The organism is Apibacter sp. B3546, from assembly GCF_009827885.1.
GTDB lineage: Bacteria > Bacteroidota > Bacteroidia > Flavobacteriales > Weeksellaceae > Apibacter.
In genome coordinates this window covers 521101-578771 of record NZ_WINW01000002.1, presented here as the reverse complement: position 1 = coordinate 578771, position 57671 = coordinate 521101, and the positions used below count along the sequence as shown (strand labels likewise).

Sequence of the window (57671 nt, the reverse complement as noted above, 5' to 3'; positions counted from 1 at the left end):
CTATATTTGTAAAATAAAAAAAAAATAAAATTATGACTAAGTTGGCTATTTTTGATTTAGACGGAACTTTACTTAACACGCTAAATGATTTAGCTGATTCATGTAATTATATTTTAGAAAAAAATCATTTACCGGTACATGCTTTAGATTCATACAAAAATTTTGTAGGTAATGGAATGACTCAATTGATTGAAAGAGCTTTGCCATCCGAATTAAAAAGTGATCTCGAGGTAATTAAAAAAATTAAAGATGAATTCATTAAATACTATACTAAGCATTCAGCTATAAAGACAGCACCCTATGACGGAGTAATTGAAATGTTAAAATCACTGAGTTCCATGAATATAAAAATGGCAGTAGCATCCAATAAATTTATGGTAGGTGCTCAAGAATTAGTAAAAAAATATTTTAGTGAAATAAAATTTTCATCTGTTTTTGGACAAAGAACTAACGTTCCCATGAAGCCGAATCCACAGATTGTTTACGATATTATGAATGAATTAGGTATAACAAATAAAGAAGAAATAATTTATGTTGGAGATACCGGAACAGATATGCAAACAGCTGTAAATGCAGGCATAACAAGTATAGGGGTTCTATGGGGATTTAGATCTGAAGAAGAACTTAAAAAATATGGAGCCGAATACATAGTAAAAAGACCTGAAGAAATTTTAAGGTTGGTAAAAAATAATTAAAATCTAACTGCCATAAGTAAATTAAATTATGAAAAATTCAAGAGTGCCTATATTAGATGGACTTAGAGTGTTAGCTATAGGAATGGTTGTTTTAGGACATTATTATAATTTTTCAAAAAATGAAATAGTTAAATTTTTAGCTTATCAAGGATATTTAGGGGTTCAAATCTTTTTCATTATATCCGGTTTTGTTATTTCTATATCATTGGAAAATTCTAAAAATTATCTACAATTCTTAAAAAAAAGATATATTCGGTTAGCTCCGGGGATGTTTATTTGTTCAACATGTACTTTCTTATTTTTTAGTTATATATACAAAGGCGAAGGATATTACAGTTCTAAAAATATAATTAATTATTACATAGCTAATACATTTATAGATCCAAACTTCGTAGATATATTCGTCGGTTATACCAAATATTACTATATAGATAATGCATATTGGAGCTTATGGGTTGAGGTGAATTTTTATTTTTTAATAGGATTTTTATATTTTCTATCGCCTAAAAAAATGATAAGAAATTATATATTGACTTGTATAATAGGCATACCGATTTTTCTTTTATTTTCAAGTGAAATAGGACATGATATTTTGAAAAATTTTATATCACCGGAAAAAATTAAATACTATAAATTTGTCAGTAGAGGATTTATTTTTTTTCATGAATGTTTATGGTTTCTTGTGGGGCTTTTTTTATATAAATTATACAACAATAAAAAAGAATATAAGAACTTAAGCATAATGATTATATTGATAGTTATTTTAACAATTTGGGGGAAAGATATAAAGCTGTTGTTTATTTACCTTTCCATTTTGTTATTGTTTTTAATTTTCGTTTATTTTCCAAAATATCTTTCTTTTTTAAATAATAAATGGGTTTGTAAATTGGGTGTTGCCTCATATTCTTTATATTTAATTCACTATCATATTGGAGTTGCTGCCATAAATAGTATCTATGATTTTTTAGGAAAGGAAATACTTTTAATACCTTTACTTATTGCTTCATTAGCTTGCATTTTTTCATTACTAAGCTATAAGTATTTAGAAACCCCTATATCCAGAGTTTTAAAAAAAGTATTATTAAATAAAAAGACTTGAAAGAATAATGAAAATTCATTGAAAAATTCAAAAAGATTTTAATAGAAAAAAAAATTTTATTAGCTTTGCACGCAAAATAAATGGCCGCGTAGCTCAATTGGATAGAGCGTCAGATTACGGCTCTGAAGGTTGAGGGTTCGACTCCTTCCGCGGTCACTAAAGTAAGTCATTTTAAACGAGTTAAATAGCTTGTTTTTAATGACTTTTTTTATTGAAATTAGAATTTTAACAATTTTAATTAATGTATAAAGTCTAATCAAATTTCATCAAAATAGTTAATAGGGATTTACTAAAAGAAATTAATTGCATGATAAGTAATCTGACTTCAAATGTGAAATACGATTAAATTAGAGTGAGGTTCATTAGTGTCTAATATTTTTTTTACCAATACGTATAATAAACTTTTCATGTTCTAAAACTATTTAACAATAATTAAAGTAAAGTACAAGATACTTACATCCTATACGTTCTTTTATATAATTAGTTTAGCAAATAGATTCATCGTTAAAGTATTCTTTATGAAATCTCTTAAATTTCAATACGTTATATTTTTATTCTTCCCTCTAATTTTTGTTGCTCAAGAAAGAGCTTTATTTATATTTAAAGATTCGATAGAGAGTAATAAAAATAAGTATGTAGATCATTGGGATGTAAAACATTATGATCTAATCATTGAACCGGACTTTACAACTAAATTTTTAAAAGGATCAAACAAAATTAAATTCCAAAATAAAGGATCTGATATAATTCAAATTGATCTTCAAAATCCAATGAAGATCGATAGTATTTTGACAGTAAAAAATAACCGTGTACCCTATATAAAAAAAGGAAATTATTACTATTTAGACTTAAGTAGCGATGCAGAAAAAGAAAATGTCGATCAGGAACTTATTATTTATTTTAGCGGAAAGCCTAAAGTTGCAGAAAATGCTCCCTGGGATGGAGGTTGGATATTTTCTAAAGATAGAAATGGTAAAGATTGGATGACCGTTGCTTGTGAAGGCATTGGAGCTAGTGTGTGGTTTCCATGCAAGGGCTATTTGGGAGATGAGCCGGATGAAGGAATGACCTTAACTATTGTTACCAATAACCACTTAAAAGGTATAGGCAATGGGAAACTAATAGTTAATTGGAATGAATCAAAAAAAAATTATTTTAAATGGCAGGTAATTAATCCCATAAATTCATACAATATAATTCCCTATATAGGAGATTACGTAAATTTTAAAGATGAATATAAGGGAGAAAAAGGAAATTTAGAATTAAGTTATTGGGTTATGCCTGAAAATTTAAATAAAGCTAAATTTCAATTTTCACAAGTAAAAAAGATGCTTGAAGCATTTGAATATTGGTTCGGCCCGTATCCTTTTTATGAGGATGGTTATAAGATTGTTGAAGCGCCTTATTTGGGCATGGAACATCAAAGTGCAATTGCTTACGGCAATAATTATAAAAATGGCTATTTAGGTCAAGACAGAAGCGGTACGGGTATAGGGTTGGAGTGGGATTTTATTATAGTTCACGAATCCGGACACGAATGGTTTGGCAACAATATTTCTAATGCAGATATTGCAGACATGTGGATACATGAAGCATTCACTACCTATTCGGAAACGTTATTTGTTGAATATTTTTATGGAAAGGAAAAAGCAAACAGGTATATAATAGGACAAAGAAAGAATATTAAAAATGATATTCCCATTATAGGAACATATTCTAAAAATAAAAAAGGAAGTTTAGATATGTATGATAAGGGAGCCAATATGATACATACCATAAGACAAATTATCGGAAATGATGAACTATTCAGAAATATACTCAGAGGTTTAAACCAAGATTTTTATCATCAAACTGTTACTTCGAGTCAAATAGAAAATTACATATCAGAAAAATCAGGAATTAATTTTTCTAAAATTTTTGACCAATATTTAAGAACTGTAGATATACCCGTATTAAATTATTATATAAAAGATAATACCTTATTTTATAAATGGTCAAACGTTGTTAAAGGCTTTTCAATGGAAATAAACACGTCCATAGGTAAAATCAAACCTACAGAAAATTGGAAATCCGTCAAACCTAAGAATTTAATCAATAAATTTTATGTTGATGAAAATTTTTATGTTAAAGTCTATAAATCAAATGAATAACTCATTTCTTTTTCAACTTTTTAATGGTAATAATTGAAATACTTATAAACCCAATCATTGTAGCAAAAAGATAGGTTAAGAACATAAAATTTAAATACTTAGCAGGTATGGGATCATACCAATAGATAATAATCATTTCTGCTGCCTGAAAAAATAGTAATATACCGACTATGTATAAAATAATGAAAAACATATACTTCATTATATCGGTAGTTTTTAGTAAAAACCGATAAAGCATAAATGAAATAATAATAAATCCAATAAAGAGCAAACTATAAATAAAGTAAATCATAAAAAATAGTATTAATCAGTAATTTCATCTTCAGCGGAACTCTCCTCGTTTTCTTCCGTAGAATTAAGTTTTTCCATTAATACTTTATCTATTCTATTTGCATCTTTATCTACAATTTCAAATGAAAATCCGTTATAATTGAATTTTTCGGCAACTTCAGGAATATACTCCATGTGATAAATAATAAATCCGGCTAACGTAACATATTCATCATCGTCTAATTCTATAATGGTATCATCAAAAAAAGAATTTAAATCTCTTATTCCTATATTACCGTTAACTAAATATGAATCATCTTCACGTTGCACAATTTCTGTCTCTTCTTCATCGCTCTCAGGCATGTCACCTACAATACCTTCAATAAGGTCTTGCAAAGTGATAATACCTTGAAAAGTACCATATTCATCTACAACAAAACCCATATGCTGTTTATTTTTACGGAATTCTTGTAAAATATCAACAGAATGCATATTTTCATGAATGAAGATCGGAGTTTTTAAAATGGATTTGATATCAAAATTTGGCGTGTTTATATTTTCATAAAATTCTTTTATAGCCAAATAGGCATTAGCTTCATCTAAATTACCGTCACACACGGGAAATTTGGTAAAATTGCTGTCTTTAATTTGCTTTTCAATTTCTTCGAAACTATCTTTTAAATTAATCCATTCAACTCTTTTGCGGTATGTCATTAAACTTTTTGCTTTTTGTTCTGAAAAAGCAAAAACATTCTGATGCAATTCACTTTCCTCTTTTTCTAAAACCCCTTGTAAACTTGCTGTCTTAAGCATATAAATTAGTTCGTCCTCAGAAATTTTTTCACCTTCCACATTTGAAATTTTAAATATCTTATTAAATATATGGGTTGAAAATGAAAGGATTTTAACAAACGGATACAAAGCCATTGAAAAAACTTTGATAATTGGAGCAACAGTCAAAGCTATTTTTTCAGGATTTCTCATGCCGAAAGTCTTAGGAATTAACTCTCCCAAAACTATGGACACATAAGTAATCAATGCTATAATTACCATATAAGACAGTTCATTAGCATGGGTTGCTGTCAATGAGAAATGCTCAAAAAATGGAGTAACGTATTTTACTAAGGTAGCGCCTCCATAAGCACCCGATACAATACCGATCAAAGTTATACCCACTTGAATAGAAGATAAAAAATCTTCCGGTTTTTCTAAAAGATTGAGTACTATTTGAGCCTTTTTATTTCCTTTTTTAACTTTGTTTTCAATTTTTTGCCTCTTTACAGATACTAAGGCAATCTCAGATATAGCGAAAAAGGCATTTAAAAGAGTTAATAATAAAAGAATTCCTATTTCTAACATTTTAATATAAAAAAATTAAGTTTATTCCCAGGTAGTTGTTTCAATCATTTTAATAATATCTTTTTCAATATATTCAACAGCAGGTTGTAAAGAATCAGGCCGAGGCTGAACTTTAAAATATAAATTTCCTGAAAGGAAATGTTTAATACTGTCTGTTACATAAAATTGAATATTTGAAGCAGATTCGCCTCCCAATCGATAAAGATTCCCAAATACCTTTTTTTCCGGATAAGAAAATGATTTGGTTTTTATAGAATTGGCTTTTATGGTATGTTCATATACAAGTCTCTGAGCTTCTTTTAATAGCGAATTTAAATTTCCGTTTACCTCAGAATAAGTTAAATATAGAGTTGCTTTCATGAATGGATAACTAAAATTGTACCAACAATTTTTGTGTTTATCCTCTACTTTAGTGAGGTTCGAATACTGAAATTCAAAAGGACATTTTTCTTTTTTAAAAAATATGTAATTGGGTGCAGGGTATTCTAATCTTACCTGGCCGATTGGCTTAGGTAAATATTCTTCTTTCTTACAACTAAGTAAAAACAAAGAAAATAGAATAATAAAATATAAAATATATAATTTTTTTAATGATTTACTCATCTAAATAAATAAATTTAGTATTTAATTAAATAATATATATAACGAATTTTTAGATACAATACGTATATTATCCCATCTATTACCTATAAATAGAAACTTTTTATATAAATATTTTATCTTGTAATAAAAATATTTTTGAGGGGATAAAGTATATGCAAAAGCAGTCAATGCACATACCTGTAGATTTTTGCTAAATAACTTAAAGAAAGTTTTTCTCTTAAAACAATAGGAGAAGAGAAAATTATAAAATAAGAGGATATAAATTAATGAAATACTCGTGGGCCCGGGCTCGTCCATATAAATTGAAATTTTATTATAAGTATTTTTGAAGTTTAAAAATCATGCTGAATTATGTCTTCATTTTCAGGTTGTTTACCCAATAAGTTGGATAAAAATAAAATATTATCTGCAATAACTTCGGTAATATGTTTAGTAATACCGTTATCATCAAATTTACGGGTTTTAAGTTTTCCTTCAATGTAAACTTTACTTCCTTTTTTCAAAAATTTTTCACAAAGTTCTGCCAGTTTATTTCTTGCAGTTATATTATGCCAATCAGTTACATCTACTTTTTCTCCGGTTTCTTTATTCATATAACTTTCAGATGTGGCAACCGGAAAGTTAACAACAATATTTCCATCACTAAACCTATAAGATTTTACGTCAGTACCTAAATTCCCAACTAAAATTACTTTATTAATAGATGTACTCATTTTTATATATAAATTGATCGCATTGATGAGCAAAAATAATAAAAAATTTAATTATAAAATAAAAAATTTTCCATGGGTTTTGGAAAAGCGTAGCTTTTTAAGTTGTTTTTATTCAAAATTATAGCATTTATTTTATGGGCGACTTGATAAAAATCATTTTCATCAATTTCAATTTCTGAAATGGTAATAGTTAACAATCTATGACTAAGCTTATGTTTAATCTGATGGTTATGGATAATTTGGTAATTCTTGAAATTTTGGTCAAATAAGGGGAATTCATATAACCCTTTCCAAATCGAATTGTTATTTCTTTTTTTTATTAATGTTAAGTCTTTACAAAAAAGATAGGCATAATGTATACTTTCTTCTTTAATTTTAACCGAGGAAGATTTAATAGGAAGAACGTTTTGTAAATTATTAGTATAGGCCAAACATTCCTCCTGAATAATACATTGATCACATTTTGGATGTAACGGTGTGCAGACCATCGAACCGAAATCCATGATCGCTTGATTGAAATCACCTGGATTTTCCGGCATTAAAGGTTTAATTAAATCAAAAAAGTAGGTAAAAGTGCTACTTTTACTTATATCCTTTTCTGAGCCAAAAACTCTGGAATATACTCGAAATGCATTACCGTCAAGAGCGGGCACTTTTTCATTAAAAGATATTGAAGCTATGGCAGCGGCAGTATATTTTCCAATTCCTTTAAGTTTAATTATTTCATTATAAGAATCAGGGAAAATACCATTTAATTCATTTACAATGTATTTTGCGGTAAAGTGTAAATTATGCGCTCTAGAATAATACCCCAATCCCTGCCAGGAATTTAATACTTCATCTTCGGCGGCATTTGCCAGAACTTCAACATTAGGAAATCGTTGAATAAAATTTAAATAATATTCATATCCTTGATTAATACGAGTTTGCTGAAAAATAATTTCCGAAATCCAAATATTATAAGGAGAAAGAGTTTCCCTCCATGGCAGTAAGCGTTTATTAATTTTATACCATTTCTGTAAAAGACTAATAAAATTCACACTTTTAAATGTTTATAAGTTTTACTTTCCAAAAATAATATTATATTTGCAAACTCAAAATTTAATTAGAAGTATAATAATATAATATTAAAAGTATGACAAAAGCAGATATCGTAAATTCGATTTCAAGTAAACTGGGTCTTGAAAAAGTTGAAACTCAAAAAGTCGTGGAAGTTTTTATGGATGAGATTAAAACTGCTATGGCTAAGGGTGATAATGTTTATTTAAGAGGTTTTGGAACTTTTTTAATTAAAAAAAGAGCAGCTAAAACAGGAAGAAACATTTCTAAAAATACAACTATTAAGATTCCGGCTCACAATGTACCTGCTTTTAAACCAGCTAAGTCTTTTGTTGAAGACGTAAAAACAAATGTTAAAGTCAAAAATTAGTAATAATTAATAAATAAAAGAACACTATGCCAAGCGGAAAAAAAAGAAAACGTCATAAGGTAGCGACCCATAAACGTAAAAAAAGAAGAAGATTAAACCGTCATAAAAAGAAAAATAAATAATTTTCTTCTAACATAAAACTAAGGTTTTTTTACTTAAGATATTTGTACATTCTTTACCAAAGTTTAAACTCAAAAACAATAGGTAAAGAATGTTTTTGTTCAAAAATGAATGTGTATAAGGGTGGATAATTAATGTAAAAGATGAGTAAAGAATTAATAGTATCATACGAACATTCAAAAGTTAGAATTATAATATTAGAAGGAGGGAGGATTCAAGAACTTCATGAAGAAGAAATAGGAAATAATTTTACGGTTGGAGATATTATTATGGGCAAAGTAAAAAAACTTGCCCCAAGTCTTAATGCTTGTTTCGTAAACATCGGATACGAAAAAGATGCTTTTTTACATTATCTTGATTTAGGTCCACAAATTAAATCTTCATTAAAATATTGTAAAGGAGTATCTTCCGGTAAAATAAATTCACCCAAATTAACTTCGTTCCCTTTTGAAGAAGATATAAACAAGGATGGAGTTATACAAGATGTTCTAACTCCTAATCAGGATATACTCGTACAAATTACCAAAGAGCCTATTTCAACCAAAGGTCCTCGATTATCTTCCGAAATTTCTTTAGCCGGAAGGTATCTTGTATTGATTCCTTTTGCATCCAAGACATCAGTTTCAAGAAATGTATCTACTGCTGAAGAAAAAGACAGGTTGAAACAAATCGGAGAACAAATACGCCCTAATGGTTTCGGACTTATTATTAGAACGGTAGCAGAAGGTAAATCCGCTCAAGAATTACAATCGGAATTAACTAATCTTTTAAATAAATGGAACAATGTGTGCTTTCGTAATATTAAAAAAAGCAAAGCACCTGCCAAAATTTTGGGAGAATTAGATAAAGCATCATCAATTCTTAGGGATAATTTAAATGAAGATTTTGTTAGTATCGTTTGTGATAATGAGGAATTGGCCGGAGAGATGAAAGAATACCTTAATATTATAGCTCCCGAAAAATCTAAGTTAGTTAAATATTACGATTCCCATATTCCCATCTTTGAATATTACAATATAGATAAGCAAATAAAACAATTGTTTGGTAAGCATGTTAATATTTATCAATCGAAAGGCGCGTATTTGATAATTGAACATACTGAAGCCATGCATGTTATAGATGTTAATTCAGGGAACGTTACAGCCAATCAAAAATCTCAAGAAGATGCAGCCTTACATATCAACAAATTAGCTGCAGCAGAAATTGCTCGTCAATTACGTTTACGAGATATCGGAGGAATCATCGTTATAGATTTTATTGATCTTACTTCATCTCAGCACAAAAAAGATCTTTATGAGTATTTAAAAAAGGTAATGAAAGATGATAAAGCAAAACATAAAATCTTACCTCCAAGTAAATTTGGAATAGTTCAAATCACCAGACAAAGAGTACGTCCTCAAAAACAGTTGAATACAACAGAGGAAAATCCTAATATTAATGGAAAAGTAGAATCTCCTATTGTATTAGTAGATAAAATTCAACAACAAATCTTAAATGCCATAGTTTCTAATAAAGGCAAATTGTATTTGCATACGCATCCATTTGTTGCAGCATATTTAACTAAAGGCATAAAAAGCATACGTAATGAATGGTTTCTAAATTACAAAAGATGGATTAGGGTAATTCCTAGAGACAGCTTTAAATATCTTGAATTTCAAATACAAAACGAAGAGAAGGAAGTCATCTATAAATTTTCAAATTAAACTCTATACTTATTTTTCATTCATTACACACTCTTTCTATCCTTCTTTTTGAGGAGATAAATTTAATTGAATAGTAGATCTGAGCTTAAAGATACGGTTTCTTAACATTCTTAGAAACAATAATCATAGTTCGACTTTTACTCTAAAATTTATAGGTATATCAGATTTTAGAAATAAAATTTCCTATCCAAACACCCAAAATTCCTATCAAGATGCTGATACCTATATATAAAGCTAAAGTGAAGAATTGATGATTTTGATATAATTGCAAATTTTCAGCTGAAAAAGTTGAAAAAGTAGTATATCCACCACAAAAACCGGTTATTAATAGTAATTTTATTTCATTGTTTATAAAATTAAATCGTTCTGATAATCCCAAAAATAATCCGATGACAATACATCCGCTACAATTTATAAGAAAAGTAGCTAAAGGAAATATTCCTCCATAATATTTTTGGATATAAAGAGATAATAGATAACGAATGATTGAACCTATAGATCCACCTAATCCTACTAAAAAAATATTATAAATCATAAAATAAAATTATCTTTATCTAAATCTTTACTATTAACAAAAAGTGTAATCAAGTTAATAAATTTCTTGCATCGAATCCTTAAATGCCGTTGTCATCATCATCTTCTTCATTACTATACCATTTCCTGTATTTAATATAATTGGAAGCCGTCTGGTGTATTTTATTTTTCATTAAATCTTCTGAAACCATACCTATTTTTTTTGCCGGAATTCCTGCCCAAATTTCACCACGTGATATAAACGTACCTTGAGTGACTACAGCTCCGGCAGCAATAATTGCGTTGCTTTCTACGGTTACCTCATCCATGACTATAGCTCCCATACCAACCAGAACATCATCGTGAATAGTACATCCATGTACAATTGCATTATGACCTATAGATACGTTATTTCCAATAAGGGTAGGATGTTTCATATAGGTACAATGAATGACTGCATTGTCTTGAATATTAACTTTGCTGCCGATTTTTATAAAATTAACATCACCACGGATTACAGCATTAAACCAAACAGAACTTTGGCTTCCTATAGTCACATCTCCGATGATTACGCATGTTTCTGATAAATAACAATCATTTTCAATTGAGGGAAATTTATCTAATACTTTTTTAAGTAGCGCCATATTTTTAAATAATATTATAAGAATCTGTTTATAGATACTAGCAAGTTATGTAATTTTGAAGAATTAAACTAAATGACATGAAATTAAAAATTGAAAAAACTCCCAATAAAAATATAATTAAATTCGTTGCCCCCTCAACATTAGTAGAAGGCAGTTATGAAATATCGGATATAAAAAAAGCAGTTGATATTCCTATAGCACAAGAATTACTTCAATTGCCATTTGTTACTCATATTTTTATTACAGCAAATTTTATTGCTGTTCAAAAAAATGATATGGTAGAATGGGATATGGTCTTAGATGAAGTAAAAGAATTAATTGAAGACGAATTACTGGCGAATCCTTCAGTTGTTTTACAGCCGCGTAATACTCCCATATCTGTGTATGTAGAAATGACGCCTAATGCCTCTGTAATGAAATTTGTTACCAACAAAATTTTAGTTGAAGGAATAATTGAATTAAAAAATGAGAGCGAAGCTAAAGAAGTCCCTTTAGCACAATATTTATTTAGTTTTCCTTATGTAAAAGAAGTGTTTATATCGGATAATTTCGTTTCCATAACTAAAGCCGAAGATTATCAATGGGAAGATATCTCTATGGAACTAAGGTATACTATTTCTGAATTTTTAAGAGAAGAAAAAGAGATCAGCAATATAAAAAATTTTTCCACCTATAAAACTACAGATCATACGGAAAGAGAATTTTCAGAAATTGAAATTAAAATTAAAAATATTTTGGATGAATATGTGTTACCTGCAATTGCCGGAGACGGAGGTAATATAGAACTTATTTCTTTCGATGAAGAAACTAAGGTAGCTAAAATGCTTTTACAAGGGGCATGCAATGGTTGTCCATCCTCAACATATACTTTAAAAAATGGAATTGAGGAACTTTTAAAACAAATGTTACCTAATGAAATTGAAGCAGTAGAAGCGATTAATGGGTAAGTTAACTTATCCATTAATCCTTTGTAAGCTTTTCAGCAATACTAGTACAAGCTTCGTTCAATAGATTGAAAACATTTTCAAAATCTTCTATATCACCGTAATAAGGGTCCGGAACACTTTGTTTAACAGCGGTAGGAGATTCGGACATAATTAACTTAACCTTTTTTTTATCTGCTTCTTTTTTTGCTTTGAAGATTATATCGCTGTAGTTGGCATGATCCATAACATATATGGCATCAAACTCGTCGAAATCAGAAGTAATAAATTTTCTGCCTCTTAGCTGAGAAATATCAATATTGTTTTTTTTACAAACCTGAATCGCACGTTTATCAGGTTTTTCATTTACGTGATAATCGGTTATCCCGGCACTATCTACAGTAAAACTATCAGGAAGTTTTGAACGTAAAATTCCTTCTGCCATAGGGGAACGACAAACATTACCTAAACAAACCATTAATATTTTCATATATCAGAAGTCAATTTTTTATTTAAATCGTCAACATAAGATTTGAATAACTTATCTGTTTCAAATAAGTTGTCAACCGTTTTACAAGCATGTAATACGGTTGCGTGATCTCTTTTACCAATTTGAATACCAATAGAAGAAAGAGAGGCATTAGTATATTTTTTAGCGAAATACATAGCTAGTTGTCTCGCCTGAACAATATCTCTTTTTCTGGTTTTTGATTGTAAAGCATCAATTGATACTTTAAAATAATCGCAAACCAAGTTTTGAATATAATCTATGGTAATATCTTTTTTGGAATTAGTAATAAGATTAGATAGTGTTTTTTCAACAAGATCTAAGGTTATTTCCTTTTTATTGAAAGTTGCCTGAGCAATTATGGAATTTAGAGATCCTTCCAGTTCTCTAATATTGGTTTTAATATTTTTAGCAATATATCCTAAAACTTCATCAGAAAGCGCAATACCATCAAATTCCATTTTTTGTTGGAGAATTGCTAACCTTGTAGTATAATCAGGGGATTGTATTTCAGTTGAAAGTCCCCATTTGAATCGAGAGATTAATCGTTGCTCAACATCTTGAATGTCTACCGGCGATTTATCCGAGGTTAATATAATCTGTTTTCCGTTTTGATGTAAATGATTAAAAATATGGAAAAATACTTCTTGTGTACCTTTTTTACCCGATATGAAATGAATATCATCGACGATCAACACATCAATCATTTGATAAAAATGAATAAAATCATTTCTATTGTTTGATTTAGTAGCTTCCTGGAATTGTTGACAAAATTTTTCCATGGAAACATACAAGACGGTTTTTTCAGATTGAATTCTTTTAACTTCTAAGCCGATAGCATGAGCCAAATGGGTTTTTCCTAAACCTACACTACTATAAATAAATAAAGGATTAAAAGAAGTACCGCCGGGTCTTTTAGCAATTTGTTTTCCCGCAGAACGGGCAAGACGATTAGAATCTCCTTCAATAAAATTATCAAATGTATAATTTGTATTGAGTTGACTATCAATCTTTAATTTTTGTAATCCGGGAATAATAAATGGATTTTTAACTCCTCTTTCAATAAATAGGGGAGCTTCCACTTCCTGAACCTTTATTTGTGCTTTTTGGGAACTTGGAATGTTAACGGTATAGGAATTTTCAGATTGTTGGTTTTTTTCCATCATAATGGAATAAACCAATTTGGCATCTTTTCCCAAATTTTTAGTTAAGGCACTTTTTATTATCTTTATGTAATTTTCTTCAAGATATTCATAGTAAAACTTACTGGGTACCTGTATGGTTAATATTTTATCTTGAAGCTTTACGGCCTTGATAGGTTGGAACCATGTAAAATAGGATTTCTCAGAGATATTATCTTTGATATATTGTAGACAGGCTTCCCATATTGAAATCGCAGAATTTAACATTTTTTTAAATTTGTATAAAAAATAAAGGATAAAATTTTACCCACCTTTTAGATCACAAAATTGTTAATTTATTTTAGAAAAAAAAAGAGGATTACCTGTTGTATTTTTAGAAATTTATTAGTAAGTAAATATATATTCTATCTTGGATGAAATAAAGCGTAAAAATAAGAATATGATAGGATAAATTGGATAAAAAACAATAGTTTAAAAATATTGTTTATTAGTAATAATTTGGATTGTATAAATTCGATCTATATAAGGCCAATAAAGGGATTGCAGAATATAAGCCAATAGTTGTGATAAACGATTTATTCATCAAATAGGCAAAAATAGAATTGAAATGTTGTTGAACAAATTATTTATTTTAATATCCATCATTTTTCTAAAGAAATAGGTATATTTTTGGTCTGTGAAATCAAAAAAAACAAGATGATTTTTATGGCTTTTAAAGAAGGAAAATTAGTGTAATTTTGGATTAATAAATCGGTAGAAAATTTGTTGCTCAGTACGATAAGTGAGCTATAAAATTTTTTTTATGACAATAAAATTTTGAGCCAAATAAGAATCGAATTTTTCAAAAAATAATTCTTTATTTTTCATGGGAACTTCAACTACAAGATAACATTTATCGGAAAAAGTGCTTGATACTATTTCAATCGATAATTTTTTTAAAAGAGTCATAACAGAAGATTGATACGCATAATCAAATAACAGCTCATAGTTCTCACTTAATTCCTTAGAAATGATTTTTGCACATTCAATAGTATATTGAGCACTTTCTTTATAAGCTTTTATCAATCCCCCAACTCCAAGTTTAGTTCCTCCAAAATATCGTACTACAATTAAAAGTACATTGGTTAGTCCTGAAGAAAGCAATTGATTATAAATAGGTAATCCGGCAGTACCCGAAGGTTCTCCATCATCATTGGCTCTGTATAGCTCTCCCGAAATGCCCATTCGAAAAGCATAACAATAATGCGTTGCATTGGGATATAGTGTTTCACTAAATTTTAGATAATCCTTTACTTCTTGTTCATTATTGACATTAAATATTAGCCCGTAAAATTTACTTCCTTTAATTTTTAAAAGAGCATTCGTTATTTCAGTATCAACAGTTTTATAAATAAATTTATCATCCATGTAAATTTAAGATATTGATTTGTAGATAATTGATTAAAATAACGTTGATGGATTTTTAAGATATGAAATAAGATTGTCTCCCACCAATTCTTGATAACTAATATCTCCGAAAGGAATAGGGGCATTAGTACCATTTTTTAATATATTTGGTGACGTGATGATCATTGCTTCGTCCCACATTCCTTTATCAATAAAATGTTGTAAGGTTTGTTTACCGCCTTCGATGATTACCGATTGAATATTTTTGTCGTATAACACATTTATAATTTGGGGAACTAAATCCTTGTCAAAATCTAATTGAAAATAGTTTAAATGGGTAGTTGATTGAGATTTTTTTTCCGTAAAGATAAAAGTCTCAGCTTGGTCATCGAAAATAGAATGACTGAGAGGAATTTCTAAATTTTTATCGATGAGTAATCTTATTGGGTTATTACCATAAACAGATCGGGTAGTTAAACTAGGATTGTCTATTAAAGCAGTATTTTTTCCGACTAATATAGATTGTTCTTCATTTCTTAATACATGAGTTTTTTGTATTGAAAACGGATTGCTGATCCAGAACGGATGGTTTCTATCTCTGCCGTTATCTATTTTTTTATTTAAAGTTTCTGCCCATTTTAAAATAATATACGGTCGTTTTTTCAAATGATAAGTAAAAAATCTTTTATTTAATCTTTTACATTCTTTTTCCATAACACCGGTAACTACTTCTATACCCGAATTGCGAATTATTTCAATTCCTTTACCGTTAACTTTACTCGTTGGATCCTGAGTACCGATCACCACTTTTTTAAACTTTAAATCCTTTATTTTTAAAGCGCAAGGAGGAGTTTTTCCGTAATGAGCGCAAGGCTCTAAGGAAACATAAATGGTACTTTTTTTAAGTAAACTTTGATCTTTAACCGAGGAAATGGCATTAATTTCAGCATGAGCTTCACCGGATTTTCTATGCCAGCCTTCTCCAATTATTGTATTGTTGTAAACTATAACAGAACCTACTAAAGGATTAGGATAAGTGGTTCCTAAACCATTTTGAGCAAGATCTATACAACGTCGCATGTAGATTTCATCGACAGTATTACCCATAAATACTTTTTATAAGCGGTGAAATAGATTATTCTTCCTCAGTTTCTTCAGAAATACCTTCACCATCTTCATAATTTGAATCGCTTTCAGACAAATTTAAATTAACCAGTTTTGAATAAGTCTGTTTTAATTCATCCAATTTAGTTTTTTTAGATTCAATATTGTTTAATGTATTCTGTAAAAGCGGATTGTCTTGATTGGCATTTGAAAAGTATGATAAATTATTCTCCAATTGAACAATTTCATGTCCCAAATCTTGAATTTGCTTTCTCATTTTTCGTAGATCTTCATCCAGCTTTTTATCATCTTTAGATTGCTTATAATTTTCTACTTTAATATTTAACTGAATTTCATCAATGATGTTTTTATCAATATCGAATTTTTTAATAAGATTTTTAATAGCTGAATTAAATTCTTTATTGATGTTCATATTCTCTCTGGGAACTTTTCCTATTGAATTCCATTGAATGCTGTAATCATTGATTTTAACAAGGGCATCTTCTTTATCAGTAGCAGAAATGGAGGAAATTTCTTCCAAAAGACTTTGCTTTCTTTTTAAATTTTCGATCCATTCTTCATTAACTTTATTATTTCTTAATTTATATCGGTTAAAGAAATAATTGCAATTTTCTCTGAATTCATCCCAAAGTTTATCAGAATATTTTCTTGGAACATGACCAATATTTTTCCATTCATTCTGAATCTTTTTATAAAGATTTAAAGCAACTTCCCAATCTTCGCTGTCTTTATTTGCTTTAGCGATTTCCAATAGGTCGTTTTTCTTTTTAAGATTTTCTTGTTGGATCTTTTTTAAATCTTTATAAAATGTATTTTTCTTATTGTTGATTTCATGAAGCAAACTTTTAAATTTACTCCAAGTGTCACTACTGGTTTCTTTAGGAATTCTTCCTGTAGTAAAGAAAGCTTCTCTTAAATTTTCTATTTTCTTAACATTATTTTGCCAGAAGGAATGATCGGGATTTTCAGCGGATGCTATAGTTTCAAGTTGAGAAATAATGGCTTGTTTTTTCTCCAAATTTGCTTGTTGTTCTTCTTTAATTTTTTCAAATAATTCAGATTTGCGTTCGTGAATTTTTTGGGTTATAGCTTTAAATTCTTGCCAAGTACTTTCTCTAAACTCTTCCGCCACAGGTTCTGCTTGTTCTTTCCATAGCTTGTGCAAATATTGCAGTTCATTTAATGCTTTTTGCACACTAGGCTCAGTTGTCAATTCTTCGGCTCTGCTAATAATAGCCCTTCTTTGTTCCAAATTATGAGCATAGTCCAATTCTTCAAGTTCCTTATTTAATTTGATGAATTCATGTGTATTATCTAAATGATGAAAATAGGTTCTGAAAATATCACCGGCTCTTGATTTAGGTATCTTACCTGCATTATGCCATCTTTCTTTTATATCTCTGAATTTTTTAAAAAAAGAACTGATCGATTCCATAGGGGTTGTATACAGCTCTTTTAATTCTTCAATTATCTGAAGTCTTTTATTGAGATTATTTTGCTCGTTTTGTTCTTGTTCTTTATAATATGAGTTTAGTTTTGTTTTATAGTCGTGGTAGGCTGAATTGAATTTGTTTTTTAAGAATTGATCGGGTTGATAACTTAGCTCGTCTCCACCTTCATTAAGGAACTTTTGTTTTCGTTCCGTTTCATGTTCATCAAATTTTTTTAAAAATATATCCCTTATGGAATTAATATTTTCTCCAATTAATTGAACTGGATAATGATTGTGAAGATATTTAAGCTCATCAATGAGTTTTTCTAATGAAAAAGATTCATAATCTTTTTCAGGAATGGTTGTTTCTTCAACGGATTGATCCTCCTTGTTGTTTTCAGAATTTAGCTCATCAATAGAATCTTCCTTAGAAGAATTTTTATTATATGTTGATTCTAAATTTTGAGTTGATTCAACCTTTTTTTCATTTCCTTCTGCATTATGCAGGTTATCCGATTCAGTACCCATATTTTTGATATTTTTCCAAACAAAAATATAAAAAATATTGCAAATGTGCTATATAAGTGATAATAAAATGTAAATGGATTAAATATTCAAAAAAACATGATTTTTATGTTGTTAAATAAATAAATCAAAAAAAATATTAGAGTTAAATAAATCACAAAAAGTGTTAAATAAAGTAGAAATTAAATTTTTTTAGTTTTTAAATATTTAAAATCTAAAAATTATATTAACAAATTCTTAAAGATATAAAGCACAATGTAAAAATTAATAATAAAAATTTTTATCTTTTTTTACTATATCGAATTTTAAGATGAAGAAGATGAAGAATTAAATTGGTGAAGAATTTAATTTATGGAAGATGAAATAGTAATTATAATTAAAAATTATAGAATATAAATATTAAATCCATTCAAGATCAAATATTTCAGAAAAGTATTTTTTAATAACTTTTTTCACCTCATCCGGGTTTACGGATATACCCAATTCTTTTTCTAAAGAAGTAACATATTTGTTTTGTATACCGCAAGGAACTATATAGTCAAAATAGGAAAGGTTTGGGGATAGATTAAGAGCAAAACCGTGCATAGTGACCCATTGGGAGGCCTTTACGCCAATAGCACATATTTTTCTGGCCATAGGTTTATTTACATCAATCCATACGCCTGTTTCCCCGTTAGATCTTTCTCCTTTAATTCCATAAAAATTTATGGTTTTTATAATTACTTCTTCCAACAAGCGCATGTATTTGTGGATATCATTAAAAAAATTATCAAGATCAAATATAGGATATCCAACAATTTGTCCAGGACCATGATACGTAATATCTCCGCCTCGATTGGTTTTAATGAACTGAGCATTAATTTCTTGAAGTTTGATATTGCTGATAAGAAGATGGTCTAAATTACCATTTTTACCTAAGGTAAATATATGCGGATGAGAAACAAATAAAAAATAATTGGGAGTAAGATTTATTTCATTAGTTATTGATTTTTTGTTTTTTAATTTGATTGAAACAATATATTGGAGTAATTTTTCTTGCAACTTCCAAGTTTTAAGATAATCAGCATGAAGTAAATCTTTATATATTACTTTTTTATTTTGGATTTTATTCATTAAGCTAAAATAATTGTATAAATATAAAAAAGATAATATTTATATATGTTATAAATGAAATATTAAGATTAATAACTTGTTAAAATATAGCAGGGGATTGGTATAAGAAAAAAAATTTTTAACATTAATGTAACATTATTATATGTAAAACCCTTTCAATAGAAACTATGAAAGGGTTCATTAACACTAAAAAACTTTATTAAAGAACAACTAATTATTGATGCAAATATACATCATTTTTCTTAAATACAAAATTATTTAATAGATTTAAGTAAAAATTGTTAATAAAACGTTTAAACTTGTTACTATAATGTTAAGGCTAAAGTTTGAGGTAAAAAAATAATTTGCGCTCATTTTATTTTCAAGAATTAATATATATTAATTTTTTATTCACATAAATCATTAAAAATGCAATTTCTTTACTAGTGCAAAATGAAATTTTTAAATTAATTTTGCTTTAAAAATTAGTGAAGATATAGATATAAATAATACAAATATGAGTTTAGAAATTAGTGATCAAACATTCAAAGATGAGGTATTAAGTTCCAAAGAACCGGTTTTGGTTGATTTTTGGGCTGAATGGTGTGGACCATGCAGAAGTTTAAAACCTATAGTTGATGAATTGTCTGAAGAATTTAAAGGAAAAGTAAAAGTTGCTAAAATTGATATTGATGCCAATCAGGAAGTTTCGGTAGAATATGGAATCAGAAATATTCCTACGCTTTTATTCTTTAAAAACGGACAAGTTGTTGACAAAGTAGTAGGGGTTCAGCCAAAAGAAAAGCTAGCAGAAAAAATGAATGCATTATTGGATTAATCCAATTAAATGATGAAAATAAAAATATCCTGAAATATTCAGGATATTTTTATTTATATAAAATGCTATTTAAAAAGTATAAATTAAATTTTACGCATACGTAAGCTCTTAGGAGTTATTTCAAGATATTCGTCATCTTTAATATATTCCATAGCTTCTTCTAATGAAAATTCAACTTTAGGGAAAATTTTAGCTGCTTGGTCAGATCCGGAAGCTCTCACGTTAGTTAACTTTTTACCTTTTATAAGATTAACTTCCAAATCATTATCACGACTATGTTCTCCGACTACTTGACCTTTATATATTTGATCTCCCGGTTCAACAAAAAATTTACCTCTATCCTGAAGTCGGTCGATTGCATAAGCCAAAGCCTGTCCCGTTTCAGATGAAATCATAGATCCGTTTTGTCTTTGCGGAATAATGTCTTTTACAGGTTCAAAATCTTTAAAACGATGATTAATAATGGCTTCTCCGGAAGTTGCTGTTAGAAGAAGGTTACGTAATCCGATAAGACCTCGAGAAGAAATATCAAATTCCAAATGTTGTAAATCACCTTTGGGTTCCATCACTTTTAATTCTCCTTTTCTTTGAGTAACCAATTCTATAGCTTTGCCGGATACAGCATCGGGAACATCTATTACTAAATGTTCATAGGGCTCATGCTTAACACCGTCAATCTCTTTAATAGTTACCTTTGGTCTACCTACTTGCAATTCATATCCTTCACGTCTCATAGTTTCGATAAGGACAGATAAGTGAAGAATACCTCTACCAAAAACATTGAACTTATCTTCGGAATCAGTTTCTTCCACACGAAGGGCTAAGTTGATTTCAGTTTCCTTCATTAATCGATCTCTAAGGTGTCTTGAAGTAACGTATTTTCCTTCTTTACCGAAAAACGGTGAAGTATTGATAGTAAACAACATACTCATCGTAGGCTCATCAACCGCAATACGAGGCAAAGCTTCCGGTTCGTTCAAGTCAGCAATGGTATCTCCAATTTCAAAATCATCGATACCGATTACAGCACATAAATCACCGCTTCTAACAGATTCAACAGGTTTTCTTCCTAAACCTTCAAAGACTTGTAATTCTTTTATGCGTATTTTTTTATTTTTACCGTCTTCCTGGCAAAGAGTATAATCTTTTCCGGAAATTAAATCTCCACGATACACACGACCTATGGCAATTTTTCCCACAAAACTTGAGAAATCAAGAGAGGTAATTTGCATTTGAGGCGTTCCTTCTACATAAGGTGCTTCCGGTATTAATTCAATAATTTTATCTAATAAATATGTAATGTTATCAGTAGGTTGTTTATAATCTCCGGACATCCAACCTTGTTTAGAAGAACCGTATACCGTTTCAAAATCCAATTGTTCTTCAGTAGCGTCTAAATTAAACATCAATTCAAATACCTGATCATGTACATGTTCCGGTTGGCAGTTTTCTTTATCAACTTTATTGATTACTACGATGGGCTTCAATCCCAATTCAATCGCTTTACTAAGAACAAAGCGAGTTTGAGGCATTGGTCCCTCAAACGCATCCACAAGCAATAATACACCGTCAGCCATTTTAAGAACACGTTCAACCTCTCCTCCAAAATCCGCGTGTCCGGGAGTGTCAATGATATTAATTTTGACACCTTTATAGTTAACCGATACATTCTTGGATAAAATGGTTATTCCTCGTTCACGTTCCAGATCATTATTATCCAGAATCAAATCCCCGTCATTTTTTTCAACAACATTACAAGACTGAATAATTTTATCTACTAATGTTGTTTTTCCATGATCGACATGAGCAATAATTGCTATATTTCTAATTGATTGCATATATGATATTAAAATTCAGGTGCAAATGTAAGATATTATTGCTAAATATATGGTTTTGTGTTAGTAAATAAAAGCATAGTATTATTCATAATTTAAGGTTTTATTAATAGAAACTTAAAAACACTATTAAAATGAATAATTTAATTGTACTTTTGATTAGTATTTAAAAATAAGAAAATGAAAATATCTTATATCGTATTTTTTTTAGGTATTGCTTTAAGCATAAGTTCATGTAACAATTCTAAAAAATCAGAGAAGGACCCAAATACGACCCAATCTAAAGATAGTACTCCGGTGGTACAATCTACGTCATTAGATACGATAAGTTTATCTCCAATTAAAAAAGTACCGAAATTTGAAAATAAAGAGGTGGACAACTTTGTTCAGGAAACTAAATTATATTTTGAGCAAATAGCAGAAGCTACCCAAGCAGGTAATGATAGTAAAATTTTAGAATTGCAACTTAAAGCCAATGATATAGATGAAAATTACAAAAGGGTCTTAAAAAAATTAGATAACGAACAACAAAAAAATCTTAGAAATTGGTATATGCAATTAGTCGATGCCGCATCTAAATAATACCTTCTATTTTTTATCGTCTTTAAACGTATTAAAAAATAATGAAAGTAGTATTTTAAGTATAAAACAGATATTCATCATTATACATTATCTAAAATAAACTAAAATAGTTTTATCTTTATACGGATAAAACTATTTTTTATGCTAATTAAAACATATGGAAGTTCTGTCTATGGAGTCAATGCTCAATTAATAACTGTTGAAGTAAATGTAGATAAAGGAGTAGGGTATCAGTTAGTAGGTATGCCGGATATGGCAATAAAAGAAAGCGCACATCGAATTTCGGCAGCCTTAAAAAACTGTGGATATAAAATGCCGGGTAAAAAAATCACAGTAAACATGGCACCTGCAGATCTAAGGAAAGAAGGATCAGCTTATGATTTAACAATTGCTATGGGAATATTGGCGGCATCCGAGCAAATAAAAGGAGATCATCTCGATCAATATTTAATTATGGGCGAATTATCTTTAGATGGTTCTTTACAACCCATAAAAGGTGTTTTACCTATTGCAATACAAGCAAGAGAAGATGGTTTTAAAGGCTTTTTTCTTCCTAAACAAAACGCTAAAGAAGCCGCTATAGTTAATGATCTCGAAGTTTATGGAGTTGATAATATTAAAGAAGTCATTGATTTTTTTGATAAAAACATTCAATTAAATCCAACCATAATAAATACAAGAGAAGAGTTTTTTGAGAATAATAGTAAATTTCAATTTGATTTTTCAGAAGTCAAAGGTCAGGAAAATGTAAAAAGAGCTTTGGAAATTGCTGCTGCCGGAGGACACAATGTACTGTTAATCGGTCCGCCGGGAAGTGGAAAAACCATGTTGGCAAAAAGAATTCCTTCCATCTTACCTCCATTGACCTTATCGGAAGCACTAGAGACAACCAAAATACATTCCGTTGCCGGAAAATTAGGATCAGAATCTTCTTTAATGACAGTAAGACCTTATCGTAATCCTCATCATACCATATCGGGAGTAGCATTAGTTGGAGGAGGAAGCTATCCGCAACCCGGAGAAATTTCTCTTTCTCATAACGGCGTACTTTTTCTGGATGAACTGCCTGAATTTAATCGCCAAGTATTGGAAGTCATGAGACAACCTTTAGAAGACAGGATTGTTACTATTTCAAGAGCAAAATTTACGATCACCTATCCGGCCAGTTTTATGTTGATTGCTTCCATGAATCCTTCTCCTTCCGGATATTTTCCAAATGACCCTAAAAATACGAGCACTTTACAGGAAATGCAAAGATATATGAATAAAATATCCGGGCCGTTACTCGATCGAATCGATATTCATGTTGAAGTTTCACCCGTTCCTTTTGATGATTTGTCGGATAAAAGGAAAGGAGAGTCAAGTTCAGAAATAAGGGCAAGAGTGGTAGAAGCAAGGAAAATTCAAACTCAAAGATATAAAACAGCGGAAGGAATCCATTATAATGCTCAAATAGGTCCTAAACAATTAGATGAATTTTGTTTGTTGGACGACGTCTCCAAAAATTTACTAAAATCTGCCATTGAAAAATTGGGTTTATCTGCCCGAGCCTATGATCGAATCTTAAGAGTGGGTAGAACGATAGCAGATTTAGATAAATCTGAAGTTATCCAAGCTCACCATATTGGAGAAGCTATACAATATCGTAGTCTTGATCGGGAAGGATGGTGTAAATAAATGTAAATTTTTAAAAAATTATTATTAATTTGAACAAAGAAAATAATAATAAATTATGATAAGAAATGTTCAACTATCCGATGCATTAAGAATAGCTGAAATTTATAATTATTATATAGAAAATACGGTCATTACCTTTGAAGAAAAAAAAGTTAGTGCTCGGGAGATAGAAAACAGAATTCAAAAAATATCGGCAAAAGGTTATCCTTATATAGTATATGAAAAAGAAGGAATCATACTAGGATATGCGTATTTGAATACTTGGCGAGAACGTTCGGCTTATGATATAACATTAGAAAACAGTATTTACCTGGATTATAATCAAACCCATCAAGGAATAGGTAATGAATTGCTTACAGCCCTGATTGAAGAATCAAAAAAGATAGATATACATTCCATTATAGGAGTAATATCTTTACCGAATGAGCCCAGTAGAAAATTGCATCGGAAAACAGGATTTAATCTGATAGGAAATTTTAAAGAATCAGGAAAAAAATTTAATCAATTGATAGATGTTGAATTTTGGCAATTACTATTGGATTGAATAAATTAAAACTAAAATAAAAATCAAAATAAATTTAAAAACAATAAAAATGATACATCATATTGTAATGTGGAAGCTTAAAGAAAGCAATAAAAAAAATAACGCTTTAAAGATAAAAAATGATTTAGAAGCCTTAAAAGATCGAATTAAGGAGTTACAGTATATCCAAGTAAATACCAATATGGAGATTGCTCCACAGTCAAATTTTGATATACTTTTAGATTCCCGATTTAAAAATTTTGAAGATTTAACTCTATATGCAAATCATCCGGAACATCTTAAAGTGGTGGAGTTTATAAAAACAGTGGTTGAACAAAGAGTAGCTATCGATTACGAAATATAGTTACATAGTAATTGATTATTAAAAAGGATGTTTACTTACACTACACATCCTTTTTTTATTCTTGCTTTATGGATAATATAAATTTTAATGCCAATTTAACTTCAACAACTAAATAAAATATCCGATTATTCTTTCCCCTAATACGATCAATTTATGGGTAAAATGATGGATGGTGAAATGCGAATAATGTAATTTTTTAGAATATTTATATATAAAAATTACAAATTATTTATTAAATGACTCTTTTTTTTAGAATTTAAACAAAGATGATTAAATTTGCAGCCACTATTTAACAAATTAATTATTCATGAAATTACCGGCAATAGTTCAATTGCATATTATCGTATTTATTTGGGGATTTACCGGTGTAATTGGTAAGCTTATCTCTCTTAATGCTATACCTTTGGTATGGGGTAGGACCTTGGTTGCAGCTTTTATTTTATTTTGTTATTTATATTTTTCAAAAGGAAAAAATTTTAAAATTTCCAAAAAGCTGATGTTCCAACTTTTGGGGTGTGGAGTAATTGTAGGTACTCATTGGTCATTGTTTTATGGATCCATTAAAATATCCAACATTTCTATTGCCACTTCAACCCTATCAACAGGAACTTTATTTGTGGCTTTTTTAGAGCCCTTTTTTTTCAAACGAAAAATCAAAATTTCTGAAATAATTTTAAGTTTAGTTATTATAATATGTATACTTTTTATTTTTAATACAGAAATGAGTTATTGGAAAGGTATACTACTTGGAATCGGATGTGCATTCTTGTCGGCCTTGTTTTCTGTAGTAAACGGAATAATGCATTCAAAAGAAAGTCCAGAAATAATAACTTTCTATGAAATGGCAGGAGCTTTTGTAACCTTGACGGTTTTTATGTTTTTGTTCAATGATTGGGAAGCCATAGCTACCATAAAAGCTTGGGATATCCTATGGCTTTTAGTATTGGGCGGACTTTTAACCAGTTTTCCTTTAGTTATGACCATGAAGCTGATGAAACACATTACGCCTTTTACACTTATGCTTTCCATAAACCTAGAGCCTGTATATGCTATTTTAATAGCCTTTTTAATTTGGAAAGATTCAGAAAAAATGAGTCCAGTATTTTATATTTCAACTGCTGTCATGATTGCTGCCATTTGTTTTAACGGTTATTTAAAATCTAAAAATAAAAAGATCCAAAATCAATAAAGTTAGCATTTGCATTATTTTTGAGTTTACATAAGATTAATATTAGACATATGCGTACTGTCCCTAAAATTCTTATGATATTCAGACTCTTACTAGCTCCACTAAGCATTATTTTATCTTGTCACTATGGAGAACGATGTGTTCCTATGCTTATTTTAATATTATGCCTGGGGTTGACTTCCGATATATTGGATGGAATTATTGCCAGAAAATATCAGGTAGCAACTGAAAATTTAAGAAGAATGGATAGTTTTATAGATATTATATTTTGGTTATCTCTTGCAACTTCAACAGTAATAGTTCGACCCGGGATCATAGAAGCCAATTTGATATTTATTGTAGGTTTAGTAATATTAGAAGGAATAAATGCGCTAATTAGTTTCTTGCGATTCAGAAAAGAAGCAAGTACCCATGCGTATTCTTCAAAATTTTGGGGAATAACTTTATTTTTAGCACTTATATCAATACTGGGTTTTAATTACGGTGGATTCTTTTTATATCTGACTATAATTGTGGGATATATTTCCTATGTTGATGTTTTGCTTATACTTATATTATTACCTCATTGGATGCATGATATACCGAGTTTTTTTCATGCTTATTTAATTAGAAAAAAAATTAATTTAAAGAAGAGTACATTAGGTTCAGTTACTAATTAAATACTTTAGAAAGTTTAAATAAAATAGTTCATACCAATCGGAAACAACTTATTTAAAAAAATTTAAAATTTTAATTTTAAATGTTGAAAGATTACAAAAAAGACCTAATTATAGCGCTATATTCCTTACCGGGTATATTAATAATCTATTGTTTCGGATTTATCTTCAATAATATCATTTTTGCAAGTATAGCTGCAGGAGGTGCTGTGACGGCGGGATATGGAGCAAATAAAAAAATATTAAAATATCCTTTCGCGCCCATGATCATAGCCGTTCTAGGAATGAGTATATGTGCTGCATTGGGTTCATTAATAGGACATTTCTATTTTTGGTATATAATCTGTTGTGTATTATTAGCCTGTTTAGCAACCTGTGTGGGAACTATCGATCAAAATGCTTGGTGGATTGTTTTACAATGGTCTATTGCTTTTTTTCTAGGAGGCTATTATGTGGGAGATATCTATGCCGCTCTGCATAGAGGTGTTTTAATTCTTGCAGGAGGTTTATTTCAATCTATTTGTATTATTTTTCTCATTGAAAAATCATCATTTGAAAGAAATATCAGTAACCCTGAGGAGCTTCTGATCATTTTTAAAAACATATATGAAGATATTGATAAAAAAATACGCTTCCATATGACCATCATCTATACCGCATTAACCATATTAGTTTGCTTTTTCTTCATTACTGTTTTCGATGTCAAATATTATTACTGGGCTGTTATGACTGCCTTAGTTATTTTGAAACCTGATTTTATTGATACCCTGAAAAAAGCAAGTATAAGGTTGATGGGAACACTTCTGGGTATTGTCATAGCTACTTTTTTAATATGGTGGTTTCCATCAAGATATATCATGGCATTGGAAATTCTGATATCTTTATATGTATGCTATGTATTTGCCAACCACAGATATGCAATTTTGTCAACCTTTTTAACCATTACAACCGTATTAATGTTTGCAATTAATGGGTCATCGGGTAATGAAATAGCTATGGACAGATTAATTGCCACCTCGATTGGAGGAGTATCTGCCATATTAATTATGAGTTTAAGTTTATTGCATATTCGATTTTTAAAAAGTAAAAACTAATACTGATCTTTTAGAATTAGTGGTTTTTATTATTTTTTAAAACTTCTTCAAAATGATTTTCAGCCCAAGTGATCATCATCTGAATGGAGGGCATTAAACTGATACCTGTTTCCGTAAGACTATATTCAACTCGAGGCGGGATTTCAGCATAGGCTTTTCTTTTAATTAAATTATATTTTTCCAAATTTTTTAGCGTGTTGGTAAGCATCTTTTGAGAAATATCAGGAAGTTCATTTTTTATTTCTCCGTAACGCATCGTTTTGCCGGAATATAAAACAGCTAATAATAATAAAGACCATTTATCGCTAAATCGGCTTAATATATTTCTTATCGGACAGATGGGATATTTTAAATCGAGTTTATGAGCTTTCATTTTTCTATCAAATATACATATTACTCTCCAATAGAATACAACTATAAATAATAAAGTAATAATTTATAGTTAAATAAATGTTAAAATTAAACATATAATTAGTTGATAATCAATAATTCTAACTTTAGCGGTTCGTTACGATCCTGCTTGTGAACATAAGTTGTTCGGGCTAAATTCGAATCATAAACTTATTTAAATATATATAAAAATGAAAATATCAATACTAGGAACAGGAAATGTTGCACAAGCGTTAATTAACGGATTAATTAATGAAAAGTATAATGTGGTAGTTGGTTCAAGAAATTTCGAAAAAGGAAGTGAAAATATAGAAAAACTAAAACAAGTTAATAAAACCCTATCCATTGTTTCCTACCAAGAGGCTGTAGCATTAAGTGAAATTATACTTCTTTCAATTCCCGGATTTGCGCTTATAGAAACCATAAAGAATATTGGAATTAAAAATTTTGAAGGTAAAATACTTTGGGATATTACAAATGCATTTTCATCGGAAGCTCCGACTAATGGAGTAATAAAATTAATTTCATCTCCGGAAGAATCTCTGTCAGAAAGTGTACAAAAGCTTTTGCCATTATCGCATGTTGTTAAAGGAATGAATACCATAGGTGCGCATCTTATGTATCAGCCCTCACTGAAAGAAAACGGTACCGCATTTATTGCCGGAAATAATGAAGAGGTTAAAAATACAATTTCTACAATAATTAAATCTTTAGGTTGGAATATCTATGATGCTGGTAAACTAGAATCTTCACGAGCATTAGAGTATATGGGACAATTATATGTAGCTCAAGGTATTTTATATAATAAATGGAATTCGACTTTTAAGTATATAGATTAAATTTTATCATGTAATAAAAACATATATAAATTAAGTAAATTGAAATTCGATGAAAATAAATATTATTAAAAATGCATATTTTCTACTTTTTGTTTTGATTATAAACATTTCTGAAATAAAAGCACAAAAAGTTATAGATTTAACAACGCCCCATTTGAAAGCGATAAATACATTTATGACATTTGAAAAAATGGATGGCGATAAAGTAGTAAGAGTCATTAAGGATGCATCAATCAAGAAATTTGATGAACCTACTTATGTACGAATCAATAATGTAAATTTTGCCAATGGGATCATAGAAGTAAAAGTGTTAAGTCGAATTTTGGATGATGCTCCGAATTTTGCCCGAGGTTTTATTGGTATAGCCTTTCATATAAATGATTCAAACTCTAAGTTTGAAAGTATATATGTTCGCCCTTTAAACGGAAGATCCGAGAATCAAGAACACAGAAACAGGACCATACAATATTTTTCTTATCCGAATTATAAGTATCAACGATTAAGAAATGAATTTCAAAATAAATACGAGTCCTATGCAGATATGGCACTAAACGAATGGATACAATTAAGAATTGAAGTTCAAGGGCAAAAAGCTCAATTATATATAAATGATAATAAACAACCCTCACTCATCGTAAATGATTTAAAATTAGGAGGAAATGCGACAGGAGCTATCGGACTCTTTGTTGATGTAGGTACTGAAGGATATTTTAAAGATCTGAAAGTTTATCTACAATAATAAAACCTAAAATAAAATTCCGACTTTAAAATAGAGTCGGAATTTTTATTAATTCAACCTGAAATCTAAATACAGATCGTTTCTTAATACATCTAAAATTTGTTTATTTATATTTACTCTTCGGTTCATTGATTGTGATTCTAAATATACATTGTTCTTTTTATCGATAATTTCAAAGTGTATATCTTTTGAACCTGCATTTTCATCACATACTTTATTTAAAGTAGTAATGGTATTTTCATCTAAATTTTCCAAGTTTATCTTAATGGTTAATTTTTTAGCATGTTTTCCGATCACATCGCTAAGTTCTTCGATATTCAGCACGTTTATATATACAAAGCCGTTATCTTTAATCATTCCTACCGTGATTTTTACTAAAACAAATAAATTAGGAATAAGATATTTTTGTAAATCCAGATAATTCTTTTTAAGCTTAAGAGAAATAGTACCTGTTTTATCTTCCAAATCAAAATAGGCGATTCTTGTTCTGCCATCGTTTATTTCCTTGTGCTCAAAACGTGAGATCATACCGGCAATATACACTTCCTTATTAATATAATTTTCTTTATTTTCATTAATTTCGGAAATATCAACAGGTTTAATCAACGCAATTTCGTATTTGTAATTATCCATTGGATGAGCAGATATATAGATACCTACTACTTCTTTTTCTCTACCCAATTTATACATGGTACTCCATTCTTCCGTTTCAGGAATTACCGGTTTCATAACATCAAATCCTTCATCCCCCAAGTCTCCAAATAAAGAATTTTGAGCAGAATTCTTATTATCCTGATAGGCAATCCCGTATCTTACCAGCTTTTCAATAGTGCTGGTACCATTTTCTTCTTTAAAAAATTGAGCACGATTATTATTGGCTAATCCATCAAAAGCCCCTGCCAATACTAAATTTTCCAGAACTTTTTTATTTATATTTTTTAAATCTGTCCTTTCAAAAAATTCAAACAGATTTTTATATTTTCCCTTAGTTTGTCTTTCACTTACTACAGCTTCAACAGCATTTTCACCGATTCCCTTAATAGCTCCCATTCCAAAACGGATAGCACCTTTTTCATTTACAGTGAATTCATAATCACTTTCATTAACATCAGGTCCGAGCACTTCCAATCCCATATTTTTACATTCTTCCATAAAGAAACTCAAAGTGGTAAGATTGTTAAGGTTATTGCTGAGCAATGCGGCCATAAATTCTGCAGGAAAATGAGCTTTTAAATAAGCGGTTTGAAAGGCAATAAATGCATAACAAGTGGAGTGAGATTTGTTAAAAGCATATTGTGCAAAAGCTTTCCAGTCTTCCCATATTTTTTTTAATTTATCTTCTGGATGACCTCTTTCGATAGCTCCCTCAAGAAAACGAGCTTCCATTTTATTTAAGACTTGAATTTGCTTCTTACCCATAGCTTTTCTTAGCACGTCCGCATCACCTTTGCTAAATCCGGCTAATTTTTGAGAAAGAAGCATTACTTGTTCTTGATAAACAGTAATACCGTAAGTATCTGCAAGATACTCTTTCATATCTTCTAAATCGTAAGAAATTTCTTCCTTTCCATGTTTACGATTGATAAAGTTGGGAATATATTGTAAAGGTCCGGGACGATACAAGGCATTCATGGCAATCAAGTCCTCAAACTTATCGGGTTGCAATGCTTTGAGGTGCTTTTGCATTCCGGGGGACTCGTATTGGAAGATCCCTACTGTATTTCCATTTTTGAATATCTCATAGGTTTTATCATCATCCAAAGGAAAATCATCGGGATTTAAAACTTCACCCGTCCTTTTTCTAATAATTTCAATGGTATCGGCAATAATCGTCAAGGTACGTAAACCTAGAAAATCCATTTTTAACAATCCGGCACTTTCTACCACGGAGTTGTCAAATTGTGATACCAACAAAGAGGAATCTTTGGCAACGGCAACCGGTATTAAATTAGTAATATCTTCCGGAGTAATAATTACTCCACACGCATGAACTCCCGTGTTCCGTAAACTACCTTCCAATTGATAAGCATTTTGTATTACCCGCCCTTCCAGGTCATATTCATTAAATTTTTGTTTTAGTTGAAGTACAGGAACAGACTCCTCTTTACCAAAATCTTTAATTAACTCACTTTCTGTTTTATTTTTTAGCTTGGTTAAATTTAAGGTAGAGGGTAGGTTTTTTGATAAGCGGTCTGTATCGCTTAAGGGCAATTCAAGCACTCTTCCTGCATCCCTTATCGCGGAACGTCCGGCTAACGTACCATAAGTAATTATTTGAGCAACCTGATTTTCTCCGTATTTATCTACCACCCATTGAATGATTTTTTCACGTCCTCTATCGTCAAAATCGATGTCTATATCGGGTAAGGATACCCGATCCGGATTTAAGAAACGCTCAAAAAGTAAATCGTATTTAATAGGATCTATATTAGTAATCCCTATGCAATATGCAACGGCTGATCCGGCTGCAGAACCTCGACCCGGACCAACAGATACGCCCATTTTACGCGCTTGAGAGGTGAAATCCTGTACAATGAGAAAATAGCCGGGATATCCCGTTTTGGCTATGGTTTCCAACTCAAATTGTAAACGATCTTTAGTATCTTCGGATAATTGGTCACCATATCTTTTTTTAGCACCTTCCCACGTAAGATATGCTAAGTAGGCATTTTCTCCTCGCTTACCTCCGTCCACTTCATCTTGAGGGTCTTTAAATTCATCAGGTATATCAAATTTAGGAAGTAAAACATCTCGGGTTAATTGATAAGGTTCAAATTTTTTGATAAAGTCTTCAAAATTTTCAATTGCTTCCGGTATGTCTGCAAACAATTGAGCCATTTCTGTTTGAGATTTAAAATTATATTCATCATTAGGAAGACCGTATCTTCTTCCAAAACCTCTGCCCTTAGGGGTAGATTGCTTTTCTCCGTCTTTAATACATAAAAGGATATCCTGGGTTTCTGCTTCTTTTTTACTAATATAAAATGTATCGTTTTGAGCTAAAACCTTGACTCCGTATTTTTTGGCAAATTTTATTAAAACTTTGTTGAGGTGTTCCTCTTCATCTAAATGGTGTCTTAATAACTCTACATAAAAATCATCACCAAATAATCCATGCCAATAGATAAAGGCCTCTTCTGCCTGCTTTTCTCCCACATTTAAAATTAGACTGGGAATTTCTGAAGATAAACTTCCGGTAGTTGCAATTAAATTTTCTTTATATTGTTCAATAAGTTCTTTTCCAATTCTGGGATAGCCTGCATACAAACCTAGTTTATATCCTAATGTTGATAATTTAGAAAGATTTTTAAATCCTTCATGATTTTTAGCAAGTAATATCTGAGTATATCTACGATCCGGATTATCTTTTGTAAACTTATTTTGTAAATAAGTTTCAGATATATACAGTTCACAACCTATAATTGGTAAAATCTCATTTTTTAAAGGTTCAGAACCATTGCCTTCTAAAATTTTAGTATTATGATCTTTAATATATCCATTAGCTTTTTTTATTTCATTGAGAAAAGCAAATGCACCCATCAAGTTGCCCGTATCCGTTACACCTAAAGCGGGCATGTTATATTCTAAGGTTTTTTTTATTAAATCAGAATGTTTACTGGTAGAAGTAAGTATTGAATAAACCGAATGATTGTGAAAATGGAAAAAAAATGAATAATTTATTTCATCTACAGATTTTTTTGTACTTTCTGTTTTCCCTTTTAGTTGCTTATTAAAATCTTTGACCTGTTCACGAATAACAATATCAAAAGGTTGAAAAGGTTCAGAATGAGTTTCAACAAAAGCATTTAATTCTTCTTCTGTAAAATTCAGCTTATTTGCACTTATTTGGTTTCGTCTAACCAACTCCCAAAATGCCTGAGCAGTAGCATTAACGTCTGCCGCAGCATTGTGTGCCTCATCAAAACCATGCCCAAATAATTTTTCATATAATTCGGAAAGTTTAGGAAATTTAAATCCACCTCCCATACCTCCGGGCAAAGCACAAAAATTAGTTCCCTCACGGGCTGTATCTATTAACGGAAGATCCGCAATATGGTTTTCAATTGATTTTCGATAAAATTCAGCTCCAACAATCGGGATGTCGAATGCTATATTTTGTCCGACTAAAATCGGATTATCTGCCAGTACCGCATTAAATTGATCCAATACGGTTTTAAGATCATGACCTTCCGCTAATGCTTTTTCGGTACTTATACCGTGAATTTTTTGAGCATTGAAAGGTATGTCGTATCCTTCGGGTTTAATTATATAGTCATAGTTTTCAATTAAATCACCATTTTCATCATGTAACTGCCAGGCAATTTGAACCATTCTAGGCCAATTGTCTGAATCGGAAACAGGTGCATTTGCATTGGCAGGAAGACCTGTGGTTTCAGTATCAAAAACTAGGAATTTCATAGTACAAAGTTAGGGATTTCTTTATGAATGTAACTTTTAAATTTTAAGTTCCTTCTATATTTCATTTCTTAAAAATAACTTTGAAAGATATTGGAATTGAATAAAATAGAGTGAATTTTTACATTAAAAAAATTACAGGGTAAAGAAAGATTAGTTTCTATTTAAACAGAATCTAAAATATAATTTAACAGCCTGAAATTTTACATGTATTACATATAAAATATTTATAAGCAAATCATTTATTAGGTCTAATTTTTGATTTTTTATTTTACTAAAACAATAAAAAAACATAGTGTATGGAAAATATTATTGAAAAACTTCAAAAAGAAGTAGGTCTCAGTGAAGATCAAGCGGTGAAATCTTTAAATGTAATAAAAGAATATATGGATAAAGAAGATTTACATGTTGATTGGGAAAAATTCTTTAAAGGGAAATACGAACATTTTAAAGATTCAGTATCTAATTTTTTTAGTAAAATATCCAATAAGGCAGAAGATTGGGGTGATAAAATAGGAGATAAGGTAGAGGATTTAACCACAGATGCGAAACGAAAAATTAGAGATGCATCTAAAAAAGAATAGATTAAGTTTTTAACTTATATAAATTTGTGCAAGAAGCTTATCAATTAAGCTTCTTTTTTTATTTAAAAAAATCATTTTTTAATTTAGAAATTGATATTTCAGCTATAAAAATAAGATAGATTTTTAATGAATTAATTTAATTAGGACTGAAATTGAAATCTAGTTTAAAAACCTATTATTTGTTTTAAATTCATGATAAAAAATTACTAATGTTTTTAATATAAAAATAGTTGATAAACCATAAAATATGTATTTTTGTATCTCGTCTATAATAGGATAAAAATGTTAGTATTAAAATTTGGAGGCACCAGCGTAGGAAGTGCAGAACGTATAAAAAATTTAGCTGAATTAACTAAAGGTCAAAAACCGAAGATTGTTGTTTTGTCTGCCATGAGTGGAACAACTAATGCCTTAGTAGAAATATCTCAAGCTCTGTATGAAAAAAATACATCTAAGGCAAAAGAATTAATACAATCTTTAGAAGACAAATACAGAAAGGAAATAAAAGACTTATACAATAATGAAACCATTGCCAAGAAAGGGAACGAACTTTTGGATTATTATTTCAATTATATAGCATCATTCTTGGATTTTCCTATATTTACTTCCAAGGAAGAAAAAATAATTTTGGCTCAAGGTGAACTTTTGAGTACTCATATGTTCCATTTTTACATGAGTGAAATCGGAGAAAAAACGATATTGCTTCCGGCATTAGAGTTTATGAGAATAAACAAAGACGGTGAACCGGATTTTCCCTATATAGAAGAACGTATTAAAGAAGAAATTAAAAAGTATCCTGATATAGATTTTTTTATTACTCAAGGATATATTTGTAAAAATGCTCAAGGAGACATAGACAATTTGCAAAGAGGGGGAAGTGATTATACAGCTTGTATAATTGGCGCCGTAATTGATGCTGAAGAAATACAAATATGGACCGATATCGACGGGATGCATAATAACGATCCTAGATTTGTTAATAAAACTCATCCCATAAATGAATTAAGTTTTGATGAAGCTGCAGAATTAGCCTATTTCGGAGCAAAGATTTTACATCCAACCTGTATTCTACCTGCACAGAAAAGAGGAATACCCGTAGCTTTAAAAAATACAATGCAACCTGAAGCTAAAGGTACTTTAATAGGAAATATTAATACTCCGGAAGGAATTCGTGCCGTAGCAGCAAAGGATGGTATTTATGCCATAACCATAAAAAGTGGTAGAATGCTATTGGCGTATGGATTTCTAAAGACAATTTTTGAAATTTTCGATAAATATAAAACCTCTATAGATATGATAACCACTTCAGAGGTTGCTGTATCTTTAACCATTGACAATCCTTCTAATTTAGAATATATAATAAAGGAATTAAGAGAAATAGCCAATGTTGAATATGAAAAAGATCAAACCATTATTGCCATTGTAGGAAATATTGCAAAAAATGAATCAGGTTATGCTGTTAAAATTTTGGAAGCTCTTAAAAATATTCCTCTGCATATGATATCTTATGGAGGAAGTGAGCATAATATATCTGTAGTAATTGACAGCAAAAGTAAAAAAGAAGCATTACAAGCTTTGAATACAACTCTTTTTGGAGATTAAAGATATAAGATAATTTAGTTAAATTTAATTAATAAATATATCATTACTCAAAATACCTTTAAGTTAATTACTTAAAGGTATTTTTTATATCGTAATTATACTATATAATCTAAATTGTAAATGCAATTTTATCGATGTAATGATTCTAATTGATTTTAGAAAATAGATAACATGTAACATAATTATATTTTTTCAATATTAGAATCTATCACTACTAATTGTTACTTTAAAAATACCAACTAAAAATAAGTGCAAGTAATATAAAATTTATCCTAAAAAAACATTAAATAAACTTGAAAATATGAAATAAAATAAAGGGAATGAATTTTACCGTTACGGTACTGTAAGAAAAATACAATGCTATGAGTATTAATTATTTATATCTGGATAAATTTGTTTATTAGAAAATAAAAAATCAAAGTTGAACTATAATATTGATAAAAAATTTCTAATTTCGCAAAAAAATCTTAGCATGAATTTGGTAATTGTTGAATCGCCCGCAAAGGCCAAAACAATAAAAAAATTTTTAGGAAATGACTTTGAAGTTGAATCTAGTTATGGTCATATAACTGATTTGGCAAAAAAAGATATGGGTATAGATATGAAAACTCTAGAGCCCATATATCAAGTCTCCTCAGATAAAAAAGAAGTCGTTAAAAAACTAAAATCATTAGCAAAAAAAGCAGATACTGTATGGTTGGCTTCCGATGAAGACCGTGAAGGGGAAGCCATTGCTTGGCATTTATTTAATGAATTACAACTTAAATCAGAAAATACTAAAAGAATTGTTTTTCATGAAATAACCAAAAATGCCATACAAAAAGCCATTCAAAACCCTAGAAATATAGATATTAATCTGGTTAATGCACAACAGGCCCGAAGAGTGTTGGACCGATTGGTAGGATTTGAAATGTCACCTATTCTTTGGTCTAAAATAAAAGCCGGATTATCTGCAGGAAGAGTACAATCTGTGGCTGTACGTTTGATCTGTGAAAGAGAAAAGGAAATTGAAAAATTTATTCCGGTTCCTACGTATAAAGTTGAAGCAGATTTTTACAATAAATCTCATAATTTATTAAAAAGTAAATTAAATACAGATTTTCAAGACTATTCTAAGGCATTAGATTTTATACAAAGAGCCCAAGGGAAAACATTCACAATATCCAATGTTGAGACTCGTCCAAGTAAAAGAAGTCCATCAGCCCCTTTCACTACATCTACTTTACAACAAGAAGCTGCCAAATTAGGATTTTCAGTTAGTAGAACAATGATGTTAGCTCAACAGCTCTACGAATCGGGGTACATTACCTACATGAGAACCGATAGCGTCAATTTATCAGAAGAAGCTTTGAATTCTGCAAAAGATGTAATTATTGGACAATATGGAAAAGAATATTTAAATACACGACAATATACCACAAAAAATAAGTCGGCTCAAGAAGCTCACGAAGCTATTCGTCCAACCAATTTATCCGTACAAGAAGCAGGGGCAGATGATTCACAAAAGAAACTATATCATTTAATTTGGAGAAGAACTTTGGCTTCACAAATGGCCGATGCTAAATTAGAAAGAACAATTGTCGATATATCAAATCCGGAATTAAAAGAGAAGTTCGTAACAAAAGGAGAAGTTATTGTCTTTGATGGATTTTTAAAAGTATACCAAATTCAAAAAGAAGAAGATTCAGTAGATGAAGACAATAATGAAGGACTCTTACCTGTCGTAGAAAAAGGAGAAGAAGTACAACTATCTCAAATTATTGGAGAAGAAAAATTCAGTAGACCGGCAGCTAGATATAATGAAGCCTCTTTAGTAAGGAAATTAGAAGAATTAGGTATCGGGCGTCCTTCCACATATGCTCCTACTATTTCTACAATTCAAAAAAGACAATATGTGGAAATCAGAGATTTAGATCCCAAACAAAGGGAGGTTAAGAAAATTCTTTTAAAAGATGATACTATAAAAGAAAGTGTTGAAATTGAAAATTATGGAGCGGATCGAAGGAAATTAATGCCGACAGATATAGGATTAGTTGTAAATGAATTTTTGACGGAACATTTTCCAACCATATTAGATTATGGCTTCACAGCAAAGGTTGAAGAAGACTTTGACAATATAGCCGGAGGAAATGAAAACTGGAAAGAGATGCTGACAGGTTTTTATGATGATTTTCACCCCCATGTAGAAGAAGTAAAAGAAACGGCAGAAAGAGCTACAGGAGAAAGATTATTAGGTCAAGATCCTATAAGCGGTAAAAATATTTATGCTCGCATAGGCAGATTCGGTCCAATGATTCAAATGGGTGAAACCGAAGATGAAGAAAAGCCTAAATTCGCCGGTTTAATGAAAGGGCAACACATAAATTCAATCACATTAGAAGAAGCACTTAAATTATTTGAATTGCCTAAGTATTTAGGAGATTATGAAGATAAAAAAGTTGAAGTAAATACGGGAAGATTTGGTCCTTATGTTAAACATAACAGCAAGTTTTTTTCCTTAAAACCTAAAGAAGGAGATGAAATTTCAACCATTACTTTAGAAAGAGCTATCGAATTAATAGAAGCGAAAAGGGAAGCAGACAGAAATAAATTTATTAAAGCATTTGAATCAGAAGATCCAATTATTGAAATTTTAAATGGAAGATGGGGGCCTTATATTAAACAAGGAAAAGAAAATTATAAAATCCCTAAAGACACGGAAGCCGATAAATTAACTCTTGAAGATGTCAAAAAATTAATCTCGGAATCAGGTAGTAAAACCAAGCCTAAATCCAAAACCAAATCAAAAAAGAAATAAGTGGAAGCATTGCGAGATTTTTTGCATCCGGTAGATGAATCTTTGATATATGCACAACCGGATTCAGTAGGAAGCAAGATACAATTTTACTGGGATAAAAAACTTGAAGAGAATAGTGTTGTAATAATTGGTTGTCCCGATTTAAGAGGTACCGGCCATAAAAAAGAGTTTTCCAATTTAAGGTTGATCCGTGAAGAATTCTATCAATTAGTATGGAATGATTGGAATTTAAAGTTGTATGATTTGGGAGATATAATTCCTGGAAATAAATGGGAGGATACAGATTTTGCTCTCAAAAAAGTATTAGAAGAATTATTGGAAATGAAGGTACAACCCATTATCTTAGGTGGAAATATGGGACTGAATTATACCGCCTATAAAGCACTTTCTATACTAAAAAAGCCTTTAAATTATACCGCAGTTGATACGAAAATTGAAATTGGAAATACAGAAGGAAAGCTAACGGATAAAAATTATCTTTCCAAGATGATAGTTGAAGATTTTAATTTACTTTTCAATTTTACCAATATAGGATATCAAAGTTACTACGTACCTCAATCAACATTAAAAAAATTTAACACCTTAGATTTTGAAGGCATACGTTTAGGAAATATAACAACAAATATAAAAGATTCAGAGCCTATATTCAGAAGCTCTGATTTTGTAGGGATCAATTTGGACTCTGTAGAGTCTTATGATGGTACTCTCTCAACCGGAAGTACGGTAAACGGATTCACCAATCGTGAAATTTGTGGTTTATCAAGGTATATAGGTTTATCTAAACAGGTAAAAATAATAGGGATCTATAATTTTTTAGGATATTCATACAATAAAATGAATGAAAAATTAGTTTCTCAAATTTTGTGGTATCTGATAGAAGGTAAAAATCAGCAAGAATATTATGAAAATGATGAATACATAAAATATACTGTTTTACATGAAGATAAAGAGTTGGTCTTTTTAAAAGATAAATATGTCGATAGATGGTGGTTGGCTATCGATTTTGAGGACAATGAAAATCTTCCTTTCTTAGTTCCGTGTTCATTAAATGATTACAAAGAAGCTTTAGAAGGAAATGTTCCCGAGCGATATTGGAAAACTTTCAAAAAGTTTTTATAAACGGCCACAGATAAAATTAACGCTGATTTTAATAGAAGAACAAAAAAATTTTTAAATAAAATAAAAAAATAGTAGTTTTACAATTTTTAAAAGAAACTTTGGTTATAATGAGAAAAGTATTATTACTCTTATTGGCAACGTCAACAATAATTTCTTGTAATTCATCCAAAAAAGGAAGAGCAGGAAAACCGGGATCACAAGGAGAGATTGTAGTTACGCAAAAGAGTCAGCAATGGAATAACAAAAAACCGTATGGTATGGTCCCTATTCCAGGTGGAGCTTTTGTTTTAGGGCAATCTGACATGGATTTCACCGGCACAAACACAAAAGCCCCTTTAACTACTGTTACCGTATCAGCATTTTATATGGATGATACTGAAGTAACCAATGCTGAATATAGAGTATTTGTAAACTATGTTAAAGATTCCATTGTTCGTTCCCTATTAGCAGAAAGAGGAGGTGAAGAAGGAGGAGAAGGAATAGGAAGATATTCTTATTTAAACAAAAAATCAGAAAAAGAACAGACTGCATATCAGCAAATGTTGGAAGAACAGGGGGGGAGAGAAGGATATGACGAATCTAAAAAGTTAGATTGGTCGGTGCCTTTAGAATGGAATACTTCCAGATACCCTGATGTTGCTTATGCAGAAGTATTAGAATCATTATATTACCCGCCGGAAGAAAGATTCAACAATGAAAGAGTTATAGATGCTAGAAAATTAATTTACCAATTCACATGGATTGATCAACTGGAGGCAGTTAAAAATAAAGGTAGAGGTAAAGATTTTCTTAGAAGAGAAGAAATAGCTATTTATCCGGATACGACTGTATGGCTGAGAGATTTTAATTATTCTTTTAATGAGCCTTTATTTGAACAGTATTTTTGGCATAAAGCTTATTCTAAATATCCTGTAGTAGGGGTAACATGGGATCAAGCAAGAGCTTTTTGTGCTTATAGTACAAAATCTAAAAACGATTATAACCAAAGCAGAAAAAGAAAAATAGATAAAGTATTTCCGTATAGATTACCTTCAGAAGTTGAATGGGAATATGCTGCACGAGGAGGTTTAGAAAATGCTCCTTATCCATGGGGAGGACCTTATCTAATAGATGATAGAGGTTGCTATTTAGCCAATTTTAAACCTAAAAGAGGGGATTACATGGAAAATGAAAATGGTTATTTATACACAGCCCCAGTTAAATCTTTCCGTAAAAACGGGTTTGGATTATATGATATGGCCGGTAATGTTTCTGAATGGACTGTTTCCGCATATAATAATAGTTCTTATATAATATCATCCACCTTAAATCCTTATTTAGGAAATAGAATTGAAGACCCTCGAAAAGTTATAAAAGGAGGATCATGGAAAGACATAGGTTACATGCTTATGGTGAGTGAAAGAGATTGGGAACATAAAGATTCAGCCAGAAGTTTTATTGGTTTTAGACGAGTTCAAACCATACCGGAAGGGGCTAAGGGTAGATTCCCGGTTGTTAAAAAACATGCTCCGGTAAGATAATTAGTACTGATAATTAAATAATATATAGATAATAATTTAGAAAATTTAGAAAAATGGCAAATCAAACAAAATCAAAGGATAAAGTGTTAAATATGGTGTACTCTTTAGGTGCAGCAGTAGTTATCATTGGTGCTTTATTTAAAATTAATCACTGGGGATTAGGTCCTATAACCGGTAGTACCATATTGGCAATAGGTTTAATTGTAGAAGCTTTTATATTTGTGGTATTTGCGTTTGACCCACCTCCGGCTGAATATGAATGGGAAAAAGCATATCCGGAATTATTAGACGGTTCATCAGCACAGAAAAAATCAAAATCTCAAATAAAGGACTCATCCATACAAGAAGCAGAAATATCTTTGTCAACTAAATTAGATCAAATGCTTTCTCAAGCTAAATTAGATGCAGGATTATTGGAAAGATTACGAGGGGGTATAGAAAACTTTGGACAAGCAGTTGAAGGAATTAACAAAACAGTAGAAGCTAGCTCTGTAACAGAAAAATATAAAAACCAATTAAGTATAGCTTCCTCACATTTAGAAAATTTAAATGCTTTATACCAATTGCAATTAGATAATGGAAAAAAATATGCAGAAGCGAACCAAAAATTTGTGGATGATTTATCCAAAGCAGGAGAGTATTCTCATACATTCCAAAAACAATTAGCTGAATTAACAGCAAATCTAAACAACTTAAATAAGGTATATGGTGGTATGCTTAATGCCATGAAAGCTTAATAATTTTAAATTTAAAAATTAAATAAGTAAAAATGGCAGCAGGAAAACAGACACCACGCCAGAAGATGATAAACCTAATGTATTTAGTGTTTATTGCTATGTTGGCAATGAATGTAGACAGAGAGGTTTTACGTTCTTTCGAAGGTATAAATGAATCTTTACAATTATCCACAAAATTAACGGATGAAAACAATAAAACCTTTTATGAACAAATCGATGCTAAAAAAGCCGATGGAAATGAAGGGTATGTAGAGATAGCAAAAAAATCAGATGAAGTTAAAAAACAAGCGCAGACAGCTGTAGATGCGATTGAAGAAGTAAAAAATCGTTTAGCGACAGCTGCAGAATATACTCCTCCTTCAGCAGGTGAAGAAACTAATTATAACTCGCTTCAAAATACAGATGTAGTTAATAAAGTGTTCTTTGCAAATGATAACACAGCTACAAAAGATGTGCAAGATATGATTGCAAAGGTTAAAACATTTACCCAATTTATTTTGCAAGGAGCGAATGAGAATGCAAAGAAAAGGATTGATCAATTATTTGATTTTACAGATAAACAAAATAAACCGTGGATTGTTAATCAATTTTATGATCAACCTATGATTTCAGCTCTAACTAACTTAACAAGATTACAATCAAATATTAGAACTGAAGAAGGAAACAGAGTTAGAGATTTATTAGCTAACAAACTGCAAGATGAAATCGAATTGAAAGCCTTTGTTCCAATCGTTTCTGCACCTAAATTCGTTAGAGCAGGAGAGAAATTTAATGTTACAATTGGTTTCGGTGCATATGATAACTCATTAAAAGGATCTATAACTCTGAACGGACGAAATATTCCTTTATCAGAAGGAAAAGCTATAGTTAATATGGTTGCTTCCGGAGTAGGAAAACAACGTTTATCAGGTAATATCTCATACCAAACATCAAATGGTATTAAAACAGAATCGTTTGACGAAACATACGAAGTTGTTCAAGATGTTGTTAAAGATTTACCAACCGGAGGAACTGTAGTAGCAGATAAAATGAATGTAGTTTATAGAGGTGTAGATAACCCTATGAGCGGATCGGTTACCGGAGTTGATGCATCTACTATCAGTATGAGTACTTCAAACGGTAGTCTTTCAAGATCAGGAAAAGGTTGGATATATAAAGCAGGTTCAGGAACAACTACCAACTTTACCATTTCAGGAAAAACTTCTTCTGGAAAAACTGTTTCTACAACTGTTGCATTTAGAATTAAGAATGTACCTAAAGCGCAAGGTACCATACGAGGTGCGAATGTAGTAAGTATGCCGCCTAGCTCCGTATCTAATCAAACTGTATCAGCAGCTATACCGGATTTTGAGTTCCCTGTTACCTTTAATGTTACCGGATTTAAATTGAAGAGACCGGGAGCAGCAGCGAGACCTTATTCCGGAAATTCATTAAGACCGGCTGCAGATTATTTAAAAGGATTAAAATCAGGTGATCAAGTATTAATATTTGATATTTCTGCTACAGCATCCGGAATATCTCAACAAAGTATTTCACCTATTCTTATAAATGTTCAATAAAAAAGAAATTAATAATACTATTTTTAACATGAAATCTTTATTACTTAGCTTAACAGTCTTAATAAGTTCAGGAGCATTTGCACAAAATATCTTAAATGCAAAGTCCCCTGTTGAATTAAGAGAAATGAGAGAAGAGAGGTATGATATTGTAAATGGAACGGATACAATTTCTACTGCTCCGACTGTCTTACCCTATGGGTATATTGAAGATAAAGATATTTTATGGTCTAAAGTAGTATGGGAGATTATAGATTTAAATGAAAAATTAAATCAACCTTATTACTATTCTTATGAGGATGTTTCAGCAACTTATATCTCCCTATACGATGCTCTTTTTAAGGGTATTGATTCAGGAAACATAACTGAAGTATATGATGATGATAACTTTACATCAAGAATTTCACCCGAAAATCTTCAAAATAAAATCCAAGCAATAAGAGAATCCGAGTGGCTTCAAGATAAAAGAGCTTCCGGGGAAGAAATTACTGCTCAAGATTTGGTTGAAGGAGTAGATCATTTTAAAACGGATACACGTAGCGTGAAATTAATTAAGATTAAAGGAATGTGGTATATAGATAAACGATTAGGTCAAATGAAATATCGTTTGTTGGGAATTGCACCTATGGGACCGGATCCTCAAGTAATGGGGCTTTCAGAAGCTGCTATGCTTGGCTATCAAGGAGATGAAGAGTTGATCGACTTATTTTGGGTATTTTATCCTGGAGCCAGAGAGGTTTTATCCAGTTGTACAGTGTATAATCCTAAAAACGGTTCATCATCAATTACCTATGATGATGTACTTAACGCAAGACGATTCAGTTCCATTATTTATAAATCACAATCTGAATATGGTGACGGGTTGATATCAAATTATATACCCGGAGATGCAAAATCTCAGCTTGAAGAAAGTAATAGAATTAAAAATGAAATTCTACAGAAAGAAAACAATATGTGGAATTATTAATTAAATGAATTTTAATAAAATACAGTCCTGAATCACACAAATTGATTCAGGACTTTTTTTTTAACTTTACAAATAAATTACACTACTTACGATAATATAAAAAAGTATGCTAGATTATCTTATTATAGGTCAAGGATTGGCAGGTTCCTGTTTGGCCCATAAATTATATAAAGAAAACAAATCATTTAAAATAATAGATATAGTTTCCAATTCGGCTTCATTTGTTTCATCGGGAATGTATAATCCCGTGGTATTAAAACGATTTACGCCCGTTTGGAACGCAGAAATTGAAATTGATAAATTACGTAAAGAATTTACAGAATTTGAAGATTTATTACAGGTAAAACTAGTTTATAATTCAAATTTATACAGAATTTTTGCGAATGAGGACGAAGTTAAAACTTGGAAAAAAAAGTCTGTAAGGAATGAAAATTTAAAACCTTTTTTAGATACTGAAATTTATGATTCGATCAATCCAAATATTATAGCAAAATTTGGAATGGGAAGAGTTTATAAGGCTGGAAAGATATTTGTTAGAGAACTTTTAAGGGAATTTAGAAAATTTTTACTTAATGAAAATAGGATAATTGACGATATATTTGATTTTAATCAATTAACAAATGAGATAAATCATTATGAATATAAAGGAATTAAAGCTAAAAAAGTCGTATTTTGTGATGGATATGCTTTAAAGTATAACCCTTTTTTTAGCTATCTTCCTATGGAAGGTGTCAAAGGCGAAACCATGGTAATTCATGCCGATGGATTAGGCCTTTCTGATATCGTAAAAGCTAAGGTTTTTATTATGCCTATGGAAAAAGACTATTATTATATAGGAGCTACTTATCATTATCGTGAAGTAAATGATGAAATATCTGAAGAAGGACAGAGCGAACTAATTAATAATTTGAATAAGTTTTTAACTATTGATTATAAAATTATTAAAAAATTTGCAGGAATACGACCTACAGTTGTTGATCGTCGACCCTTATTAGGAGAGCATTCTGAACATAAAAATATGTTTATATTTAATGGTTTGGGTAGCAGGGGAGTTATGTTAGCCCCTATTATGGCTGAAGAGTTATTTGATTATATGGAAAATGGAAAAGAATTAATGTCAGAGGTAAATATTAATAGATTTAATTTATAAAATGGAAAATTCAAATATTATTGTAATAGGTATTATTATAATTACCAGTGTACTTAGTTTTAAAGGATTTAAAGATCAGAATTTTTTTAACCGTTATAAGTTTAACATCGATGCTATTTTAAAAGGAAAACAATGGGAAAGGATGATTACTTCAGCATTTTTACACGGAGATATTGCTCATTTGTTTTTCAATATGTATACCTTTTATTTTTTTTCAGTCTTTTTACTAAATTATGGAAACCTATTTTTTCTTATAACTTACTTCGGATCCATTATAAGCGGTAATTTATTGGCATTATGGATGCATAAAAATAATCCACAATATAGTGCAATAGGAGCTTCAGGTGGTGTATCAGGGATTTTATTTGCTACAATTATTATAAATTCAGAAATTTCAATAGGAATTTTTCCTTTACCATTTTCTATTCCGGGATGGATTTTTGGTGTTGTTTATTTAACCTATTCTTTATATGGAATGAAGACTCAATTGGGTAATATTGGACATGATGCTCATTTAGGAGGAGCACTTTTTGGTATTCTTTGCGGGCTCTTGTTTGTTAGTGAGTATCCCTATTATCCTTTTACTAATTTTAGACCCATTTATTTATTATTAATGCTAATTCCTATCGCATATTTAATCTACTTAATTGTTAATAAACACAAAGAATAAGCACTTTTAATCAACCATAATTTTTAAATGTTTTTATTTTAAGTAATAGTGATTGTATTATAATTAAAATTTAAGATATAACTTAATTGGTTAAAATAATCATAGAAACAATTACTTATTTACTTTAAAATCTTATATCCTATTTTACAGCTTAAACATTTTTTTTTTAAACACTTATTTTCATATAAATATAAAAATGCTTGAGAGTCTAAAGCAGAATTAATTTTAATACCTAATTGATTATAACTTTTTATAATCGAGTTATTTTCAGCTTTAACTTCAGAAAGTATTTCAAAAATTTCTTCTTCCATAGGTTTTCCTATACTTAAAGAATAAGCATATTTTATGGGAAGAAATGCATTTAATATTAGCAAATCTTTTAGTGAGTTAGTTAATCTTTTTTCAGAAATTGACGATGTTTTTTTATCAAAAACATAATGATCATTCCAATAGCCGGATGCTTTGACATCATCTAATAGCCGATAATACTGATTTACAGATTTGATACCTATGATATAAGAAAATAAATTTTGATAAGTAGAGATAATGTTTGCAAGTTGGGATAATCTAATGGTAGGAAAATTTGAAGGCCTTAATCTCAAATATTTTACATCAGTAATTTTTTCCGGTAGATTAAATTTTGATTGCAAGAATTTAAATTCTTTATATAAATCTTGAGGATACGTATCAACGCTATTTTCCAGTTTATGAGTTGTTCCAAATAATAAAGATTCGGTTTGAAAAAGATTTTTTGAAATTTTTCTGATAATCCCATACTCTAAATATAAAAATATATATTCAAATGCATAAGCATTTATTTTGAGACCTAATGTATACCCTAAAACAGTAGTTAGGGTGGCTTCCCAATCATTCTTTTTTCTTTTCAAAATTTCATAGATACGTTCACATTTATTTTTTAATTTGTCCAAGTATAAATTTTCTGAGAAAGAAAAAATATCACAAATTAATGAGTTGTCAATTAAATTTTCGCAAGGGATAAATTTGAATGTTTGATGATCCAAAAATTCATAATTATTATAAATCTCATTGGGAATATAGGATTTTAATTCGAGAATAGGAAAAGATAAATTTTGGATTTTATCTTTATTATCATCAATTTCGTATACAACGTGAAGAATTATATTTTTGTAATAATTATTGAGATCATGTTTATGCTTAAACCAATCCGATGATTTTACATGAATTTCAACACTACCGTTCCATTCAATATCATCTATTTTTAACTTAGCAAAAATAAAATCCGGGCCTTCATTCGTATTATAAGTTCCCGCTTGAATTATTTCAACTTTTTTGCCATCATTAGTATACAGATCTAAAGTGTTAAATTTTTTAAATTGCCAAATATAATGCAGTAACTTTTCTTTCATAATTTAGTCTTATTCAAGTAATTAATAAGATAAATTTAATGAAAATAAAAAAAGTTTTAGCTAATTACTAAAACTTTTTCTACAATGAATTGATATTTTATCTTTTATCTATATCGATATAATCTCTTTTAGGACTACCGATATAGATTTGTCTTGGTCTGTTAATAGGCTCATTATTCATTCTCATTTCTTTCCATTGAGCAATCCATCCGGGCAATCTGCCTAAAGCAAACATAATTGTAAACATTTCTGTTGGAATGCCTAAAGCTCTATAGATAATTCCGGAATAAAAATCGACATTAGGATAAAGCTTTTTCTCAATAAAATAAGGATCATTTAAAGCTACCTCTTCTAATTTCTTAGCAATTTCAAGGGTTTCATCTTCAACACCTAATCTATTGAATACATCGTCAGCCACCTTTTTTATTACCTTAGCTCTAGGATCAAAATTTCTGTATACCCGATGTCCAAATCCCATAAGACGGAAACTATCATCTTTTGATTTTGCTTTATCAATCCATTTTTGAAGATCACCTCCGTCATTTTTAATCATTTCGAGCATTTCGATGACTGCTTGATTAGCTCCTCCGTGCAAAGGTCCCCAAAGGGCTGAAACTCCTGCAGATATTGAGGCAAATAATCCGGTCTGAGCTGAACCTACCATTCGGACAGTCGACGCAGAGCAATTTTGCTCATGATCAGCATGAAGTATAAGCAATTTGTTGATGGCATCAACAACTACTTCATCAATTTCTAGATCCTCAGTTGGCATTCTGAACATCATTTGATAAAAGTTGTGAGGATAATCCAGTCTGTTGTTAGAATAATTCAAAGGTAAACCCAATTTTAATCGGTATGTCCAAGCGCATAATACAGGAAATTTACCCAATAATAAGGTATATGCGTTATATAGATCTCTTTCAGATTTAACATTAACAGCATGAGGATTGAAAGCAGTTAAGGAACTGGTAAGGGTAGATAAAACACCCATTGGATGAGCAGAGCGAGGAAATGCTTTTAAAATTTGTTTCATTTCTTCACTTACCAAACTATTCTTTTTTATGTCCGCTTCAAATCTGTTTAATTGTTCTTGAGTAGGTAGCTCCCCTTCTAACAATAAATACATAACCTCGGTGAAGGTTGATTTTTTAGCAATTTGTTCAATGGGATATCCTCGATAATATAATTGACCTAAATCTCCATCAAGATATGTAATTTTACTTTTAGTTGAACCTGTATTTTTGAAGCCGACATCTAAAGTAATTAGTCCGGTTTCATCTCGTAATTTGGATATATTTATGCCTCTGTCGCCAATAACACTCTCAACAATGGGATATTCATATTCTTTGCCTTCATAGGATAATTTTACTGTGTCTGACATATTTTATTTTCTTTCTTATTTTATTAGTTGTTTTATTCTTTGAATATATGAAATTAAAATTAGTAGAAAAAAAATTATAAAAGAAATATTGAAAAAAAACATTCAAAAACAGTAAATTAGAAGAAAAAGTTAAAATAAATATCGTCTATTTTTATAATTTTTTGGAAGTATGGATAAGTGTACTTATCAAATATGGGAGGAAATCCCAAAAAATTCTTATTCTTCCCATATAAGTCAATAATTTTTAATGGAGATAATTTAGTCGAGAATTTATGCAATAAAAAAACGGAAAGAATTAACTAATCTTTCCGTTTATCTTTATTTATAAAATAAATTATCTTTTAACTTTAAAAGCTTTGAATTGAGGATAAACAGCAACTTCTCCTAAGTTTTCTTCAATTCTTAGTAATTGGTTGTATTTAGCCATACGATCTGATCTAGAAGCAGAACCTGTTTTAATTTGACCACAGTTTAATGCAACGGCAAGATCTGCAATCGTATTATCTTCTGTTTCACCGGAACGGTGAGACATTACTGCAGTATATCCGGCATTTTGAGCCATTTGTACAGCATCAATAGTTTCTGTAAGAGTTCCGATTTGATTAACTTTAATTAAGATTGAGTTTCCTACTCCTTGTTTAATACCGTCTTCAAGTCTTTTAACATTGGTAACAAATAAATCATCACCTACTAATTGAACTCTTTTACCGATTTTTTCGGTAAGTATTTTCCAACCTTCCCAATCGTTTTGATCCATACCGTCTTCAATAGATATAATTGGATATTTTTCAGTTAATTCAGCTAAATAAGAAGCCTGTTCTTCACTGGTTCTTACTTTACCTCCTTGACCTTCAAAAATAGAATAATCATATTTATTGTCTTTAAAGAATTCAGATGAAGCACAATCTAGAGCTAGCATAACATCTTGCCCCGGAGTGTATCCTGCTTTTTTGGTAGCATCTAAAATGGTATCTAATGCATCTTCAATATTTTTAAAGTTAGGAGCAAAACCACCTTCATCACCTACAGCAGTACTTAAACCTCTGTCATGTAAAACTTTTTTAAGAGAGTGGAAAATTTCAGTTCCCATGCGAATAGCAGTAGAATAACAATCTGCAGCAACCGGCATAATCATAAATTCTTGAAACGCAATAGGAGCATCAGAATGCGCACCTGCGTTGATAATATTCATCATTGGAACAGGTAGAACTTTACCGTTTACACCTCCAACGTATCGATATAATGGTAATCCTAATTCTTTAGCAGCAGCTTGAGCAACAGCTAAAGATACGCCTAAAATAGCATTAGCACCTAATTTACCTTTATTAGGTGTACCATCCAGGTCAATCATTGTTTTATCTATTAAAGCTTGTTCAAAGACATCAACTCCAACTAATTCAGGTGCAATAACATCATTTACATTTTCAACAGCTTTTAAAACTCCTTTACCTAAATATTCTTTTCCTCCATCTCTTAATTCAACAGCTTCATATTCACCGGTTGATGCTCCAGATGGAACAGCTGCTCTACCCAAAGTACCGTATTCGGTGATTACATCAACTTCAACTGTTGGATTTCCTCTGGAATCCAAGATTTGTCTTGCATGAATTTGTGCTATTAGACTCATAATATTATAAAATTTGTTTGTTAAAATTTTATACAAAAATACTCATTTATTAATATATAGAGGTTATGAAAAGTTTATTTTTTATTGTATTGTTGATGCTATAAAATATAAAATTATTTATGGAGAAATAAATTTTAAACAGACCGGCATATCAATTTTTATATTTTGATTGGTGTCTTGTAAAAATCCTGTATTTTGATCAATGGAAAATATTTGAATGGTATCACTATCTTGATTAGCTACTATCAAAAATTTACCATTAGGGGATATAACGAAATTTCTGGGATTGATATTAGTTCTTTCATAATCAATGGAAGTTAATTTACCTGTATTCTGATCGATACTGAAAATTGATATTCCATCCTTTTTTAATCTGTTGGAAGAATATAAAAATTTGCCATTAGGATGTATATGAATATCTGCACTTCCCTCGGCCTTGTATTCATCGGAAACAGTCGTCTGAATTTCTTCTAAATTTCCATCCTCATATTTAAAAACAACTACTGTTCCACCCAATTCATTAATTAGATAAGCAAATTTTTTATTTTGATGAAATACGAGGTGTCGAGGACCTGAACCGGGTGCAACATTTATATAAGCCGGATCAAAAAACGTAAGAAAATTCTTTTCTGTGGAATAATTTACATTGAACTTATAAATTCTATCACTTCCTAAATCCGTAGCAAAAAGATAATTATAATCGGGAGAGAACACCACGCAATGAAGATGCGATTGATTTTGCCGTACATCGTGTACGCTGCTCCCCGAAAAATTAACCTGTTGAATCATGGGACTTAAACTTCCGTCAGTTTCAGTTTTAAAAACAGAAATACTTCCTCCTATATAATTAGCAGTAACTATGTATTTATCTTGATATTCAATAGTAATATAACAAGGTGCAGCACCATAGGCTGCCTGTGAGTTTTGAAAAGAAATTTTTCCGGAAGCTTTATCAAATAAAAAGGAATTTACTATGGAACTTTCTTTATCATCATTTTCACTAACTGAATATATATGATTTTTTTTATGGTTTATAACCAAATAGGATGGATTATTAACTGAAACATTATCAATAAATGAAGTACTTCCGGTTTCTGAATCAAAATTATATATATAGATGCCGTTGCTTTCTCCATCAGTATAAGTACCTATAACTAAATAAAATTTCATATTGTTTTTTAGTATTAAAATAATTATTTAAAATTATTAAAAAATATTTATATAAAATTATTTTTATTTTTAAAATTTTGAAATATAAATAAAGTAAAAATACTTTATAACATAATTTCCTGTTTTATATAATTAATATTTATTTCTGTTTTTTTCAGTTAAGTACAATATTTGATATAACATTAAAAAACATATATTTTATAGCTACTTTTTTGAGTTTTTCGAAATTAAGACTTAAAAATATTGTTTTTATATCTTATAACTTAACTACTCTATAACAATTACTTACTACTACATAATTTTTGGCAAAGAAATCTAAATAAGTGCTATTTAAACTATAAATAAATAGTACTTATTTAAGGAACAAAAAGGTTAATAAAGAATTTAAAAATTTAATTCTTTACTTAGTTAATATAGTAATGTGATAAATGATTTATATAATAAATAAAAATAAAGTTATCAATTTATAAATAAAATAATTTAAACAATAAGACATGGGAATTTTACAAAATAAAACAGCATTAGTTACAGGTTCAAGTTCAGGTATTGGTAAATCGATTGCGGAAAAATTTGCGCATGAAGGCGCTAATGTTATTATAACTTACCATTCGGGAAAGGAAAGAGCGGAAAATTTGGTGCAAGAATTATCAGGATTGAACGTAAAAGTTAAAGCATATCAGGTGAATGTTTCAGATTATAATGAAACGCAAAGTTTTTTCAATTTGGTTAATCAAGATTTTAACGATATAGACATTTTAGTTAACAATGCGGGAATAAATGGTAAAAATACATACGTGGAGGATATGAATTTGGAAGATTGGGATAGAACTATAAAAACCAATTTATATGGACCGTTCTATTGTATCAAAGAATTTTTAAAACTTAAGAAAAAAAATAATTCATATAAAGGATCAAGAATTATTAATGTGACTTCTATACATGAATATATTTGCAGACCGGGAGATGCTGATTATAATACAGCTAAAGCCGGAATGAGGAATTTGGCCAGAACTTTGGCTATTGAATTAGCTTCAAGAGAATTAACGGTTAATAATATTGCTCCGGGAATGATACTTACTCCTATCAACAAACAATTTACAGATGAAGCGAAATTATTAAAAGAAAAAGAAGATATTATCCCTATGAAAAGAGGTGGTACACCGGAAGAAGTTGCTAATGTAGCCTTATTTTTAGCTTCCGATGCAAGTTCTTACGTTACGGGTTCAACTTATACAGTAGATGGAGCATTGTCAATATTAGGGCAAAATGCCTAATTGATTTTACACTATATCTTTAAAATATGAATATTACAGACTTTTTAATAGCCTGTATTCCTATTTTATCTTGGGGTTTTGTTCCCGTTATTGCTACCCTTATAGGTGGAAAGGTTATAGAACAATCATTTGGTATTGCAATAGGGAGTTTTATATTTGCTTGCATTATATATGCCATTAAACATCCTGCTTTAAATCTTCATATTATAGGAATTGGAATCGTATCCGGATTATTTTGGACAATCGGATCGGTAGGTCAATTTATGGGATTGAAATATTTGGGAGTTTCAAAGTCAATGCCCATATCCAATGGAACTCAGATCATTGGAACTTCTATTTTAGGTGTATTTTTAGGAGATTGGTCTACTCTTAATTCAAAAATATTTGGTTTTACTGCATTAGCGTTAATTATTGTAGGAATTATTTTTACTTCATATAAGGAAGTAATCGAAAATGATGATGCTAAAAAAATAAATTGGAGTAAAGGAATTTCAGTTAATTTATTATCTTCCTTAGGTTTTACATTGTATGTTGGTATTTTAAAATACTATAATATTGATAGTTGGTCGAGTCTTTTGCCTCAATCTGTTGGCCAACTAATTGGTATTAATATTATAGCATTTTTGTATTTCAAAGTAAATCCCTATAATCTTAATTCTTTGAAAAATAGTGTTGTAGGGGTGGTGTGGGCTATAGGTAATTTAGCTATATTGATTTCTCAAATGAAATTAGGATTATCAGTAGCCTATCCGGTTGGTCAAGCATCCATTATTGTTTCGGTAATTGCGGGAGTTTATTTTAATGAAGAAAGAAAAACCAAAAAAGAGTGGATATCATCTATAATTGGTATGACTGTGATCGTGATAGGATTATTTTTTATTTATTTGTCAGGCGTATTCGATAAATCCTAAGTTAGGAATAGATACATTAGTCTTTATTGAGGCATATGAGAAACAATTTCTCATATGTAAACTAGTGATAATATTTATACGCTATAAAAAATATAATTGAATAATATATGAATTGTAATTAGATAGAAATTACAATCATATATTTTCATTTAAACCTAAGGATAATTTGCTGAAATTGATTTCATTCTCATCTCCTGTATTTTTACCTAAAACATCAGATAACTTTACAGCATTTAAATATTCATCAGAAGGTTTTTCTTTTACATGAGTTAATTTAATTACCATATTAAGAGGCTTAACACCCACGTCATTAGATAAGTATGTTCCGATGCCATAAGTGTCATGGATTCTATCTTTGACATGTTCTTTTATTTTTTTAACCTCATTTAAATTTAATGAATCACTAAATACTATAGTTTTTGAAGAAGGATCGATTCTATTTTTCTTATAAAAATCGATAGTTTTTTCTGTAAACTCTAATGGATCTCCACTGTCACAACGCACTCCGTCAAATAATTTTGCCAATTTTAAATTAAAAGATTTAAAAAATGATTGTGTTGTATAGGTATCCGTTAAGGTAATACCCAGACTTCCCTGGAAAACATCCACCCAAGCTTCCAGAGCTTTAATGTTAGCTGAGCGATAACCGAATAAAGCTCCATGGTACATAAACCATTCATGAGGCATAGTGCCGATTGGAGTTGTATTATATTTCATGGCAAGATATACATTGCTGGTCCCTTTAAAATATTTATCGGAATTTTCCTTTAATACTCCTACAACTTTATCTTGAACGTCGAAAGAATACCTTCTACGAGTACCAAACTCAGAATAATCGGCTTTTAAATTTTTAAGTCCAATTGCTTTTTCTTTAGCTTTAATTTCAATATCTTTTGGCTTTGTGCCGATCATTTCAAAATACAATTCCGATATCATAGCCATAAGCGGAACTTCCCATAAGACAGTTCTATACCAATATCCTTCAACATACAAGTTTAATTTACCGCCTTCTTGGGAAATATGAACTTCATCAGGATTGTATCTGTACCCTTCTAAAAAATCTACAAAAAACGGATCTAAAAAATAGCATCTTTTTAAAATAAAATTTTTTTCATCATTAGTTAATTTCAAACTAATCATTTTATTTATTTCTTCTTTCAGTCTTTCTGCAAAACCTTTTGGAAAATCATCTTTTCCTCGATTTATAAAGTCATATCTAACATATGCCCATGGATATAATTTTTGAATGGCATGCATTACTGAAAATTTATATAAATCGTTGTCTGTAAAATGCTTAATTATCATAATTAAAATATGTTTTCTAAAAAGGTATTTGTCAAAGTTACAATTTTTATGATTAAAACTATTATTAATAAGCCATTTAATTAATAAAACCTTTTGTTTTTATCGAAAATAAGATAAAAATAAAAAGATTATATTTATCAGATCAAAAACAATATAGGGTTAAAATGAAAGCATTAATAGTAGTTGATATTCAAAACGATTTTCTTCAAGGAGGAAGCTTAGCCGTACAAGGGGGTAATAAAATAATCCCCGTTATTAATTCCATTCAGGAAAAATTTGATTTGGTCGTTGCTACTCAAGATTGGCATCCAAAAGGACATAAAAGTTTTGCTTCGCAACATAGTAATAAAAACGTGTATGACAAAATAGATTTAAATGGTATAGAGCAGGTTCTATGGCCGGATCATTGCGTTCAAGGCACTGTTGGAGCCGAAATATCTTCGGAACTGAATCAAAATAAAATAGAAGCGATCTTCAGAAAAGGAATGAATACTATTATTGACAGCTATAGTGGTTTTTATGATAATGGAAAATTAAAATGTACGGGTTTAGGAGATTTTTTAAAGGGGAGAGGGGTGAAAGAAATTTTTGTCTGTGGATTAGCGGCTGATTATTGTGTATACTTTACAGCCAAAGATGCTCTGGAATTAGGATTTACATCCACTATTATTGAAAATGCTACAAAAGCTATTGATGTATCAAATTTTGAAAATATTAAAAGAAATTTTATACAAAGTGGAGGTAATATTATAGAAAAAATATAACAATAATATTATTAGAGTTATTTTTAAATTAAATACTAGTATAAGTATATATACTATTGATTTTATTGTTTTATTTAATCATAATAAAAAACCCCGTTATAGAACGGGGTTAAAACTAACTACTATGAAAATTCACTGCCTTATGAACATTTACAGTAAGACAAATTCCATGCCATAAAATTTCAAATAGTTAAATTATTATAAATTATATGTGTTTATATGATTTTTAAGATAATATATAGTGAATAAATTATTTTTCTTTTTAAAAATAAATATGAATTAACGTTTTTTGATCTAATATGTTATAAAATCTTCCATTTTAAATTATTTCAACAAATATTTATTTAAAAGAATAATATGAAGCATATATTGGAAAAATAGTAATATTCCGTTTTTAATATATTAATAAAGTTTATATTAATAAAGTTCTTATCAATTTAAAAAGAACGGGATTTAAAAAAAAACTTATCTCAAATCAAACTTATCATTCAAATGTATTTTTTTAGCTGATTAATTCGATAATGAATTTAGTTAAAAATAATTTTTCTGTTAATAAAAAAGCCCCGTAATACGGGG

The 57671-nt window shown here is 29.9% G+C and carries 50 protein-coding genes and 1 tRNA gene (1 of these 51 running past the window's edge); 31 read left to right on the top strand and 20 right to left on the bottom strand.

What is annotated here, in order from left to right; genetic code table 11:
• The 5 genes from GFU93_RS02605 to GFU93_RS02585 form a co-directional block, all read left to right on the top strand.
• A protein-coding gene (locus tag GFU93_RS02605; RefSeq protein ID WP_160566972.1) for a sugar transferase crosses the window boundary here: on the top strand, positions 1-17 show its end. It extends 562 nt beyond the left edge of the window; 17 of the gene's 579 nt are visible here — the last part of the coding sequence; its start codon lies off the left edge, out of view; it ends in the stop codon at positions 15-17.
• A 15-nt stretch (positions 18-32) separates the two neighbouring features.
• Positions 33-695, top strand: coding sequence for an HAD family hydrolase (locus GFU93_RS02600; RefSeq protein ID WP_160566969.1), 663 nt, complete (start codon positions 33-35; stop codon positions 693-695).
• Between the two features lie 28 nt (positions 696-723).
• Positions 724-1794 (top strand): acyltransferase, encoded by a 1071-nt coding sequence (locus tag GFU93_RS02595; protein WP_160566966.1) that lies wholly within the window; start codon positions 724-726, stop codon positions 1792-1794.
• Positions 1795-1876: 82 nt separating this feature from the next.
• A tRNA-Arg gene (locus GFU93_RS02590) sits at positions 1877-1950 on the top strand.
• 362 nt (positions 1951-2312) lie between these two features.
• Positions 2313-3944, top strand: a complete 1632-nt coding sequence (locus GFU93_RS02585; RefSeq protein WP_160566963.1) for a M1 family metallopeptidase — start codon at positions 2313-2315, stop codon at positions 3942-3944.
• 303 nt (positions 3945-4247) lie between these two features.
• On the opposite strand, the gene GFU93_RS02580 is transcribed toward GFU93_RS02585, so the two are convergent.
• From GFU93_RS02580 to mutY, 4 genes are all read right to left on the bottom strand, one after another.
• Complete coding sequence (locus GFU93_RS02580; RefSeq protein WP_160566960.1) at positions 4248-5573, bottom strand: hemolysin family protein; 1326 nt, start codon at positions 5571-5573, stop codon at positions 4248-4250.
• Between the two features lie 21 nt (positions 5574-5594).
• Positions 5595-6176 carry a gliding motility lipoprotein GldD gene (gene gldD / locus GFU93_RS02575; protein WP_160566957.1) on the bottom strand — a complete coding sequence of 194 codons (582 nt, stop codon included), beginning with the start codon at positions 6174-6176 and terminating at the stop codon, positions 5595-5597.
• A 332-nt stretch (positions 6177-6508) separates the two neighbouring features.
• Positions 6509-6889, bottom strand: a complete 381-nt coding sequence (locus GFU93_RS02570) for a single-stranded DNA-binding protein (RefSeq protein ID WP_105298023.1) — start codon at positions 6887-6889, stop codon at positions 6509-6511.
• Between the two features lie 47 nt (positions 6890-6936).
• Positions 6937-7929, bottom strand: a complete 993-nt coding sequence (gene mutY / locus GFU93_RS02565) for an A/G-specific adenine glycosylase (protein ID WP_160566954.1) — start codon at positions 7927-7929, stop codon at positions 6937-6939.
• Positions 7930-8024: 95 nt separating this feature from the next.
• Here mutY and GFU93_RS02560 point away from each other — a divergent pair, with 95 nt between their 5' ends.
• Both GFU93_RS02560 and GFU93_RS02555 read left to right on the top strand, forming a co-directional pair.
• The gene (locus GFU93_RS02560; protein ID WP_105298021.1) at positions 8025-8318 is read left to right on the top strand and encodes an HU family DNA-binding protein; all 294 of its coding nucleotides are present in this window, start codon (positions 8025-8027) and stop codon (positions 8316-8318) included.
• Positions 8319-8581: 263 nt separating this feature from the next.
• Positions 8582-10141, top strand: a complete 1560-nt coding sequence (locus GFU93_RS02555) for an Rne/Rng family ribonuclease (RefSeq protein WP_160564159.1) — start codon at positions 8582-8584, stop codon at positions 10139-10141.
• 160 nt (positions 10142-10301) lie between these two features.
• Here GFU93_RS02555 and crcB read toward each other — a convergent pair whose 3' ends face one another.
• Both crcB and GFU93_RS02545 read right to left on the bottom strand, forming a co-directional pair.
• Positions 10302-10676 (bottom strand): fluoride efflux transporter CrcB, encoded by a 375-nt coding sequence (gene crcB / locus GFU93_RS02550; RefSeq protein WP_160566951.1) that lies wholly within the window; start codon positions 10674-10676, stop codon positions 10302-10304.
• Positions 10677-10755: 79 nt separating this feature from the next.
• Positions 10756-11298, bottom strand: a complete 543-nt coding sequence (locus GFU93_RS02545; protein WP_160566948.1) for a gamma carbonic anhydrase family protein — start codon at positions 11296-11298, stop codon at positions 10756-10758.
• A gap of 77 nt (positions 11299-11375) precedes the next feature.
• Between GFU93_RS02545 and GFU93_RS02540 the strand changes: the two genes are divergently transcribed.
• Positions 11376-12245 (top strand): NifU family protein, encoded by an 870-nt coding sequence (locus GFU93_RS02540; protein ID WP_160566944.1) that lies wholly within the window; start codon positions 11376-11378, stop codon positions 12243-12245.
• A gap of 13 nt (positions 12246-12258) precedes the next feature.
• Here GFU93_RS02540 and GFU93_RS02535 read toward each other — a convergent pair whose 3' ends face one another.
• From GFU93_RS02535 to lipB, 6 genes are all read right to left on the bottom strand, one after another.
• Positions 12259-12711, bottom strand: coding sequence for a low molecular weight protein-tyrosine-phosphatase (locus GFU93_RS02535; protein ID WP_255410618.1), 453 nt, complete (start codon positions 12709-12711; stop codon positions 12259-12261).
• Complete coding sequence (gene dnaA, locus GFU93_RS02530) at positions 12708-14138, bottom strand: chromosomal replication initiator protein DnaA (RefSeq protein WP_105298016.1); 1431 nt, start codon at positions 14136-14138, stop codon at positions 12708-12710. Before dnaA ends, GFU93_RS02535 begins: the two co-directional genes overlap by 4 nt.
• Positions 14139-14657: 519 nt before the next feature.
• Positions 14658-15278: a YigZ family protein gene (locus tag GFU93_RS02525; protein ID WP_160566941.1), complete on the bottom strand. Its 621-nt coding sequence runs from the start codon at positions 15276-15278 to the stop codon at positions 14658-14660.
• A 33-nt stretch (positions 15279-15311) separates the two neighbouring features.
• Positions 15312-16364, bottom strand: a complete 1053-nt coding sequence (ribD, locus tag GFU93_RS02520) for a bifunctional diaminohydroxyphosphoribosylaminopyrimidine deaminase/5-amino-6-(5-phosphoribosylamino)uracil reductase RibD (protein WP_255448636.1) — start codon at positions 16362-16364, stop codon at positions 15312-15314.
• Positions 16365-16392: 28 nt separating this feature from the next.
• Entirely contained in the window at positions 16393-18342 is a 1950-nt protein-coding gene (locus GFU93_RS02515) for a DUF349 domain-containing protein (protein WP_160566938.1), read from the bottom strand.
• Between the two features lie 396 nt (positions 18343-18738).
• The gene (gene lipB / locus GFU93_RS02510; protein ID WP_160564151.1) at positions 18739-19452 is read right to left on the bottom strand and encodes a lipoyl(octanoyl) transferase LipB; all 714 of its coding nucleotides are present in this window, start codon (positions 19450-19452) and stop codon (positions 18739-18741) included.
• Between the two features lie 496 nt (positions 19453-19948).
• On the opposite strand from lipB, the gene trxA reads away from it, so the two are divergent.
• Positions 19949-20269 (top strand): thioredoxin, encoded by a 321-nt coding sequence (gene trxA / locus GFU93_RS02505; protein WP_105298011.1) that lies wholly within the window; start codon positions 19949-19951, stop codon positions 20267-20269.
• Positions 20270-20352: 83 nt separating this feature from the next.
• Here trxA and typA read toward each other — a convergent pair whose 3' ends face one another.
• A complete protein-coding gene (typA, locus tag GFU93_RS02500; RefSeq protein ID WP_160557163.1) occupies positions 20353-22107 on the bottom strand; it encodes a translational GTPase TypA in 1755 nt (584 codons plus the stop codon).
• A gap of 177 nt (positions 22108-22284) precedes the next feature.
• Between typA and GFU93_RS02495 the strand changes: the two genes are divergently transcribed.
• The 7 genes from GFU93_RS02495 to GFU93_RS02465 all read left to right on the top strand — a co-directional run bounded on the left by GFU93_RS02495 (position 22285) and on the right by GFU93_RS02465 (position 28189).
• Positions 22285-22686, top strand: coding sequence for a hypothetical protein (locus GFU93_RS02495; RefSeq protein WP_160566935.1), 402 nt, complete (start codon positions 22285-22287; stop codon positions 22684-22686).
• A gap of 141 nt (positions 22687-22827) precedes the next feature.
• Positions 22828-24363, top strand: a complete 1536-nt coding sequence (locus GFU93_RS02490) for a YifB family Mg chelatase-like AAA ATPase (protein ID WP_160566932.1) — start codon at positions 22828-22830, stop codon at positions 24361-24363.
• A gap of 55 nt (positions 24364-24418) precedes the next feature.
• The gene (locus GFU93_RS02485) at positions 24419-24907 is read left to right on the top strand and encodes a GNAT family N-acetyltransferase (RefSeq protein WP_160557165.1); all 489 of its coding nucleotides are present in this window, start codon (positions 24419-24421) and stop codon (positions 24905-24907) included.
• Between the two features lie 49 nt (positions 24908-24956).
• Positions 24957-25250 (top strand): Dabb family protein, encoded by a 294-nt coding sequence (locus GFU93_RS02480; protein ID WP_160566929.1) that lies wholly within the window; start codon positions 24957-24959, stop codon positions 25248-25250.
• A 307-nt stretch (positions 25251-25557) separates the two neighbouring features.
• On the top strand, positions 25558-26439 hold the full coding sequence (locus tag GFU93_RS02475; protein ID WP_105298005.1) for a DMT family transporter: 882 nt from the start codon (positions 25558-25560) through the stop codon (positions 26437-26439).
• A gap of 50 nt (positions 26440-26489) precedes the next feature.
• Entirely contained in the window at positions 26490-27098 is a 609-nt protein-coding gene (locus tag GFU93_RS02470) for a CDP-alcohol phosphatidyltransferase family protein (RefSeq protein WP_160566925.1), read from the top strand.
• Positions 27099-27178: 80 nt separating this feature from the next.
• Positions 27179-28189, top strand: coding sequence for an FUSC family protein (locus GFU93_RS02465; RefSeq protein ID WP_160566923.1), 1011 nt, complete (start codon positions 27179-27181; stop codon positions 28187-28189).
• Between the two features lie 16 nt (positions 28190-28205).
• On the opposite strand, the gene GFU93_RS02460 is transcribed toward GFU93_RS02465, so the two are convergent.
• The gene (locus tag GFU93_RS02460; RefSeq protein WP_160557169.1) at positions 28206-28562 is read right to left on the bottom strand and encodes a helix-turn-helix domain-containing protein; all 357 of its coding nucleotides are present in this window, start codon (positions 28560-28562) and stop codon (positions 28206-28208) included.
• 208 nt (positions 28563-28770) lie between these two features.
• Here GFU93_RS02460 and GFU93_RS02455 point away from each other — a divergent pair, with 208 nt between their 5' ends.
• Positions 28771-29418 (top strand): NADPH-dependent F420 reductase, encoded by a 648-nt coding sequence (locus tag GFU93_RS02455; RefSeq protein WP_160566920.1) that lies wholly within the window; start codon positions 28771-28773, stop codon positions 29416-29418.
• A gap of 49 nt (positions 29419-29467) precedes the next feature.
• Positions 29468-30157 (top strand): family 16 glycoside hydrolase, encoded by a 690-nt coding sequence (locus GFU93_RS02450; RefSeq protein ID WP_221411314.1) that lies wholly within the window; start codon positions 29468-29470, stop codon positions 30155-30157.
• Positions 30158-30205: 48 nt separating this feature from the next.
• Here the strand turns inward: GFU93_RS02450 and dnaE are convergent, their stop codons facing one another.
• Positions 30206-34576, bottom strand: coding sequence for a DNA polymerase III subunit alpha (gene dnaE, locus GFU93_RS02445; protein ID WP_160566917.1), 4371 nt, complete (start codon positions 34574-34576; stop codon positions 30206-30208).
• 296 nt (positions 34577-34872) lie between these two features.
• On the opposite strand from dnaE, the gene GFU93_RS02440 reads away from it, so the two are divergent.
• The 10 genes from GFU93_RS02440 to GFU93_RS02395 all read left to right on the top strand — a co-directional run bounded on the left by GFU93_RS02440 (position 34873) and on the right by GFU93_RS02395 (position 47275).
• Complete coding sequence (locus tag GFU93_RS02440) at positions 34873-35157, top strand: hypothetical protein (RefSeq protein WP_160541966.1); 285 nt, start codon at positions 34873-34875, stop codon at positions 35155-35157.
• A gap of 282 nt (positions 35158-35439) precedes the next feature.
• Positions 35440-36759, top strand: coding sequence for an aspartate kinase (locus GFU93_RS02435; RefSeq protein ID WP_160566914.1), 1320 nt, complete (start codon positions 35440-35442; stop codon positions 36757-36759).
• 472 nt (positions 36760-37231) lie between these two features.
• Positions 37232-39556: a type I DNA topoisomerase gene (gene topA, locus GFU93_RS02430; protein ID WP_160566911.1), complete on the top strand. Its 2325-nt coding sequence runs from the start codon at positions 37232-37234 to the stop codon at positions 39554-39556.
• A complete protein-coding gene (locus tag GFU93_RS02425; protein WP_160566908.1) occupies positions 39557-40675 on the top strand; it encodes a hypothetical protein in 1119 nt (372 codons plus the stop codon).
• 107 nt (positions 40676-40782) lie between these two features.
• Positions 40783-42195: a gliding motility lipoprotein GldK gene (gene gldK / locus GFU93_RS02420; protein ID WP_160566905.1), complete on the top strand. Its 1413-nt coding sequence runs from the start codon at positions 40783-40785 to the stop codon at positions 42193-42195.
• A gap of 53 nt (positions 42196-42248) precedes the next feature.
• On the top strand, positions 42249-42932 hold the full coding sequence (gene gldL / locus GFU93_RS02415) for a gliding motility protein GldL (protein WP_160566901.1): 684 nt from the start codon (positions 42249-42251) through the stop codon (positions 42930-42932).
• A 32-nt stretch (positions 42933-42964) separates the two neighbouring features.
• The gene (gene gldM / locus GFU93_RS02410; protein ID WP_160566898.1) at positions 42965-44491 is read left to right on the top strand and encodes a gliding motility protein GldM; all 1527 of its coding nucleotides are present in this window, start codon (positions 42965-42967) and stop codon (positions 44489-44491) included.
• 28 nt (positions 44492-44519) lie between these two features.
• A complete protein-coding gene (gene gldN, locus GFU93_RS02405) occupies positions 44520-45455 on the top strand; it encodes a gliding motility protein GldN (RefSeq protein ID WP_160566894.1) in 936 nt (311 codons plus the stop codon).
• Positions 45456-45561: 106 nt separating this feature from the next.
• Positions 45562-46605: an FAD-binding oxidoreductase gene (locus GFU93_RS02400; protein ID WP_160566891.1), complete on the top strand. Its 1044-nt coding sequence runs from the start codon at positions 45562-45564 to the stop codon at positions 46603-46605.
• Between the two features lies 1 nt (position 46606).
• Positions 46607-47275 carry a rhomboid family intramembrane serine protease gene (locus GFU93_RS02395; RefSeq protein WP_160566889.1) on the top strand — a complete coding sequence of 223 codons (669 nt, stop codon included), beginning with the start codon at positions 46607-46609 and terminating at the stop codon, positions 47273-47275.
• Between the two features lie 119 nt (positions 47276-47394).
• Here GFU93_RS02395 and GFU93_RS02390 read toward each other — a convergent pair whose 3' ends face one another.
• From GFU93_RS02390 to GFU93_RS02375, 4 genes are all read right to left on the bottom strand, one after another.
• Positions 47395-48663 (bottom strand): DUF2851 family protein, encoded by a 1269-nt coding sequence (locus GFU93_RS02390; RefSeq protein WP_160566886.1) that lies wholly within the window; start codon positions 48661-48663, stop codon positions 47395-47397.
• Positions 48664-48760: 97 nt separating this feature from the next.
• Positions 48761-50044 (bottom strand): citrate synthase, encoded by a 1284-nt coding sequence (locus GFU93_RS02385; protein ID WP_160566883.1) that lies wholly within the window; start codon positions 50042-50044, stop codon positions 48761-48763.
• A 334-nt stretch (positions 50045-50378) separates the two neighbouring features.
• Positions 50379-51671, bottom strand: a complete 1293-nt coding sequence (gene eno, locus GFU93_RS02380; protein ID WP_105297989.1) for a phosphopyruvate hydratase — start codon at positions 51669-51671, stop codon at positions 50379-50381.
• A 117-nt stretch (positions 51672-51788) separates the two neighbouring features.
• Positions 51789-52841: a lactonase family protein gene (locus GFU93_RS02375; RefSeq protein ID WP_160566880.1), complete on the bottom strand. Its 1053-nt coding sequence runs from the start codon at positions 52839-52841 to the stop codon at positions 51789-51791.
• Positions 52842-53335: 494 nt separating this feature from the next.
• On the opposite strand from GFU93_RS02375, the gene GFU93_RS02370 reads away from it, so the two are divergent.
• Together GFU93_RS02370 and GFU93_RS02365 are read left to right on the top strand one after the other, a co-directional pair.
• Positions 53336-54115: an SDR family NAD(P)-dependent oxidoreductase gene (locus tag GFU93_RS02370; protein WP_105297987.1), complete on the top strand. Its 780-nt coding sequence runs from the start codon at positions 53336-53338 to the stop codon at positions 54113-54115.
• A gap of 26 nt (positions 54116-54141) precedes the next feature.
• A complete protein-coding gene (locus GFU93_RS02365; protein ID WP_160566877.1) occupies positions 54142-55026 on the top strand; it encodes a GRP family sugar transporter in 885 nt (294 codons plus the stop codon).
• A gap of 135 nt (positions 55027-55161) precedes the next feature.
• Here GFU93_RS02365 and pncB read toward each other — a convergent pair whose 3' ends face one another.
• Positions 55162-56331, bottom strand: a complete 1170-nt coding sequence (gene pncB, locus GFU93_RS02360) for a nicotinate phosphoribosyltransferase (RefSeq protein WP_160566874.1) — start codon at positions 56329-56331, stop codon at positions 55162-55164.
• Between the two features lie 164 nt (positions 56332-56495).
• On the opposite strand from pncB, the gene pncA reads away from it, so the two are divergent.
• A complete protein-coding gene (gene pncA / locus GFU93_RS02355; RefSeq protein WP_160566871.1) occupies positions 56496-57095 on the top strand; it encodes a bifunctional nicotinamidase/pyrazinamidase in 600 nt (199 codons plus the stop codon).
• Positions 57096-57671 lie beyond the last annotated feature (576 nt).

Bases quoted from the DNA above. Each gene is read 5' to 3' on its own strand.
- GFU93_RS02600 (WP_160566969.1), top strand. From the start codon at position 33: ATGACTAAGTTGGCTATTTTTGATTTAGACGGAACTTTACTTAACACG.
- GFU93_RS02595 (WP_160566966.1), top strand. From the start codon at position 724: ATGAAAAATTCAAGAGTGCCTATATTAGATGGACTTAGAGTGTTAGCT.
- GFU93_RS02585 (WP_160566963.1), top strand. From the start codon at position 2,313: ATGAAATCTCTTAAATTTCAATACGTTATATTTTTATTCTTCCCTCTA.
- GFU93_RS02580 (WP_160566960.1), bottom strand. From the start codon at position 5,573: ATGTTAGAAATAGGAATTCTTTTATTATTAACTCTTTTAAATGCCTTT.
- gldD (WP_160566957.1), bottom strand. From the start codon at position 6,176: ATGAGTAAATCATTAAAAAAATTATATATTTTATATTTTATTATTCTA.
- GFU93_RS02570 (WP_105298023.1), bottom strand. From the start codon at position 6,889: ATGAGTACATCTATTAATAAAGTAATTTTAGTTGGGAATTTAGGTACT.
- GFU93_RS02560 (WP_105298021.1), top strand. From the start codon at position 8,025: ATGACAAAAGCAGATATCGTAAATTCGATTTCAAGTAAACTGGGTCTT.
- GFU93_RS02555 (WP_160564159.1), top strand. From the start codon at position 8,582: ATGAGTAAAGAATTAATAGTATCATACGAACATTCAAAAGTTAGAATT.
- crcB (WP_160566951.1), bottom strand. From the start codon at position 10,676: ATGATTTATAATATTTTTTTAGTAGGATTAGGTGGATCTATAGGTTCA.
- GFU93_RS02545 (WP_160566948.1), bottom strand. From the start codon at position 11,298: ATGGCGCTACTTAAAAAAGTATTAGATAAATTTCCCTCAATTGAAAAT.
- GFU93_RS02540 (WP_160566944.1), top strand. From the start codon at position 11,376: ATGAAATTAAAAATTGAAAAAACTCCCAATAAAAATATAATTAAATTC.
- GFU93_RS02535 (WP_255410618.1), bottom strand. From the start codon at position 12,711: ATGAAAATATTAATGGTTTGTTTAGGTAATGTTTGTCGTTCCCCTATG.
- dnaA (WP_105298016.1), bottom strand. From the start codon at position 14,138: ATGTTAAATTCTGCGATTTCAATATGGGAAGCCTGTCTACAATATATC.
- GFU93_RS02525 (WP_160566941.1), bottom strand. From the start codon at position 15,278: ATGGATGATAAATTTATTTATAAAACTGTTGATACTGAAATAACGAAT.
- ribD (WP_255448636.1), bottom strand. From the start codon at position 16,364: ATGGGTAATACTGTCGATGAAATCTACATGCGACGTTGTATAGATCTT.
- GFU93_RS02515 (WP_160566938.1), bottom strand. From the start codon at position 18,342: ATGGGTACTGAATCGGATAACCTGCATAATGCAGAAGGAAATGAAAAA.
- lipB (WP_160564151.1), bottom strand. From the start codon at position 19,452: ATGAATAAAATCCAAAATAAAAAAGTAATATATAAAGATTTACTTCAT.
- trxA (WP_105298011.1), top strand. From the start codon at position 19,949: ATGAGTTTAGAAATTAGTGATCAAACATTCAAAGATGAGGTATTAAGT.
- typA (WP_160557163.1), bottom strand. From the start codon at position 22,107: ATGCAATCAATTAGAAATATAGCAATTATTGCTCATGTCGATCATGGA.
- GFU93_RS02495 (WP_160566935.1), top strand. From the start codon at position 22,285: ATGAAAATATCTTATATCGTATTTTTTTTAGGTATTGCTTTAAGCATA.
- GFU93_RS02490 (WP_160566932.1), top strand. From the start codon at position 22,828: ATGCTAATTAAAACATATGGAAGTTCTGTCTATGGAGTCAATGCTCAA.
- GFU93_RS02485 (WP_160557165.1), top strand. From the start codon at position 24,419: ATGATAAGAAATGTTCAACTATCCGATGCATTAAGAATAGCTGAAATT.
- GFU93_RS02480 (WP_160566929.1), top strand. From the start codon at position 24,957: ATGATACATCATATTGTAATGTGGAAGCTTAAAGAAAGCAATAAAAAA.
- GFU93_RS02475 (WP_105298005.1), top strand. From the start codon at position 25,558: ATGAAATTACCGGCAATAGTTCAATTGCATATTATCGTATTTATTTGG.
- GFU93_RS02470 (WP_160566925.1), top strand. From the start codon at position 26,490: ATGCGTACTGTCCCTAAAATTCTTATGATATTCAGACTCTTACTAGCT.
- GFU93_RS02465 (WP_160566923.1), top strand. From the start codon at position 27,179: ATGTTGAAAGATTACAAAAAAGACCTAATTATAGCGCTATATTCCTTA.
- GFU93_RS02460 (WP_160557169.1), bottom strand. From the start codon at position 28,562: ATGAAAGCTCATAAACTCGATTTAAAATATCCCATCTGTCCGATAAGA.
- GFU93_RS02455 (WP_160566920.1), top strand. From the start codon at position 28,771: ATGAAAATATCAATACTAGGAACAGGAAATGTTGCACAAGCGTTAATT.
- GFU93_RS02450 (WP_221411314.1), top strand. From the start codon at position 29,468: ATGAAAATAAATATTATTAAAAATGCATATTTTCTACTTTTTGTTTTG.
- dnaE (WP_160566917.1), bottom strand. From the start codon at position 34,576: ATGAAATTCCTAGTTTTTGATACTGAAACCACAGGTCTTCCTGCCAAT.
- GFU93_RS02440 (WP_160541966.1), top strand. From the start codon at position 34,873: ATGGAAAATATTATTGAAAAACTTCAAAAAGAAGTAGGTCTCAGTGAA.
- GFU93_RS02435 (WP_160566914.1), top strand. From the start codon at position 35,440: ATGTTAGTATTAAAATTTGGAGGCACCAGCGTAGGAAGTGCAGAACGT.
- topA (WP_160566911.1), top strand. From the start codon at position 37,232: ATGAATTTGGTAATTGTTGAATCGCCCGCAAAGGCCAAAACAATAAAA.
- gldK (WP_160566905.1), top strand. From the start codon at position 40,783: ATGAGAAAAGTATTATTACTCTTATTGGCAACGTCAACAATAATTTCT.
- gldL (WP_160566901.1), top strand. From the start codon at position 42,249: ATGGCAAATCAAACAAAATCAAAGGATAAAGTGTTAAATATGGTGTAC.
- gldM (WP_160566898.1), top strand. From the start codon at position 42,965: ATGGCAGCAGGAAAACAGACACCACGCCAGAAGATGATAAACCTAATG.
- gldN (WP_160566894.1), top strand. From the start codon at position 44,520: ATGAAATCTTTATTACTTAGCTTAACAGTCTTAATAAGTTCAGGAGCA.
- GFU93_RS02400 (WP_160566891.1), top strand. From the start codon at position 45,562: ATGCTAGATTATCTTATTATAGGTCAAGGATTGGCAGGTTCCTGTTTG.
- GFU93_RS02395 (WP_160566889.1), top strand. From the start codon at position 46,607: ATGGAAAATTCAAATATTATTGTAATAGGTATTATTATAATTACCAGT.
- GFU93_RS02390 (WP_160566886.1), bottom strand. From the start codon at position 48,663: ATGAAAGAAAAGTTACTGCATTATATTTGGCAATTTAAAAAATTTAAC.
- GFU93_RS02385 (WP_160566883.1), bottom strand. From the start codon at position 50,044: ATGTCAGACACAGTAAAATTATCCTATGAAGGCAAAGAATATGAATAT.
- eno (WP_105297989.1), bottom strand. From the start codon at position 51,671: ATGAGTCTAATAGCACAAATTCATGCAAGACAAATCTTGGATTCCAGA.
- GFU93_RS02375 (WP_160566880.1), bottom strand. From the start codon at position 52,841: ATGAAATTTTATTTAGTTATAGGTACTTATACTGATGGAGAAAGCAAC.
- GFU93_RS02370 (WP_105297987.1), top strand. From the start codon at position 53,336: ATGGGAATTTTACAAAATAAAACAGCATTAGTTACAGGTTCAAGTTCA.
- GFU93_RS02365 (WP_160566877.1), top strand. From the start codon at position 54,142: ATGAATATTACAGACTTTTTAATAGCCTGTATTCCTATTTTATCTTGG.
- pncB (WP_160566874.1), bottom strand. From the start codon at position 56,331: ATGATAATTAAGCATTTTACAGACAACGATTTATATAAATTTTCAGTA.
- pncA (WP_160566871.1), top strand. From the start codon at position 56,496: ATGAAAGCATTAATAGTAGTTGATATTCAAAACGATTTTCTTCAAGGA.